The sequence below is a fragment of the Sphingomonas sp. Leaf38 genome, from assembly GCF_001421825.1.
Taxonomy (GTDB): Bacteria; Pseudomonadota; Alphaproteobacteria; order Sphingomonadales; family Sphingomonadaceae; genus Sphingomonas.
The window spans coordinates 699,423-742,802 of sequence record NZ_LMLD01000011.1; the positions used below are offsets into that span (position 1 = coordinate 699,423).

The following is a 43,380-nucleotide window of genomic DNA, read 5'->3' on the forward strand; positions in this document are numbered from 1 at the left end:
CGCCCTCCCCCGACCCCTCCCGAGCGGGAGGGGAGAAGGTAAAAAAATGAACGACCAGCTCACCCCCAAGGCAATCGTCGCCGCGCTCGACGCCCACATCATCGGCCAAGCCGCCGCCAAGCGCGCGGTCGCCGTCGCGATGCGCAACCGCTGGCGCCGCCAGCAACTTAGCGAGGACCTGCGCGACGAGGTCACGCCCAAGAACATCCTGATGATCGGACCGACCGGCTGCGGCAAGACCGAGATCAGCCGCCGCCTCGCCAAACTCGCCGACGCACCGTTCGTTAAGGTCGAGGCGACCAAGTTCACCGAGGTCGGCTATGTCGGCCGCGACGTCGAGCAGATCGCGCGCGACCTCGTCGAGGAAGCCATCCGCCTCGAAAAGGAACGCCGCCGCGTCGCGGTCAAGGACAAGGCCGAGGAGGCGGCGATGGGTCGCCTGCTCGACGCGCTGGTCGGCAAGGATTCGAGCACCGCGACGCGCGAAAGCTTCAAGCAGCGCTTTCTCGACGGCCATCTGAACAGTGCCGAGGTCGAGATCGAGGTCGAGCAGGCGCCGACCACGCCGTTCGAGATCCCCGGCGGCGCACCGCAGATGATCAACCTCGGCGAGATGATGAAGTCGTTCGGCGGCGGTCAGCAGTTGAAGCGCCGCAAGCTCACCGTCCACGCGGCGTGGGACAAGCTCGTCGAGGAAGAGGCCGACAAGCGGCTCGACCAGGACGAGGTCAGCCGCGCGGCGCTCGCCGATGCGGAGGCCAACGGCATCGTCTTCCTCGACGAGATCGACAAGATTGCGGTCGCCGATGGCCGGGGCGGTTCGATTAGCCGCGAGGGCGTCCAGCGCGACCTGCTGCCGCTGATCGAGGGCACGACCGTGGCCACCAAATACGGGCCGATGAAGACCGACCACATCCTCTTCATCGCGAGTGGCGCGTTCCACGTCGCCAAGCCGAGCGACCTGCTCCCCGAATTGCAGGGCCGCCTGCCGATCCGCGTCGAGCTGAAGGGCCTGACCGAGGCCGATTTCGTCGCGATCCTGTCGGATACCAAGGCGTCGCTGCCGCTCCAATACAAGGCGTTGATCGCGACCGAAGGCGTCGGCATCGAGTTCACCGAAGACGGCATCGCCGCGATCGCGCGCATCGCCGCCGAGGTGAATGCGGAGATCGAGAATATCGGCGCACGCCGCCTGCAGACGGTGATGGAAAAGCTGCTGGAGGAAGTGAGCTACAACGCCGAGGATCGCGGCGGCTCGAATCTGGTCATCGACGGCGCCTATGTCGACAGCCAGCTGAAGGAGATCGCGCGCAACACCGACCTAAGCCGCTTCGTGCTGTAATCTGGATACCTTCCGTTCGTGCTGAGCGAAGTCGAAGCACATGGGTCAAAGGCCCTTCGACTACGCTCAGGGCGAACGGGTGCGGGGATGTCATCAGGGAGACCAAAATGGACGTGACCGAAGCCATCGCCGCGCGCCGCTCCGTCCGAGGCTTTCTCGACACCCCCGTCGACCCGACCCTCCTCCACGAATTCGCGGTAAAGGCGTCCCGCGCCGCGACCGGCGGCAACCTCCAGCCCTGGCACATCGCAATCGTCCAGGGCGACGCAATGACCCGCCTCAAGGCGATCATGGCCGAAAAGCTCGCCACCGGCGTCAACGAAACCCCCGCCTATGACATCTACCCGAAAGACCTGACCGCCCCCTACCGCGACCGCCGCTTCGCGGTCGGCGAAGCGATGTACGCGCAGCTCGGCATCCCGCGCGAAGACAAGGCCGCGCGCCGAGACTGGTTCGCGCGCAACTTCGCCTTCTTCGGCGCGCCCGCGGCCTATTTCTGCACCGTCGACCGGCGGATGGGCCCACCGCAATGGTCCGATCTCGGCATGTACCTGCAAAACCTGATGCTGCTCGCGGTCGAAGCCGGCCTCGCCACCTGCGCGCAGGAATGCTGGGCGATGTACCCCGACACGCTCGGCGCGTTCCTCAATATCCCCGAAGACCGCATGCTCTTCTGCGGCATGGCGATCGGCTACGAGGACAAGTCGGCTCCCGCCAATGCCCTGCGCACCGATCGCGCGGCAGAGGCGGAGTGGTTGACGACGATCCGCTGATCCCTGCGGTCATCCCACAATAAAGCACCACCCCGGCGAAGGCCGGGGCCCAATTGGGGAGACCGGCGTAACTGGACGCGCGCTCAGTCGGAAGCGTGCGCCAATTGGGCCCCGGCCTCCGCCGGGGTGGTGGCGTTTGCGGCACTGTTCACCCGCGAAGGCGGGTGCCCAGACTAGGTCCCCGCCTTCGCGGGGAAACAAGAATCAGAGGATTACCGTCTTAGGCTTGGCGCCCTTGATCCCCGCAAGGATCATCGCCTCCCAGACTGCCGGATCACCCGCCGCGGCCATCGCCCGGTCGGGCTCGCGCAGCGTGCGCAGCACCGCGAGCGCGTCGGGAAGATAGTCCGCCCAGGCCGAATCGATCAGCTGCGACGCGGATTCGGCATCGCCGCCCGCATTCGCGCTGATCCGCTGGCCGGCCAGCACGCGCGCGATGCGCTCGGCGACCGGGGTAGTGGAAACGTCCATGAGCATTCTCCTCGCGGGCCGGTCTTACACCAAACCCGCGAGGCGATCGAATGCTTAGCGCGCGGAGCTCGGACCCGCGCCGCGACCCGCACCACGGCCGCCGCCGCCAGCCGGACGACCACCGCCACCCTGACCACCCGGACGACCACCGCCCTGCGGACGACCGCCGCCGCCGCCGCCCTGGCCGCCACGGCTGGCACCCGCATAGTTGCGCCCGGTGCTGCCGCCGGTTGCGCGCGGCGCATGAGTCGCACGCGGACGCGCCGGATCGCGCGGACGGTCGATCCGGACCTCGGGGTCCGCCCCCATCGTCTTGACGCGAGTCTGCTTGATCTGGTTCGACAGGTTGACGAAATCGTCCGGCAGCGCGCGGACGGTCACCTTCTGGCGCGTGATCCGCTCGATGTCGCGCAGATAGGCCTTCTCGTCATCCGCGCAGAACGCGACGGCGATGCCGCTCGCGCCCGCACGCGCGGTGCGGCCGATGCGGTGGACATATTGCTCGGCGACGTTGGGCAGCTCGAAGTTGATCACGTGGCTGACGCCCGAGACGTCGATGCCGCGTGCGGCGATGTCGGTCGCGATCAGGACCTTGACCTTGCCCTGCTTGAACTCGCCGAGGGCGCGCTCGCGCTGGCCCTGGCTCTTGTTGCCGTGGATCGCGTTCGAAGCGATGCCGTTGCCCGCGAGCAGCTTCACGACGCGGTCGGCGCCATGCTTGGTGCGCGTGAAGACGAGCGCACGGTCGATCGCGGGATCGCCCAGCGTGATCGTCAGCAGCGCCTGCTTTTCCGACTGGTTGCAGAAGGTGACATACTGGTCGACGCGCTCGGCGGTCGTCGCGGCGGGCTTCACCGACACGGTCTTCGGGTCGAGCAGGAACTGCGAGGCGAGATCACGGATCGCGACCGGCATCGTCGCCGAGAAGAACAGCGTCTGGCGCTTCTTCGGCAGCATGCGGACGATCTTCTTCAGCGCGTGGATGAAGCCCAAGTCCATCATCTGGTCGGCTTCGTCGAGCACGAGGATCTCGATCATCGACAGGTTGCAGAAGCCCTGCTCGATCAGGTCGATCAGGCGGCCCGGCGTGGCGACGAGGATGTCGACGCCGCGGCTGAGATCCTGGCGGTTCTTGTTGATGCTGGTGCCGCCGAACACGGTGGTCACCGACATCTTGCTGAACTGGCCGTAAGCGCGCGCGCTGTCGGCGATCTGGCTGGCGAGTTCGCGCGTCGGCGCGAGCACCAGCATGCGGCAATGCGTCGGCAGGACGCGCTTCTGGTTTTCGGTCAGCCGCTGGATCGAGGGCAGTACGAACGCGGCGGTCTTGCCGGTGCCGGTCTGCGCGATGCCGAGCAGATCGCCACCCTCGAGCAGGATCGGGATCGACTGCGCCTGGATCGGCGTCGGCTCGGTATAGCCCTTGGCTTCGAGCGCACGGACGAGCGGCTCGGCAAGGCCGAGGTTTGCAAATGACATGAATGGTCTCTCAATAGATGCCGGGCTCGCGAATCCACGAAGCGGACGCACGAGTGGCGGTGGTGTTTTGACACCCCGCGTGAAAAGGGAAGCCCGTTGGAAACGACCGAGGCGGAGCTAAGACCGTAAAGGTCCAATCACGCTGCATTACGCCTCGATAGCGGCCATCTGGCGTATCGGGCGCGAAAAGTCAACCTGCGCGGCGGTGGTCGGCCTCAGAGCCGCGTCTGTTTGAGGTGGAGATAGCGTTCGTTGAACTCGGCGGCATCGCGCAGGCCGGGCCAGTCGATCACACTGACCAGGCGCTTTTCCCGCGCGATGAACCCGGCCGCCTCCAGCGACTTCAGCACGCGATTGACGTGGACCGGAGTCAACCCGAGCGCATCGCCGAGCTGTTCCTGCGTCATCGGCAATTCATACGCCATGTCCGCGTCTGCCGATGTCCGGAACCGCACCGAAAACTCGCACAGCAGATGCGCGAGCCGCGATCGCGCATTGCGTCGCCCGATGTTCAACAGCCACTCGCGGTGAATCGACGACTCGATCAGTGCATCGATCCACAGCGCATGCCCCGCGACCGGGCAGTTTGCGATCAGCCCGTGCAGCGCGCTGATCGGAATTTCAGCGAATGTAAGCCTCGTCAGCGCCTGGATGTCGTGATCCGATTCCTCGAGGAACAGGTTCTGCAGATCGACGAACTCGCCCGGCATCACGATCGACACGATCTCGCGTTCGCCGTTCGGCGTCAGCTTCTGGCGATAGGCCAGGCCTTCGAGAATGAACGCGCATCGTGTCGGATGCTGGCCTTCGCGCAGCATATAGGTCGATGGGTCGATCGTCCGGAGCTTGAACGGCAGCGCTGAGACACAGGCGCGATCGTCCGCACTCATCGCCACGCGCGATGCGAACTTTCGAATCAACTGATCACTCACGGTGGAGATATCCACGTGCACGCTCCGCATCCCGGGCAGGAGCATCCCCTCGCTGTCACCGAGCGCACGGTAGCGCTTTAAGGAGGACTCGGCCTTATCCCAGGATTGAGCGCGCCGACAAAACCTATGTTATTTACGCGGATTATGCGCAACCGCTCGCGCATGTTGCACGCTTTGTTGCCCGCGCGTCAGGGCGTGCGATCGGCGGGAACGCTGGTCGTTACCGCGACATTGAGCAGAATTGTCCCCAGATGGTCGCGGACGGCGATATCGAGACGGCCGCCATCGCGGACGAGTCCGGGGTTTTCGCGCAGGTAATCGCCCGCGAAGATCACCGCTTGGACGCGCGCGTCGTCGGTCCCGGCAAGCTCGGTCCCCTCCTCGTCGACATAGTGCTCTCGGTTGTCGATATCGAAGAAGTATCTGGGCATGCTGGATATCCTCGATGCGGGGCATATCGAGCATACTGCCAAGCGGAACGTGCCGCTCTCACAAAAATCAGGTCCGGGGGCGTTCCGGAACAACCGGGCGCGCGGGCGATGTGCGCGCTCGACTTGCGCCGGGGCAAAGGCGTAGGAGTCGGAAAACACGAAGAGGATCCGCTCCATGAAACTGGCCAGCCTGAAGAATCCCGACGCCACCCGAGGACGAGACGGCACGCTCGTCGTCGTCTCGAACGATCTCGCCTGGTACGCCGACGCGCGCCATATCGCGCCGACGTTGCAGGCCGCGCTCGACGACTGGGACCGGGTGTCGGTCGATCTCAAGAACCTGTCGACCGATCTCGAGCACGAGATGATTCCGATGCGGCGCTTCCACGAGCATGATGCCGAGTCGCCGTTGCCGCGTGCCTATCAATGGGCCGACGGGTCGGCGTACGTGAACCACGTCGCGCTGGTGCGACAGGCGCGTGCGGCGGAGATGCCCGACAGTTTCTGGCACGATCCGTTGATGTATCAGGGCGGTTCCGACGGGTTCCTGGGACCACGCGATCCGATCCCGCTCGGCGACGAAGCGTGGGGTTGCGACATGGAAGGCGAGGTCGTCGTCGTCACCGGCGACGTGCCGATGGGCGCGTCGCGTGACGAGGCACTGGCCGCGATCCTGCTCGTCGGCCTCACCAACGACGTCTCGTTGCGCAACCTGATTCCGGGCGAGCTCGGCAAGGGCTTCGGCTTCTTCCAGTCCAAGCCTGCCAGCGCGTTCTCGCCCGTCTTCGTCACGCCCGATTCGCTCGGCGACTGGTGGCAGGGCGGCAAGCTGCACCGGAAACTGATGGTCGATCTCAATGGCGTCCCGCTCGGTCGCGCCGACGCCGGCGAGGACATGACGTTCGATTTCGGCACGTTGGTCGCGCACGCCGCCAAGACGCGCAAGCTCGGGGCGGGGACGATCGTCGGGTCGGGGACCGTGTCGAACCGGGGGCCCGATGGCGGCCCCGGCAAGTCGATCGCGGAGGGCGGCGTCGGCTATTCCTGCCTCGCAGAAGTCCGTACGATCGAGACGATCACCGGCGGCAAGCCGGTCACGCCGTTCCTCAAAAAGGGCGACGTCGTCCGCATCTGGGCGGAAGACGACAAACGCCACCCGATCTTCGGCGTGATCGAGCAGACCGTCGGCGGTTGACTCCAGCGGGGGGGAGAAAAAATCCGCGCGGCACATCGTGAATGCGCAACTCCCCCTCGCAATCTGCGTTGAAATTTAATAACAAGCCTCGGTAAGAGTGTTCCGCGGTCACAGCGGCCTCATGGAGATGGAATGACGATGGCAAGCGAGCACCCGCGCGCCAATTTGCAACCGCTCACGTTGCATATCCCCGAGCCCAAGTTCCGCCCCGGCGACGCGGTGGACTTCGCCGAAGTCGACGTGCCGCCCGCCGGCGAGGCGCGCCGGCCCGACACCGCGGACAAGGCGTCGGACTTTACCGATCTCGCCTACACGCTGGTCCGCGTCCTTGACGACGCCGGCAACGCGGTCGGCCCCTGGGATCCCAAGCTTTCGCCCGACGTGCTGCGCCGGATGCTGCGCAGCATGGCGCTGCTCCGCGCGTTCGACGAGCGCATGTTCCGCGCACAGCGGCAGGGCAAGACGAGCTTCTACATGAAGGCGCTGGGCGAGGAGGCGGTCGCGGTCGCGGCGGCCTATGCACTCGATTACGAGGACATGTGCTTCCCCTCCTATCGCCAGCAGGGGCTGCTGATCGCACGAGGCTGGAGCCTCGTCGACATGATGAACCAGATCTATTCGAACACCGCGGACAGGCTGGGCGGCAAGCAGCTGCCGATCATGTATTCGGTCAAGGAAGCCGGGTTCTTCTCGATCTCGGGCAACCTCACGACGCAATATCCGCAGGCCGTGGGCTGGGCGATGGCATCGGCGGCCAAGGGCGACACACGCATTGCCGCGACGTGGTGCGGCGAGGGCTCGACCGCAGAGGGCGACTTCCACTCGGCGTGCACCTTCGCGGCGGTCTACCGCGCGCCGGTGATCTTCAACGTCGTCAACAACCAGTGGGCGATCTCCAGCTTTTCGGGCTTCGCGGGCGCCGAGGCAACAACGTTCGCGGCGCGTGCGGTCGGCTACGGCATCGCTGGGCTCCGCGTCGACGGCAACGATGCGCTCGCAGTCTATGCGGCGACGCAGTGGGCCGCCGAACGCGCGCGGACCAATCAGGGCCCGACGCTGATCGAGCACTTCACCTACCGTGCGGAAGGCCATTCGACCTCGGACGATCCCGGCCAGTATCGCAGCGAGGGCGAGCCCAATGCCTGGCCGCTCGGCGATCCGATCAAGCGGTTGAAGGATCACCTGATCGCGATCGGCGAATGGGACGACGAGCGCCACGCCGCGCAGGACAAGGAACTCGCCGAGCAGGTGAAGGCCGCGCAGAAAGAGGCCGAGAAGAACGGCATCCTCGGCCACGGCCTGCACCAGCCGCTCGAATCGCTGTTCGACGGCGTGTTCGAGGAGCTGCCCTGGCATCTGAAGGAGCAGCGTCAGCAGATGCTCGACGAGGAATCCGCGTCCGGCCGCCCCTGGGATCGCAAGGCATGAGCGACATGATCGAAACACCCGTCTCGGACGCACCGGATATCGGCGGCGAAACCACCCGGATGAACATGATCCAGGCGATCAACTCCGCCATGGACATCATGATGACGCGCGATCCCGACGTGATCGTGATGGGCGAGGATGTCGGCTATTTCGGCGGCGTGTTCCGCGCGACCGCCGGGCTCCAGGCCAAGCACGGCAAGACGCGCGTGTTCGACACGCCGATCACCGAATGCGGGATCATCGGCGTCGCCGTCGGCATGGGCGCGTACGGCCTGCGCCCGGTGCCCGAGATCCAGTTCGCCGATTACATCTATCCCGCGCTCGACCAGCTCGTGTCCGAAGCCGCCCGGTTGCGCTATCGCTCGGCGGGCGAATTCACCTCGCCGATCACGGTGCGCTCCCCCTTCGGCGGCGGCATCTTCGGCGGGCAGACGCACAGCCAGAGCCCCGAGGGGCTTTTCACACACATGTCGGGGATCAAGACGGTGATCCCGTCGACGCCCTATGACGCGAAGGGCCTGCTGATCGCCGCGATCGAGGACAATGACCCGACGCTCTTCTTCGAGCCCAAGCGCATCTATAACGGCCCGTTCGACGGCTATTGGGATCGCCCGTCGCAGAACTGGTCGAAGCACCCGGCCGGCGAAGTCCCGACCGGTTACTACAAGATCGAGCTCGGCAAGGCGAAGATCGTCCGTGCGGGCGAAGCGCTGACGATCCTCGCTTACGGCACGATGGTCCATGTCTGCGCCGCCGTGGTCGCCGAGGCCGGTGTCGACGCGGAGATCGTCGACCTGCGCACGCTCGTGCCGCTCGACATCGAGACGATCGAGGCGTCGGTGAAGAAGACCGGGCGCTGCATGATCGTCCACGAGGCGACTCGCACGAGCGGGTTCGGCGCCGAACTGTCGGCGATCGTCCAGGAGCGCTGTTTCTACCATCTCGAGGCGCCGATCGAGCGCGTGACCGGGTTCGACACGCCGTACCCGCACAGCCTCGAATGGGCGTATTTCCCGGGGCCGGTTCGCATCGGCGAGGCCCTCAAGAAGATCATGAAGGACGCATAATGGCCCGCTTCACCTTCAAGCTGCCCGACATCGGCGAAGGCATCTCCGAGGCCGAGATCGTCGCCTGGCACGTCGCCATCGGCGACCGAGTCGAGGAGGATTCGCCGATCGCGGACATGATGACCGACAAGGCCACCGTCGAGATGGAGTCGCCCGTGACCGGCTTCGTCGTCGAACTCGCGGGCGAGGTCGGCGACCAGGTGTCGATCGGCGCCGCGCTGGTCGTGATCGAGACCGATGCGGTGGAAACCGGGGACGAAGTGGTCGCCGCGCCCTTGACGTCGGCGCAGGCCGAAACCGCAGAGCAATACGAAGCCGAGAACCCAGGCGTCGAAGAGGTAGTCGACGCACCAGCATCCCCCACCCCGGCGAAGGCCGGGGCCCAATTGGGGGACGCCGGTAACGAAGCGCAGTCCGACGTTACGACGACCTCTCCACTTGGACCCCGGCCTTCGCCGGGGGGGAGTGAGGGGCCGGTCGCCGTCGCCAAGGCGCACGCGCTCGCATCCCCCGCGGTCCGCGCCCGCGCGCGTGATCTCGGCATCGATCTCGCCTCGGTGAAGACCGACGCCGACCGCGTTCGCCACGCCGATCTCGACGCCTACCTCCGCTACGGCGCAGGCGAGGGCTATCACCCCCCGCATGCATCGCGCGCCCGCGAAGACCAGCCGATCAAGGTCATGGGCATGCGTCGCCGCATCGCCGAGAACATGGCCGCGTCGAAGCGCGCGATCCCGCACTTCACCTATGTCGACGAGATCGACGTCACCGCGCTCGAAGCGATGCGCGCCGACCTCAACGCCAACCGCGGCGGCCGCCCCAAGCTCACGATGCTGCCGCTGATGATCGTCGCAATCTGCAAGACGATCCCCGACTTCCCGATGCTCAACGCACGCTACGACGACGAAGCAGGCGTTGTCACGCGCCACGGCGCGATCCACCTCGGCATGGCCGCGCAGACCGACGCCGGCCTCACCGTCCCCGTCATCCGCGACGCACAGGACCGCAACGTCTGGCAGCTCGCGACCGAGATCACGCGCCTTGCCGAAGCCGCGCGTGCAGGCAAGCTCGCCCCCAGTGAGATGGGCGGCGGCACGATAACCGTCACCTCGCTCGGCCCCCTCGGCGGCATCGCGACCACCCCGGTCATCAACCGCCCCGAAGTCGCGATCATCGGCCCGAACAAGATCGTCGAACGCCCCGTCTTCCGTTCTGATGGAAGAGGGGGAGACGAGGTCGTCCGTGCCAAGCTGATGAATCTGTCGATCAGCTGCGACCACCGCGTCGTCGACGGCTGGGATGCGGCCAGCTTCGTCCAGGGGCTGAAGAAGTACCTCGAAACCCCCGTCCTGCTCTTTGCCGATTGAACGCGGGCGAAGCGCAGGCACCGCGGTGCGCTGACGATCGAAGGCCGGTTCGACGGGATGCTTCAGAGCATCGCGATCGTACCGGCCATCGCCCAGATCGCCGACCGCCTCAGTCGCGCGCCTTCTGCAACGCCCCCGCGATCCGCCGCGCGAGGCTTCTCGGGGTAAAGCGTATCCCCTCGGTCATCGCGACGTTGAGCAGGCCGGACACCTTCACCGCCCGGTTCGCGGCCAGCGCCGCCAGCCCGTCGCGCACCACCGCGTCCGGGTCGCTCGCCAGCCGTTCGAACAGCGCGGTGTCGCCCAGCCCGGCGATATCGGCGAACTCGGTACGCGTGGGGCCGGGGCACAAAGCGGCCACCCGCACGCCCTTGGCCTTCACCTCCTCGTGCAGCGCCTCGGAAAAGCTCAACACGAACGCCTTGCTCGCATAATAGACCGCCATCCACGGTCCGGGCTGGAACGACGCGACCGAGGCGAGGTTGAGGATCCCACCGGACCCGCGCGCGATCATCTGCGGCAGGACCGCATGCGAGAGCGCCACCAGCGCACGGCAATTGAGGTCGATCATCCCAAGCTGAAGCGCGCTGTCGAGGTCCGCAAAGTCCCCCCGCGCGCCGAACCCGGCATTGTTGATCAGCACGTCGACCGGGAGCGCGGCGGCCGCAATCGCCGCGACCAGCGTCGTCGGACCATCTAGGTCCGCAAGATCGGCGGCAAAGACATGCACCGTAACGCCGTGCGTCGTGCGCAGTTCGGTCGCCAGCGCCTCAAGCCGATCCACCCGCCGCGCGGTGAGGATGAGCCTGGTCCCCTCAGCGGCAAGCGCCCGCGCAAAGCCTTCGCCAAGCCCCGCCGATGCGCCGGTGATCAATGCCGTCGTCATAGCCACGCGTCCCCCGAGAGAATGCGCAAACCTGCCCCCGGCTCAAACCGTTGGCAATGCCCGCACGCCTATCTCCCTCTCTCATCGGGGAGAGGGAAGGGGCCCGCGGCGTCTTCGCCGCGGGAAGGGTGAGGGCACGCCCGGGCCGGGTCCGACCTCAAACGATCTCGAACAACCCCGCAGCCCCCATGCCGCCCGCGGTGCACATCGACACCACGACATAGCGCACGCCGCGCTTGCGCCCCTCGATCAGCGCATGCCCGACAAGCCGCGATCCGGTCATCCCGAACGGGTGCCCCACCGCGATCGCGCCGCCATTGACGTTGTACTTCTCCGGATCGATGCCGAGATGATCGCGGCAATACAGGCACTGCGACGCGAACGCCTCGTTCAGCTCCCACAGCCCGATATCGCCGACCGACAGTCCGGCGCGCTCGAGCAGTTTCGGGATCGCGAAGATCGGCCCGATCCCCATCTCCGCCGGGCTGCATCCCGCCGCCTGGAACCCGCGATAGATACCGAGGATGTCCTTGCCCTCGGCCTCGGCCGTCTTGCGATCCATCAGCAACTGCGCGGACGCGCCGTCAGACAACTGGCTGGCATTGCCCGCGGTCACGCTAGTGCCGGGGCCCGAAAACTCGCCGCCCGCCCACACCGTCTTCAGCCCGCGCAGCCCCTCCAGCGTCGTTCCCGCGCGGATGCCCTCGTCCTGCGACAGCGTGACGCTCTCGATTCCGGCATGATTGCCCTGCTTGTCGAACAGCGCCTTCTCGACGGTGATCGGCACGATCTCCTCGGCAAACGCGCCGCTCGCGAGGCCCGCCGCGGCGCGCTGCTGGCTCATTGCGGCATAGGCATCCTGCGCCTCGCGGCTGATGCCGTAGCGCTCGGCGACGATCTCCGCGGTCTCGATCATCGGGATATAGGCGGCCGGCTCCTTGGCGATCACGCTCGCATTGACGTAGCGCGGCGCGTCCTTCGTGACGGTGTAGCTGATCGACTCCATCCCGCCGGCGAGCGCGACATCGGCTTCGTCGCAGATGATCGTCCGCGCCGCCATCGCCACCGCGGTCAGCCCCGATCCACATTTCCGGTCGAGCGTGAACGCGGGGACCGATTGGGGCAGCCCGCCCGCGAAGATCGCCATGCGTCCTGCGTTACCGCCTTGCGTGCCCCACTGGTTGCCGATGCCCCAGAATACCTCGTCGATCCGCGCCGGATCCACCCCGGCGCGTTCGACGACCGCGTTCATCACATGCCCCGCCAGCACCGGAGCCTCGGTCGCGTTGAACGCCCCGCGATAGGCTTTGCCGATAGCGGTACGGGCGGTCGATACGATGGCGGCTTCACGCATGCTGGAACCTTTCGAGGATCGGGTATGCGGCCGATCTACCGAATTACCCGCACGACGCAAAGCCCGAAGGTCTTACTTCATCAGCACGAGTTCTTCCGCCATCGTCGGATGCAGCGCGACCGTCGCGTCGAAATCGGCCTTGGTCAGCCCCGCCTTCACCGCGATCGCGGCGGATTGCAGGATCTCGGGGCAGTCCGGCCCGATCATGTGGATACCCACGACCCGGTCGGTCTCGCCGTCGCAGATCATCTTGTAGAGCGATCGCTCGTTGCGCCCGGCGAGCACGTTCTTCATCGGCCGGAAGTCCGACGTGTAGACCTTCACCGACCCCAGCGCCTGCTTGGCCTGCGATTCGGTCATGCCGACACCGGCCATCGGCGGGTGGCTGAACACCGCGGCGGGAACGTTGGCGTAATCCACACGCGTCGGCTTGTTGCCGAAGAACGTGTCGGCGAACGCCTGGCCCTCGCGGATCGCGACCGGGGTCAGCTGGATACGGTTGGTGACGTCGCCGACCGCAAAGATGCTGTCGCAGCTCGACCGGTTGTCCGCGTCGACGACCACCGCGCCCGCCGCGTCGAGTTCGACGCCCGCGGTTTCTAACCCGAGGCCCTTGGTTTTCGGCAGGCGGCCGGTCGCGAACATCACGAGGTCGACGGTGATCGGCTCATGCCCGCTCATGCTGACGGTCAGGCAGCCGTCCTCGCCCTTATCGATGCCCTGGAACGCCGCGTTGAAGCGGAAGTCGATGCCCTTGCTCATCGAGATCTGGAGCAGCCGGTCGCGAATCGATTCGTCATAGCCGCGCAGGATCACGTCGGTGCGGTTGATCAGCGTGACGTGCGATCCGAACTGGTGGAAGATCCCGGCGAATTCGTTGGCGATATAGCCCGCGCCCGCGATCAGCACGCGCTTCGGAACGGCGTCGAGATGGAACACCTCGTTCGAGGTGATGCCGTGTTCTGAACCCGGGCAGTCGGGCACCAGCGGGTGCGCGCCGACCGCGATCAGGATCTTCGCCGCGGTCTTCTTGCTGCCGTCGGCAAGCGTGACTTCGTTGGGGCCGGAGACGACCGCGCGCTGATGGATGATGTCGACGTGATTATTCTCGAGCGTGGTCGTGTAGGCGCCGTTGATCCGGTCGACCTCCTCCAGAACGTTGTCGCGCAGCACGCGCCAGTCGAACGCGCAATCGTCGGGCACCTGCCAGCCGAAGCGCTTGGCGTCCTTCAGATCCTCGGCGAAATGCGCGCCGTAGATCAGCAGCTTCTTGGGCACGCAGCCCCGAATGACGCAGGTCCCGCCGACGCGATATTCTTCGGCGACCGCGACGCGTGCACCGTGCGCGGCGGCGACGCGCGACGCGCGCGTCCCGCCCGAGCCGGCGCCGATGACGAAGAGGTCATAGTCGAATTGGGTATCGGTCACGGGCTATCCTTGTACGTCGCGCGCCGCGCTGCGGCTTTGAGTGCCATCTGGGGCAGGGGGCGCGAGGCGACAACCCCGGCGCGGCGATCAGGCTGATCGACCGACTCTATCGCTGACCCGCTCTGCGCATTGGCATCGCGTCGATCGTCTGCTCGAGCAGGGCGGTGGGGAAGGGGTGCGTGCTACGCAGTTTCTCGCCGCCGTCCTTGCCGATCAGGATCGCGGTGAAGGTCGCGGGAAGGCGGAATTTGCGACGCAGAGAAGGGGCGGTGTCGCCGGCACCGCGGACCTGATCGCCTACGACCTCGACGATGGTGAGGTCGCGCTCGTCGCCTTTCGCGCTCCAGCTGCCAAGGATGCGGCGCTGTGCGGCAAGCATTGGGTCATGCGCGGAGGGTGCCGCGACGATCAACACCCGCCGCTCCCAGCGCATCTGCGCGAGGGTGGGAGAGGCGGCGAGCGCGGCGGCTAGGAGGATGGGCATTCAGGCGTAACGCGGGAGGTGCGCGCGCGCTCCCTCTTCTACCACCCCGGCGAAGGCCGGGGCCCAATTGGGAAGGCGGTCGTTTGGGAAACCACGGTTCGCCCAATTGGGCCCCGGCCTACGCCGGGGTGGCGGAGTTGGGGCTTGGGGGAAGCACGTTCCCCCAACCTCCACTTACCCAAACGCGCGCGCGATCAGATCATCCGTCGAAGGATCGAACGTCTGCCCGCCCTTCTCCGCCGCCTTCGCCATCTCCTTGCCCAGCTCCACCCCGAACTGGTCGAACGAGTTGATCCCCAGCAGCACGCCGTTTACGAACACCCGGTGCTCGTAAAACGCGATCAGCGCGCCCAGCGTGCGCGCATCGAGATCGTCGAGCAGCAGCGTCGACGACGGCCGGTCGCCCGAATAGCTGCGCGCCGGATCCTCGACCTGCTTGCCCGCCATCAACGCCGCACCCTGTGCGAACGCGTTGAGCAACAGCGCCTTGTGATGCTCCTCGGGCAGCGTGTCGCCGGCCTCGATCGACGCGACGAATTCGACCGGCACGAGGTGCGTGCCCTGGTGGAGCAGCTGGAACACCGCATGCTGCGCCTCGGTGCCGACCCCGCCCCAGGTGATCGCCGCCGACGGCCGCCCCAGCGGCTCGCCATCCGCGGTCACCGACTTGCCGTTCGACTCCATCTCCAGCTGCTGGAGATAGCTCGGCAGCAGCCGCAACCGCTCGTCATAGGCAAACGTCGCGCGCGTCTCGGCATGCCGGATCTGCGTGTAATAGAGATCAGCAAACGCGGCGAGCGCCGGCGCATTCTCGTGCAGCGCGGCGAGGCGGAAATGGCGATCCATCTCGGCCGCCCCCTCGAGCAGCTCCTCGAACCGGTCCCAGCCGAGCGCGATCGCAGCCGGGAACCCGATCGTCGACCACAGCGAATAGCGCCCGCCGACGCTCTCGGCGAACGGCAGGATGCGCGTCTCGTCGACGCCCCATTCCATCGCCTTTTCGGGCGCCGCGGTCAGCGCGATAACGCGGCCATACGGATCCTCGACATTATGCTCGGTCATCCACTGCAGCACGCTCTCGGCGTTCATCAGCGTCTCGGTGGTGGTGAAGGTCTTCGATGCGACCACCAGCAGCGTCGCCGCCGGATCGAACTTGGCGAACACGTCCTCCAGCGCGACGCCATCGACATTGGCGACGATCCCGACATCGTAGCGCTTGTCGTCACGCCCGAGCGAGTCGACCAGCAACTGCGGCCCCAGCGCCGACCCGCCGATCCCGACGTGCAGGATATGCCGCACCGGCCCCAGCGCATCCGCCTCGATCGCGTCGATCAGCGTCCGCATGCGCTGGTGGCTCGCTTGCGCGATCGCAACGCTCTCGGGCTTGCCCTCGCCGCGCTCGGCAGTGTGCTCGACCGCGCGGCCCTCGGTGACGTTGACGACTTCGCCCGAGAACAGCGCCTGGCGCTTGCCGGCCAGATCCTGCGCCTTGGCCATCTGCTCGAACGCCGCGACCATGTCGGTCGTCAGATGCGTCTTCGACCAGTCGAAATGGATGCCCGCGACGTCGAGGCTCAGCTTCGAGAGACGCTCCGAATCCTGTGCAAACAGGTCGGTCAGCGTGGTGGCGGGCAGGGCTTCGATCTTGGACCAGTCGGCGGTCATGCTACTTCTCCGAATAGACGTGCGCGCCGGTCATGCTGCAAGCGCGAGACCGCGACAACGGTCTTTCGGCGTTCGGTATCCTCCGCACGCTTGACGACGCGCGCGGTCTGCGCAAACCCGCCGCCATGGCAAATGACACGAAGACCAAACCGGCGCGGTCCGAGACTGCAGAGACGTTCCGCTTCCTGCTGAAGCTGGCGGTGGTCGTGCTGATCCTGCGCAGTTTCATCTTCGCGCCGTTCAGCATCCCGTCCGAATCGATGCTGCCCCGCCTGCTGATCGGCGACTATCTCTTCGTTTCGAAATGGAACTACGGCTATTCGCGCTGGTCGCTGCCCGGGGGCGTTCCGCTGATCCCCGGCCGCATCCTCGGCAGCACGCCGACGCGCGGCGACGTCGTCGTCTTCCGCGCGCCCGAAGTGCTCGATCACGACGTCATCAAGCGCGTCATCGGCCTGCCCGGCGAGACCGTCCAGATGCGGCAGGGCGTCGTCTACCTCAACGGCAAGGCGATCGCGAAACAGCGCATCGCTGACTTCACGATCCCGCTGACCGCCAATTTCGACGCCGAGAAATGCGGCGCGCCGTTCGTCGACGTCGTCGCCAACGTCCAGATCTGCCGCTACCCCCGCTTCCGCGAAACGCTGCCGAATGGTCGCAGCTACGAAGTGCTCGACCAGGCCGAACTCCCCGACCGCGACGACACCGGGCTCTACACGATCCCCGCGGGCCACATCTTCGTGATGGGCGACAACCGCGACGACAGCGGCGACAGTCGCTTCCCCGCGCCGGGCGGCATGGGTTACGTCCCGCTCGAGAATGTCGAGGGCAAGGCGGTCGTCAACTTCTTCTCGACCGACGGCAATGCCGAATGGCTCAAGCCCTGGACCTGGGTCAGCGCCGCGCGCTGGAGCCGCATCGGGGAAGGCTTTTGAGCGACCTCGCCGGCTGGCTGAAGACGCTCTTCGGCCGCACACCGACCAACCTCGCCCCCTATGAGCGCGCGCTGACGCATGGCAGCCAGGCCGCGGCGAACTACGAACGACTCGAATTCCTCGGCGACCGCGTCCTCGGCCTGATCATCGCCGAGTGGTTGTACGAACTGTTCGCCACGGATCCCGAAGGCTCGCTATCGAAGCGTCTCAACGCGTTGGTCACCGGCCCGGTCTGCGCCGACGTCGCCCGCGAACTCGGCGTCCGCGCGCATCTCAAACTCGGCAAGCAGGCGCGCGACGACGGCGCCAGCGACAGCGACAACGTGCTCGGCGACGTGATGGAGGCGCTGATCGGCGCCTGGTATCAGGAAGCCGGCCTCGACGCGGCGCGCGCCTTCGTCCGCGGCGCGTGGGGCGACCGCGTCCAGGCCGGCGCCAAGGCCCCGCAGCACCCCAAGTCCGCGCTCCAGGAATGGGCCGCCGCGCATAACCGCAAGCCCCCCGAATACACCGTCGTCGAGCGCTCCGGCCCCGGCCACGCGCCCAAATTCACGATCCTCGTCTCGATCGGCAAGCTCGCCGAGGCGACCGCCATGGGATCGAGCAAGCAGGAAGCCGAAACCGCGGCGGCCAAGGCGTTGCTGGAGAAGCTCAGTTAGAAAGAGTTTTGCTCGCGCGGAGGCGCGGAGGACGCGGAGGTGCTGCGAATGAGGCTCGCTCCCACTACGATCACGCACCGCCGAATAACTCGGCGTCTTGTCGGGCGCGACCTTGCCCCGACCACACCACCTCCGCGCTCTCTGCGCCTCCGCGCGAACAAAACTCCCTTTCTCGACGTATCCACGACGCGATGACGGACAGCCGTTTTCCCTGTACAGGTGCAACCAACACCAGTTCGAAAAGAGCATATGTGACTGAAACGAATACCACGCCCGATACCAAGCCCAAGCATTGCGGCCTAGTCGCCATCGTCGGCGCCCCGAACGCCGGCAAGTCGACGCTCGTCAACGCGCTCGTCGGCCAGAAGGTCGCGATCGTCAGCCCCAAGGCGCAGACCACGCGCGCCAAGCTGATGGGCGTCGCGATCGAAGGCGACACGCAGATCCTGCTCGTCGACACCCCCGGCATCTTCGAGCCCAAGCGCCGCTTCGACCGCGCGATGGTCGCCGCCGCCTGGGGCGGCGCGGAAGGGTCCGACATCATCGCGCTGGTGGTCGACGCCAAGGGCGGGATCGGCGGCAAGGTCACGACCATCGTCGAGTCGCTGGTCGGCCGCACCGAGCCGATCTGGCTGATCCTCAACAAGGTCGATCTCGCCGACAAGACCAAGCTGCTGATCCACGCCGAAAAGCTCAACGCGCTGCTCCCCTTCGCCGAGACGTTCTTCATCAGCGCCGGCACCGGCGACGGCCTCGCGCACTTCAAGACGCAGCTCGCCAAGGCGATGCCCGAAGGCCCGTGGCATTATCCCGAAGACCAGGTCTCCGACTCGACCGAGCGCGCACTCGCGTCCGAAGTCACGCGCGAGCAGCTCTATCTCCAGCTCCACGCCGAGCTCCCTTATGCGAGCACGATCGAGACCGAGCAGTATATCGAGCGCCAGGACGGGTCGTTGGAGATCCACCAGCAGATCCTCGTTGAACGCCCGACGCAGCGCGCGATCGTGCTCGGCAAGGGCGGCGTCCGGATCAAGGAAATCGGTGCCCGCTCGCGCATCGAACTCGCCAGCATCACCGGCAAACCCGTCCATCTGTACCTGCACGTAAAGGTGAAGCCCGGCTGGGACGAAGACCGCGAAGTCTACCGCGACATGGGCCTAGACTGGGTCGACTGACCCCCGTCCAGAAGACTGATCCCCCGCGAAGGCGGGGGCCCAGCCTGGACTCCCGCCTTCGCGGGAGAACAGATCTTTTGCCGTTCACGAGGGGCACTGAAGTCGCCAACCCACCACCACCCCGGCGAAGGCCGGGGCCCAATTGGGGAGACATCCGTAACGGCGGCGGGCGCCTCGTTATTGGGACCTCTCCAATTGGGCCCCGGCCTTCGCCAGGGGGATTACAACCCTTCAGCCCAGCAGCTCGTCCACCCACGCCGGCACCAGCACCCCGGCAGTCCCGATTCGCGTCTCCTCGAAGAACACGCTCCCCATCGAAGGATCGAGGTTCAGCTCGAGCGTCCTTGCCCCATGATACGCCGCGGTCTGCACGAACCCCGCCGCCGGATACACCGCGCCCGAAGTCCCCACCGAAACGAACAGGTCGGCCTTCGCCAACGCCGCCTCGATCCGCTCCATCTGGTACGGCATCTCGCCAAAGAACACGATATCGGGCCGAAGCGCCGCCGCGCCGCAAGCGCCACACACCGACCCCTCAGGCAAAGCGCCAGCCCAGGCCTCCCGCGTTCCACACGCCGCACACAGTGCCGACAACAGCTCGCCGTGCATGTGCAGCATCCGCGACGCACCCGCCCGCTCGTGCAGGTCATCGACATTCTGCGTGACGATCAGCAGCTCGCCCTCCCAAGCCGCATCCAGCCGCGCCAGCGCGTGGTGCGCGGCGTTTGGCTCGACCGTCGCCAGAGCCGCGCGCCGCAGATCGTAGAACCGGTGCACCAGTTCAGCATCCGTCGCGAGCGCCTCGGGTGTACACACGTCCTCGACCCGGTGGCCCTCCCACAAGCCGCCCGGCCCGCGAAACGTCGCGATCCCGCTCTCCGCCGAAATGCCCGCGCCCGTCAGGACGACGATGTTGCTGATATCCTGCATCGGCACATTCTAGGCGGGGCAGCGACGCGCGGAAAGTCGAAGTCGGCCTGCCGCTGGCGAAACGGCCTCACAATCGCTTGCTGACGCCATCCACTGCCATGCGACCGATTGCCCCTTTTGGCGTTGAGGTGCATCGACCATATCACGACGGCCGCTCGCGAAGCGATCTCTGGGGCCGTCTCGGCGCTACGCTTTGATAGTATGAAGGATTTACTGCGATGTTGACGAAAAAGCTGATGCTGCTGAGCGGCGTGGTCGTGGTCCTAGGCGGCTGCGGTCAGACGACTCCGACGGATTTCAGCACCTCGACCGCCAACATCGCCATGGCCAACACCAGCGCTGCGGCGAGCGCGACCCCCGCCGTCACCCGCGTTCGCGGCGTGATCACCGCGATCGGCGCCGACACGCTGACCGTCCAGACCTATGACGGCAAGTCGGCTACCGTGCCGCTCGACGCCAACACCAAGTTCGCCTGGGTCGTGAAGTCCGACCTGTCGACGCTCAAGGACGGCGATTTTATCGGTACGGCGACGACCGGCCCCGACGACGCGTTGCGCGCGGTCGAACTGGTCATCTTCCCAGAGGCGATGCGCGGCACGGGTGAGGGTCATTATCCTTGGGACGTCCCCGGCGCGGTGGCGGCTGCAGGCGGCGGCTCGAACGGGTCGAGTGCGATGACCAACGGCACCGTCGACGCGCAAAGCGCGATGACCAACGGTACCGTCGACGCGCAAAGCGGGATGACCAACGGTACCGTCGACGCGCAAAGCGGGATGACCAACGGCACCGTGACCGGTGGCGCAGGCAAGTCCGGCGAGACCAAGCTGAGCATCTCGTACAAGGGCGGCAAGGCGCAGGTCGTCGTGCCCGTCGGCACGCCGATCGTCCGGTTCGAGCCGGCCGAGCGATCGGTCCTTGCAAAGGGCCAGAAGCTGTTCGCGATCACCTCGGCCGGCGCGTCGGGGGCAAGGTCCGTCGCGGTCGGCAAGGATGGCCTGACTCCGCCGATGTAATCCGGATCGGCCGCCGTGCTGGTGCGCGGCGGCCCGTGCGATGTGCGACAGGAGGGGCAGGGCCGCTGCTCCTGCCATGCGGTTGTTGGAGCGCCCCCCGTCTTCATAAATCCCACGATCGCCGCTAAGACGCCTGCAACCCTGTATCCGTAAAGGCGCTGCATGACCGTCATCACCGAAGCCGACCTGATCGAAAGCGTCGCCGACGCGCTCCAGTTCATCAGCTACTACCACCCGATGGATTACATCCGCGCGCTCGGCGTCGCGTACGAGGCCGAGCAGAGCCCCGCCGCCAAGGATGCGATCGCGCAGATCCTCACCAACAGCCGGATGTGCGCGGAGGGTCACCGCCCGATCTGCCAGGATACCGGCATCGTCACGATCTTCGTCAAATGGGGCCAGGACTGCCGTCTCGACTCGACCCGCAGCTTGCAGGAGGTCGTCGATGAAGGCGTGCGCAAGGCGTATCTTAACCCCGAGAACAAGCTGCGCGCGTCGATCCTCGCCGATCCCGCCTTCACTCGCCGGAACACCAAGGACAACACGCCGAGCGTGATGCATGTCGAGATGGTGCCCGGCAACACCGTCTCGATCGACGTCGCGGCCAAGGGCGGCGGCAGCGAGAACAAGTCGAAGTTCAAGATGATGAACCCGAGCGATTCGATCGTCGACTGGGTGCTCGAGATGATCCCGCAGATGGGCGCGGGCTGGTGCCCGCCCGGCATGCTCGGCATCGGCATCGGCGGCACCGCGGAGAAGTCGATGCTGCTCGCCAAGGAATCGCTGATGGGCGCGATCGACATGGCGCAGCTGAAGGCGCGCGGGCCGAAGAACGACATCGAGGCGCTCCGCATCGAGATCTACGACAAGGTCAACGCGCTCGGCATCGGCGCGCAGGGGCTGGGCGGGCTTTCCACCATTCTCGACGTCAAGATCTTCGATTGGCCGACGCATGCCGCGTCGAAGCCGGTCGCGATGATCCCGAACTGCGCCGCCACGCGCCACGCGCATTTCGTGCTCGACGGCTCGGGCCCGGTCTATCTCGAAGCGCCCAAGCTCGAGGAATGGCCGGATGTGAACTGGACGCCCGACAAGGCGGCGATCCGCGTCGATCTCGACACGCTGACGCCCGAGGTCGTGCAGACGTGGAAGCATGGCGACCGCCTGCTGCTCAACGGCAAGATGCTCACCGGCCGCGACGCCGCGCACAAGCGGATCGCCGACATGCTGGCGAAGGGCGAACCGCTCCCCGTCGATTTCCGCGGTCGCGTGATCTATTATGTGGGGCCAGTCGATCCGGTCGGCACCGAGGTGGTCGGCCCCGCAGGCCCCACGACGGCGACGCGGATGGACAAGTTCACGCGCATGATGCTCGACCAGGGTTTGCTCGCGATGGTCGGCAAGGCCGAGCGCGGCGCGGATGCGACCAAGGCGATCGCCGAGCGCAAGTCGGCCTATCTGATGGCGGTCGGCGGCGCGGCCTATCTCGTCGCGCGCGCGATCAAGGGATCGAAGGTCGTCGGCTTCGAGGATCTCGGCATGGAGGCGATCTACGAATTCGAGGTCGCCGATTTCCCGGTGACGGTCGCGGTCGATTCGGCGGGCGAGAACGTCCACCAGCTCGCCCCGCTCGTCTGGCGCGAGAAGATCGCACGCGAGGGGCTGCTCGCTCCCGCATGACCACGCGCGCGGGCAGGAGGCGGGTCGGCCCCGTCGGATGGACGATCGGCGTCCTCCTCCTGCTCGCGCTCATGCTGGCCTATGCGCCGCAGGTCCTGGCGTTTCCGTTCAGCCAGCGGGTCGGCGACGTTACCGTCTATGCCGAGCGCCCGATCGACGCGCGGATCGTCGACGACCTTGCGCGCGCGGAAACGCTGTTGCGATCGAGCCCGATCTACACGGGGCCGGTGCACCGGTCGCTGTTCCTGACGAACGGCGGCTGGCGCTGGCGCGTGCTCGCCATCCAGTCGCCGCACGCCTTCGCGTTTCGTCGACCGTTCGGGTCGGCGATCGTCTTCAACCGGAGCGATATCGCCGCCGACCGCGTGACGACCGATCGCGACGTCGGCAACACGCGCACGCTGTCGGGCGTGATCGCGCACGAGACGACGCACATCATGATCGCCGACCACCTCGGCGAACTGCGCGCAGCGACCCTCCCGACCTGGGTCGTGGAAGGCTATGCCGATCATGTCGCCGCCGAAGGCAGCCTCACCGACGCCGAAGCCGGGCGTCTGCGCGGGACCGATCCCGGGGCATCGGCCTTGGCCTATCACGATGCCCGTCGCCGCGTCGCGACGGTGCTGGCGGAACATGGCGGATCGGTCGACGCGCTGTTTGCGCAGCGCTGAGCCGGGGCTCCCGTACGGCAACGCAGCGGAACGGGGCAGGCGTTCTACCGTTGGTGAATGGAACCCATCGGAGTTGCGTATCATGAAAACCGCCATCGTTCTTGCCGCCGCGCTCAGCCTGACAACCGGCGCCGCCGCGCAGACGGCCGCATCCCAGGCCGCCGCACCGCAGACGGAGCAGACCACGCAGGGTGGTTTCGGCGGGCTCGGCGGATTGGGTGGCCTGCTCGGTGGCGGGTTGCCCAACGTCGGGTCGGTCGGGGCCGGCAATGCGGCGGGCCTGCTCGGCTATTGCCTCAAGAACAAGCTGCTCGGGCAGGGCGGCATGCTCGGTGGATTGACCGGCAGCCAGACCGGCACACAGGCGACGCCGCAGGCCAGCGGCGCGCAGTCGATCCTGCAACGGCTGACCGGGCGACGGGATGTCCAGACCTCGCCCGGCTATGCCGCGGGGCAGGCGGGGCAGGTCCAGGCTGGCAACGGCCAGACGCTGTCGCTCGGCAATCTCGGCGGTCAGGTGAAGACGCAGCTCTGCAACGTCGTGCTCAAGCGCGCGAAGGCGTTCCTGTGAGGCGGTTCGTGAGGCGAGGCGGGAAGCCCTGCCTCTTCCTCCCGTCATCCTGACGAAAGTCAGGATCCAGGGTTATGAAGCGCGCCCTTGATGACTCTGGATCCTGACTTTCGTCAGGATGACGGAGAGTGTGGGGCGGTAGCTGTGCCTTCGAAAATCACTAGCGCCATTCGCGCTCGCACCACCCACAACAAACCACCCCAAAATGAAAAGAGGCCGCCGGCGCGTCTCCCGACGAACCGACAGCCTCCTGACATGGTCAGCGGCCGGAGAGCTCCAGCCCGGAGGACCATGCGTACCGCCTATCCTATGGCTCACGTGTTGACTGGGAGAGGATACTCCCCACGCAAACCGGCGGACTTAGCGGTGCGTCCCCCGAACGAACCGAACCGAACTCACTGCTGAACCATGAGACATCGGATCACCTCCTTTCGCTTGTGGAAAAAACGCGGCCAAGCCTGACCGCACCGCCAATGTGTGCCGGACGGGGATGCGATACAAGCCTTGTTTTACAGAAGTTTTCAGCCGATCCTTCCTGGCTGTCGCTTCGTCGATTTCAGCCGCGGCAATCCTCGGTCACGCGCTCGATCTCGGCCCAGGCGGGCACCACCAGCGGCGGCTGCCCGGCCTGCTGGACCACGAACCGCCCGCGACTGAACCCCATCGCCTCCAGCAGCGAATCGTTCGGCATCAGCGCGGCGGCGACATAGGCCGGGGTGCTGCCCGTCGGCTGGACCGATACGGCGCGCGTCACGCTTGACGTCCGGATCGTCAGCGGCGTCGCCGTGCTGCCCGCGCGCGACAGATAGATTTGCCGCGCGCCGGTATCGCACCGGACCGTCAGCGCGGCGTCGGCATTCGCCGGCCCGAACAACGCGATCGAGCCGCGCGCGTCGCGACGATATACCCAGGTCCCCGGCGAATACGGCCAGTCGCGCCAGTCGGCGGCGATCGGCACGGGGCGCGGGGCCGGGGCGGGGGCCGGAGCCGCCTCCGTACGCGGCGGCGGTGCCTCGGCGCGCGGCGGCGGGACGCAGCCGGCGATCGATGCGAGCGTCGCCAGACCGGCTAGTCGCGCCAGGACGATGGGGCTGGCAAGCGATCGCAAGCCGACGGAACAGGGGGACTGGGTACGCATTGCATCGCTATGCGGCACGCCCGGCGGCGGCTCAAGCGCGACGAAGCGGTCTAGGCGGGAACCGCCGCACGGTGATACCGGTTCAGCGACGGAAGATCTCAGGAGAACACGCATGTCCGACGCCGCCCAGACCCCGACCCAGCTGCTCGTCCAGGCGAGCGTTTCCGGCACGATGAAGGTCGAGAGCCGCGATGGCGACAGCGTCGGCTCGGTCCACGCGTTCATGGTCCACAAGGGCACCGGCCGCGCGACGCACGCCGTGCTCAGCCTCGGCGGCTTCCTCGGCATGGGCAAGAGCTTCTACCCGCTGCCGTTCGCGCTGCTCCAGTTCGACGCGGTCCGCGACCTGTACGTCGTCACGATCGACAAGCGCGTCCTCGAAGGCGGCCCCAGCTGGGCGAACAACGCCCCCGTCTTCGATCAGGCCTATGCCGACCGCGTCGCGAGCTATTACGGGTCGAACAGCGAAGACCTCGTTATCGGCTAAACTTCGGTTGCCGCGCGGCTACGTGTCGCGCGGCGTCGAGCTTCTCGTTCGGCTTTCCAGAAAACGCATTTAACTGATCGCAAGTGCCTACGCCATTGCAGGGATGCGGTCAGCCGATCGTTGTGGACGTGCGCCTCAAGCTGCGAATTTGGCTGCGTATATCGCGGGTCGATATCGAGGCTCGGGTATATCGAAACCCTGCTCCTGCGCCGTTGCGAGCCATCCCGTCACCGCATCGCGGATATTCGAGATAGCTTCATCGGGCGTGTCGCCATGCGCGGAGCACGGGCGAAGATCCGGCACGTCTGCTATCCAGCAGGCATCCTCTGCCGACCAGAATACATTGATATGATAACGTGGGTAGCTCATCATCAATACTCAAATCATATTCTTCGACCATATCAAGAAATTGGTCGACTTGGTAGCGCTTGGCGTCCTTGCCCGATGGCTGGATGGGAAAAGGTCTCGGGACCGACCTGTGGATGTACTGCCGATGACTGCCGATGGTCCGGGCGTGCTGAAATCCAAACGCTGCCAGTAGCCGCTCGAAATCGTGGAAGGGCAGTGTGCCCCTTCTATTGGCCAGCAACCACGCGTAGAGTTTCGCTGTCTGGGTCATTCGACGAGATTCCGTTTGAGCATAGCCGGAGACTATCGTCCGCCACTCATGGAATCTCGTCAAACCTATAAGCCGAATTACATCAACGCGAGCGCGAGCCGCCCATCCGCATCTTCTGGCTCTTCCCATAGCGCGTTTTCCGCGTCCCCGGCTTGCCCTCGTTCGAGCGGCCCATGACCGGCGCCTTTTGCTGGTCGACCGGCAGACCCAACTCCTCGTTCTCCAATTGGCGGATCTCGTCGCGCAGCCGCCCCGCGGTCTCGAATTCGAGATCGGACGCTGCCTTGCGCATCTGCTTTTCCAGATCCTCGATATACGCACGCAGGTTGTGGCCGACCATGTGCGGGCGGTCCTCGTCGATCGGGATCGTCACCTGATCCTGGCTCGCGACGTGCGCGATGATGTCGCCGATGTTGCGGCGGATCGTCGTCGGCGTGATGCCGTGTTCGGTGTTGTACGCGACCTGCTTCTCGCGGCGCCGCGCGGTCTCGTTCATCGCGCGCTCCATAGAGCCCGTGACGCGGTCGGCGTACAGGATCACGCGCCCGTCGACGTTACGCGCCGCGCGACCGATCGTCTGGATCAGCGAGGTCTCGGAGCGCAGGAAGCCCTCCTTGTCCGCATCGAGGATCGCGACCAGCCCGCATTCGGGGATGTCCAACCCCTCGCGCAACAGGTTGATGCCGATCAGCACGTCGTACACGCCGAGCCGCAGGTCGCGGATCAGCTCGATACGCTCGAGCGTCTCGACGTCGCTGTGCATGTAGCGGACCTTGATCCCCGCCTCGTGCATATACTCGGTCAGATCCTCCGCCATCCGCTTCGTCAGCGTCGTGACGAGCGTGCGGTACCCTAGAGCCGTCGTCTTCCCGACCTCGACGATCAGGTCCTGCACCTGCTCCTCGACCGGCTTGATCTCGACGGGGGGATCGATCAGCCCGGTCGGACGGATGACCTGTTCGGCGAACACGCCGCCGGTCTGCTCCATTTCCCAGCTGCCCGGCGTCGCCGAGACATAGGTCGTCGGCGGGCGCATCGCGTCCCATTCGTTGAACCGGAGCGGCCGGTTGTCGATCGCGCTCGGCAGGCGGAAGCCATATTCGGCAAGCGTCAGCTTGCGGCGGTGATCGCCGCGCGACATGCCGTTGATCTGGCCGATCGTGACGTGGCTCTCATCGACGAACAGTAAAGCGTTGTCGGGCAGATATTCGAACAGCGTGGGCGGCGGCTCACCCGGCATCCGGCCGGTGAGGAAGCGCGAGTAATTCTCGATCCCCGCGCACGACCCAGTCGCCGCGATCATCTCGAGATCGAAGTTCGTCCGCTGCTCCAGCCGCTGCGCCTCGAGCAATTTGCCCTCGAGCACCAGCTCCTTCAGCCGCTCGGCCAGCTCGTGCTTGATCGCCTCGCCCGCCTGTTTCAGCGTCGGGCCGGGCGTCACGTAATGCGAGTTCGCATAGACGCGCACGGAGTTCAGCGACGCGACCTTCTTGCCGGTCAGCGGGTCGAACTCGGTGATCTCCTCGATATCGTCGCCGAAGAACGAGATACGCCACGCGCTGTCCTCGTAATGCGACGGGAAGATTTCGAGCGTGTCGCCCTTCACGCGGAAATTGCCGCGCTGGAACGCGGCGTCGTTGCGCTTGTACTGCAGCGCGACGAGCTTGCGCACGATCTCGCGCTGGTCGACCGTCGTGCCCTTTTTCAGGTCGAAGATCATCGCCGAATAGGTTTCGACCGAACCGATGCCGTACAGGCACGAGACCGACGCGACGATGATCACGTCGTCGCGTTCGAGCAGCGCCCGCGTCGCCGAATGCCGCATCCGGTCGATCGACTCGTTGGTCGAGGATTCCTTCTCGATATAGGTGTCCGACCGCGCGACATATGCCTCGGGCTGGTAATAATCATAATAGCTGACGAAATATTCGACCGCGTTGTCGGGGAAAAACGACTTCATCTCGCCGTAGAGCTGTGCCGCCAGGATCTTGTTGGGCGCGAGGATCAATGCGGGGCGCTGCACGCGCTCGATCACGCTCGCCATCGTGAAGGTCTTGCCCGACCCGGTGACGCCGAGCAGCACCTGGTCCTTCTCGCCCTCGCCGATTGCCGAGACCAGCTCGGCGATCGCGGTCGGCTGGTCGCCCGCAGGGGCGTAGTCGCTGACGAGCTTGAACGCCTTGCCGCCCTCGACCTTGGCAGGCCGCGCGGTCGGGCGGTGCGGGACGAAGCTTTCGCCTGTTTCGGGCTCGGCGAGACTGGTGCGGATCTGAATGGCCATCGAGGGGGAATATGGGGAACAGATGGAGCGACGGCAACGGCGTTGGATGCTCCATCATTCCACTAACCACCCGTCATCCTCGCGCAGGCGGGGATCCATAACCTACGCCGTCAGCAATTTAAGGGAGAGCGTTGCCAGTCTGGATTCCCGCCTGCGCGGGAATGACGAGCGTTTTGATGCGGCGGCCTTTGTGCCCCCCCAAGCTTTGCTGTTGTTGACCCATACCCCGCGCGCCAATACTGCGACCGTTTCGCAAGCCATCGATCCGCCGGCGCCCCGCCGCGCAGGCCAAGGAAAAGACGCATGACCGCCCCTATCATCGCCGAAACCCGCGCGCCCGCGCTGATCCCCGAAACCCCCGCGTTCCTCAACGCCAAGGTCCTCTGGGTCCGCCACTGGAACGAACATCTGTTCAGCTTCGCGATCGAGCGGCCGTCGAGCTTCCGCTTCCGCTCGGGCGAGTTCGTGATGATCGGCCTCCCCCAGGCGGGCGGCAAGCCGATCATGCGCGCCTATTCGATCGCGTCCCCGCATTATTCGGAAGAGCTCGAATTCCTGTCGATCAAGGTCGAGGACGGCCCGCTGACCTCGAAGCTCCAGCTGATCCAGCCGGGCGACGAAGTGTATCTCGGCAAGAAGCCGACCGGCACGCTGGTGCTCGACGCGCTGCTCCCGGGCAAGCGCCTCTTCATGTTCTCGACCGGCACCGGCCTCGCGCCGTTCCTCAGCCTGATGCGCGATCCCGACGTCTATGCCGCGTATGAGCAGGTCATCGTCGTGCACAGCGTGCGCCGTGTGAGTGATCTCGCCTATCATGACGAGATGGTCGGGTTGCTCGCCGAGGACCCGCTGATCGCCGACGAGGCCAGCACGCAGTTCCACTACATCCCGACCGTGACGCGCGAGCCGTTCCGCACCACGCGACGGATCGGCGCGCTGATCGAGGATGCCTCGCTGTTCGGCCACCCGGTGCGCGGCGAGCAGAAGCTCGACCCCGAGACCGACCGCGCGATGCTGTGCGGCTCGACCGAGATGATCAAGGAATTCGCGGTGATGCTCGAGGCGAACGGCTTCGAGGAGGGCGCGAATTCGAAGCCCGGCACGTTCGTGATCGAGCGCGCCTTCGTCGGCTGAGCCGCCGTCATCCTGACGAAAGTCAGGATCCAGAGCCACATAGCGCGAGCATCGTGGCTCTGGATCCTGGGTCGAGCCCAGGATGACTGGGTAGGTGAGTGGCAGGCGCATTGTCTCCGCCGCGGAACCGGTCGATATGCCTCCTCAAGCACCAAGAGGAGAGACCCATGATCGGCTACGCAACGCTCGGCACCAACGATATCGACGCCGCGCTGACCTTCTACGACGCGCTGCTCGCGACCGCCGGCGGCAAGCGGCTCATGCAGATGCCCGACGAGCGCCAGCTGACCTTCTACGGTGCCGGCGCGGACAAGCCGATGCTGGTGGTCGGCAAACCCTATGACGGCCAGGCCGCGACCGCCGGCAACGGCACGATGGTCGCGCTGGCAGCGGATTCGCGCGCGCAGGTCGACCAGGTCCATGCCAAGGCGATCGAACTCGGCGGCGCGGACGAAGGCGCCCCCGGCCTGCGCGGCCCCGAAGAAATGGGCTTCTACGGCGCGTATTTCCGCGATCTCGACGGCAACAAGCTTTGCGTCTTCAAGATGGGGTGAGCGGGCGGCACGAATAAGCGACGACCAGCCCGACTAAGTCACCACCCCGGCGAAGGCCGGGGCCCAATTGGAAAGGTGGCAGTAATGAAGCGCTGTCCCCTGCCAGTAGCCTCCCCCGATTGGACCCCGGCCTCCGCCGGGGTGGTGGCTCTATCGGTGCTGCTACGCGGCAAGCTATCCGAGACAGATACCCCGGCCTACCGCAGTGCCCGAACCGCCGCGGTATCGAGGCATTTCAGCAAAGCCGCCCGCGGCATCGGCGTCCCCGTCACCGGCTTCACATATCCCCCAACTTCCACCGGCCGCCCGATCGCCACCGGCGCGAACCCGCTCTGCCCGGTACACCGCACCGCCGCCGCGAGCAGCTTGGGCGGCGTGTCATACCCCTCGAACGACAGCCGGAACGTCCCCCAGTGGATCGGGATCGCCCGCGCGGCGCCCAGCCGGCGATAGACCTCGACCGCATCGACCGGCCCGATATGGCTGCCCGACTCCATCTGCCCGTCGACGAACCGGAACGCGCCGATCGGGATCAGCGCCAGCCGGATCGGGCCAAGCGCCGCAGCCTCGACCGGCCATTGCCCGTCACCCATTCCCGTATCCCCCGCAAAGAACACGTTCCCGCCCGGCAGCGTCACCACGAAGCTCGACCACAACGCCCGGTTCCGATCGCTGAACCAGCGGCTGCCCCAATGATGGTTGCGAGTCACGCTGACCGACACGCCGGGCTTGATCGCCACACGCTGCCCCCAGTCGAGCGCGGTCGCCGTCGCACCGGTCTGCCCGATCACGCTGTCGTTCCCCAAGCTCGTGACGATCCGCGGCCGATCGCGCCGCCACAGACGGCCGAGCGTCGCCTTGTCGAGATGGTCGTAATGATCGTGGCTGACCAGCACGAGGTCGATCTTCGGCAGCGCATCGAAGGCAATCCCCGGCTCGGCGACCCGACGCGGCCCCGCGCCGAGCGGCCCCGCTTTCTCCGCCCACACCGGATCGGTCAGGATGTTGAGCCCCTGCGTCTGGATCAGTACGCTCGCATGGCCGACCCACGTCACGACCATCCGCTCGCCCTCGACTCGCGCGGGCGGCGCTATCGGCCGTACCGCCACCGAACTGGGCCAGGCCGGCCGGCCGTCGCTGCCCGTGAAATAGCGCCAGAAGAAGCTCGCGCGCCCGCCGCCTGCCGGCTGGATTTGCTGCGTATCAGCGTCGTTGTCGGGGTTCGCGAATCGCTCGCCGTCGAAATGCGCAGTCGCCGGCCCCCGATAATAAATCCGGTCGAGGAACCTCGGGACGATCGTCACCGCCAGCGCGACGACCACGATCGTCAGCAGCACGACACTCCCGACGATCTTCAACACCAGCCGCACGTCGTTCCCCTATCCGTTACCGCTTCATAACGCATCGTCGACACCATCGTTCAGGCCGCTTGGCGCAAGCCATGAACCTCGATAGCCTCGCGCCAAAGGGGATTCGAAAAATGCGTAAGCTTATCATCGGGCTATTGCTCGCGACCGCGATTCCAACGGTCGCGCAGGCGAAGACGGTCGTGGTCGAGGAGCAGTCGATCGACCAGCTCCAGGCGATGATGACCGCGGGCAAGGCGAGCAGCGTCGATCTCGTCCGCGCCTATCGCGCGCGGATCGCCGCGATGGACCGCGCCGGGCCAGCCTTGCGCGCCGTCATCGCGCTCAACCCCGACGCGCTCGCGCAGGCCAGGGCGCTCGACGCCGAACGCAAGGCCGGGCGCATCCGCGGTCCGCTCCACGGCGTGCCGGTGCTGATCAAGGACAATGTCGAGACCGCCGACGCGATGCCGACCACCGCGGGCAGCCTTGCGCTGAAGGACAACATGACCCGCCGCGACGCGCCCGTCGTCGCGCGGCTCCGTGCCGCGGGGGCGGTGATCCTCGGCAAGACCAACCTCAGCGAATGGGCGAACATCCGCTCGACCCGTTCGATGAGCGGCTGGAGCGCGGTCGGCGGTCTGGTCCGCAACCCCTATGCGCTCGATCGCACCGCCTGCGGCTCGTCGAGCGGCTCGGGCGCGGCGATCGCGGCAAGCTTCGCGGCGGCGGCGATCGGCACGGAGACCGACGGCTCGGTCGTCTGCCCGTCGTCGATCAACGGGCTCGTCGGACTGAAGCCGACGCTGGGGCTCGTCAGCCGCACGCATGTCGTGCCGATCAGCCATAGCCAGGATACGCCCGGGCCAATGGCGCGCAGCGTGCGCGACGTCGCGACGATGGTCTCGGCGATGATCGCGGCCGACCCGGCGGATCCGGCGACCGCGGGGGCAGGGGCCTACCAGCGCGACTATGCCGCAGCCCTCTCGACCAGCGCGCTGTCGGGCCTGCGTGTCGGCGTGCTCCGGCCCGAGATGACCGCGGACGTCGCCGCCAGATACCAGGCCGCGCTTGACGTGCTGAAGGCCGCAGGCGCGGTCCTCGTCGAGGTCAAGCAACCCAAGCTCGACGGTCTCGGCGAGGCCGAGTTGCTGGTTCTCCAGACCGAGCTGAAGGCCGATCTCGACACCTATCTCGCGACCACACCCGCGGCGGTCCGCACGCGCTCGCTCGATCAGGTGATCGCGTTCAACACCGCGAACGCGCCGACCGAGATGGCGTTCTTCGCCCAGGAAACGTTCGACGCAGCGGCCAAGACCAAGGGCCTGGGCGACCCCGCCTACAAGGCCGCGCGCGCGAAATCGCTGCGCCTCGCGGGCGCGGAAGGGATCGACGCGATGCTCAAGAGCGCGGGCGCGACCGTGCTGGTAGAGCCGACCTACGGCCCCGCCTGGCTCAGCGAACCGGTCTACGGCGATCAATATGGCGGCCCGAGCTCGAGCGAACTCCCGGCGGTCGCGGGCTATCCGAACCTGACCGTGCCGATGGGGCTCGTCCGCGGCCTGCCGGTCGGCCTGTCGTTCATCGCGACCAGATACGGCGACGCGGCAGTGCTCGGCGCCGGCTATGCGTACGAACAGCGCGCAAAAGCCCGCATCGCCCCCCGCTACCTGCCGACCGCCGACGTCGGCCCCGGCTTGGAAGCGGCCCGCTAGCCTCCCACACCTGCCGTCATCCTGACGAAAGTCAGGATCCAGAGTAAAGAGCGTGGCGCCAATGGCTCTGGGTCCTGACTTTCGTCAGGATGACGGGTGGGGGGACTGTGCGCGTCGGAGCGGACGCGGGAAAATGGTTCAGCGCACCCGCCGCGCGAAATTCCACTGCCACAGCATCAGCAGCGGCACGACGACCGTTTCCATCACCAGCCCGAGCACATGCCCCTGCGACGGCACCCCCACCGCCAGCAACGAAACCCCGCGCGACAGTCCCCCAACGACGATCAACCCACCCAGCAACCGGAACCGCGCACCCTTGCGCTCGACATCCGGAATGCAGCTGACGAAGCCCAGCCCCGTCGCGAAGAAGATCCCCGAGATATAGCGGAAATGGCTGTCCAGATCGCGCGGCACCTCGGTCAGGTGCCCGAACGGCGCGGGGCCATGCAGCACGCCCTGGCCGCCGACGATCAGCGGCAACAGGCACGCGATCGCGATCACCGCCTGCAACAGGCGCTTCTCGATCATGGCAGGTCCCTCAGCAATTCCGGACGGATCCGGAAGGCCCGCAACGACATCCTGACCTCAAAAATGAACGAGACCAGCGCAGCGATCAGCAGGATCATCGCGAGGATGAAGCACAAGGCGACCGCCGTACCGAAATGCAGCTTGGCAAGCTCGGCGATGAACAGCAGCGCGATCAGCACGCACGTCATGATCGCGCTCGACACCGCGAGGAACAGCGCGGCGTTGATGATCGTCATGCGCCGGTCGAGCAGGCGCAGTTCCCAGCCATAGCGCGTCCGTTCGGCGGGCGAAAAATCGGGATGCAGCTGCTCCAGTTTTCGCGCCCGGTCGATCACGCGCGAGAGCCGCCCCGCCAGCACGTTGAGCAGCTGGCCGATACCGGCGAGCATGAACACCGGCGCAAGCGAGAGCTGGATCGTCTGGGCGATCGTCGAAATGGCGGGGATCGTCGGCATCGCTGTACCATGATGGCTAATGCGGCCGATTGGAAGGACGCGGCGTGGCGAAACCTCGCTGTAATCGGGCGACAACCGACGAAATGACATGCAATTCGGCCCCGCCACGCGCTATCGGAGGTCGCATGTCCAAGCCGATGCTCCTGGCCGACTTCGTCCGCTTGCCGCCGACCGTGCGCGGTGACGTGGTCGAAGGGCTGGCCGCGGCGATCGACATCGTCGCCGAGCGCGGGCCGCCGAGCCACCGCTTCCTTCGCTTCGGCTGGTACGCCGCCGCGCTGGCCGCTTATGGCGGCGCGGCGCGAACGCTGGTCGTCGAGGAGGATGGCGCGCCGGTCGTCGCGCTGCCGTTCGTCGGGCATCGCCGGTTCGGGGTCGCGGCGGTTCCGGGATGCCGCTGGCCGTTCCGCAGCGTCGGCGTGGCGCTGGGCGCGACCGACGCCGCGCTCAGGATCGCCCTCGTGACGCTGGCCGCGCAGATCAACGGCCTGCGCTTGGGCCCGATCCGCGACGGCGATCCCGCCGCGACCGCGCTGATCGCCATCGCCCGCGCGCAGGGCTGGATCGCGCTCGAGCGCACGCCCGGACGCGCTGCGCCGACCCCGCTCGACGACCGCGCATTCTGGCGCGCGGCGGTGGCCGATCCGGTGCTCGCCCGGATGATCCGCCTGTCGGAGGCCTCGATCGATGGCGCGGGCGGTGCGATCGCGATCGAAACCGGCGACGGCATCTACCGTGCCGCCAGAAATGCCTCCGGCCAGCCGATACCATCACTGGAAAGCGCGCCGACCCGCGAATGGCTTTTGCTCAGGCCCGGTCTGCCCGCGCTACTAGGCCGCGTGTTCGGCTGGGTCTGGATGCGGACCGGTCGCCCCCACTGGTAGCCTATCGGGCAGCCCGTCTTGTCCCCTGCATGATGAACTCTGCGTCTCGGCACGCCGGCGAGGCCTCGACCGCCCGCGCAAAATCCTACCCGACGCTCGCCGAAAATCCGTTCGCAGCGCAGCGCAAGACCCCCAGCTGATCGTCGACCGCGCCGAACGCGTGGCCGAGCTGGTCGATCTCGGAGGCCACGGTCTCGGTGTCCTCGCGGATCGTGGCGATGGTGTGCGCCATCAGATCCGCCGCCAGCGCGGTTTCGTCGACCGCCGCGGTGATCGCGCTGACGGTCTGCGCCTGCGCCTCCATCGCGTGCCGGATCCGCGCGGCGCTGCGCTGGACCTCGGCGACGGTCGACTTGATCTGGGCATTCGTCGCGACCGTTGCCGCGGTTGCCGACTGGATCGCGGCGATCTTCGCGGCGATGTCGTCGGTCGCGCGCGCAGTCTGGTTGGCCAGCGATTTCACCTCCTGCGCGACCACCGCAAAGCCGCGCCCGGCATCGCCTGCGCGTGCCGCCTCGATCGTGGCGTTCAGCGCGAGCAGATTGGTCTGCCCGGCGATGGTACGGATCAGGCCCAGGATCGATTCGATCGACTTGGCGTGCTCGCTCAGCGCTTCCGATACGCCGACCGCCTCGCCGGTCTGGGCGGAGGCGCGGTCGGCAATCGTGCCCGCGGCCTCGACTTCGCCGCGGGCGTCCTCGATCGCGCGGATCAGCCCGGCGGTGGTGCGTGCCGCCTCGCGCATCGCCACCGCCGACTGTTCCGCCGCCGCCGCGACCTCGCTCGTGCGGCCGATCATGCCGCGGGTCGAGGCCGATGTCCCGGCCGCCTGCACGCGGATCCGCGCACCCAGCGCCGCGGTATCCTCGATCGATGCGGCGATGCTGCTGCGAAACTCGGTCGCCCGCGTCTGTCGTTCGATCCGTGCCGCCTCCGCATCGCTCGCGCCGAGATGCGATGCCATGATATCCGCCTCGATCAGCGCCAGTCGCTGGACCACGTCGCTCAGCGTCCGCATCCCCGACAGGTCGCCCGTGAGCCGATCCGCCAGCAGGTTCAGCGTCACGCTGTGCGCAAAGGCCAGCGACGACAGCAGCGCGGGCAGGGGGACGCCCGCGCGATGCGAATCCTGCGCATGGTCGATCGCCATCGCCTTCCACGCATCGTCGTTGGGGGCAACGTATTTCAGCCGCACATATTCGGTGCTCGCGGCGATCCGCTGATCGAGCAGCGCGGGCGTGAAATGCCGCAGCAAATGTTGCGCCGAGTCGAGCGAGAGGTAATGGCGCCAGAAGGTCTCGGCGATCTGGCGCCGATCCTCGGGTTCCAGCAAAGCGCTGAGCGTCGCGCAGGCGGGCTCGATCAACCCGTCCCAATCATAATCATGCACACGCTCGCGCAGCGGCCGCTGATCACCGCCCCAGTTGCGCGCCGGACTGCGGGTCTTGGTCTCGCCGGCCGGGACGGCCATGCTCTCCTGGTGATCGATCATAGCCCCTCCTGAGCGTCATTCATGCGGCGACTTTGGCGACGAAATCCCCTGCGCTGTTCTTCAGATTGCCGAGCCGCGAGTCGAGCACGTCGAAGCCGCGGCCGACGCCGTCGATCTCGGTCGCGACCGTCTCGGTATCCTCGCGAATCGCCGCGATCGTGGTCGACATCGAATCTGCGGCGAGCGCCGTCTCGTCGACCGCTGCGGTGATCGCGGTCACGGTCTGCGCCTGCGCTTCCATCGCATAGCGGATCCGGTCGGCGCTCTCCTGCACCTCCGCCACGGTCGACTTGATCGACGCGTTGGTCTCGACCGTCGAGCGGGTCGCGGACTGGATCGCGGCGATCTTCGCGGCGATGTCGTCGGTCGCGCGCGCGGTCTGGTTGGCCAGGCTCTTGACCTCCTGCGCCACCACCGCGAAGCCGCGGCCCGCATCGCCTGCGCGCGCCGCCTCGATCGTCGCGTTGAGCGCGAGCAGATTGGTCTGCCCCGCAATGTCGCGGATCAGCCCAAGGATCGATTCGATCGACTTGGCATGATCGCTCAGTGTTTCGGACATGCCGACCGCCTGGCCCGCCTGCACCGACGCCCGGTTGGCGATCTCGGCCGCAGCCTCGACCTCGGTCCGCGCATCCTCGATCGCGCGGATCAGCCCGGCGGCGGTCTGCGCGGCTTCGCGCATCGCGACCGCGGATTGCTCGGCGGCCGCGGCGACTTCGCTCGCCTTGCCCAGCACCGCGCGGGTCGACGCCGAACTGCGCATTGCCTGCTCGCGCAGCATATGCCCTTCGTCGGTCGCGGTCTCGACCATCGCCGCAATGCCGTCGCGGAACTCCGCCGCCAGCGTATCGCGCGCGTTCTGCGCGGAATGCGTGCTGTACGCGTTATAGATCGCGACGGTGATCTCGCCTTCCAGCGCGGACAGTCGCATCAGCGTATCGATGAAGATCGGCAGCTTGGCGTCCGATCGGTCGACCCTGCGCATCAGCACCTCGAGCGCGGCACGGTCGCTCGCGCTGATCATCGACAGCAGCGCCATCGGCGATACGGACGCGACATAGGCGGCGGCGACCGACCGCTCGACCGACTCGATCCAGGCGCGCCCGCTCGTCTCGAGGAAGCGATTGCGCAGGAACGTGCAGCCCACCTCGATCATCCGCTCGGTCTCGTGCGGCGCCCAGATCCGTTCGTCGGAGAAGCAGCGCAGCCACTGCTCCCAATACGCTTTCGAGACATGCGTGATCTCGGGCGCGAGCGCGGCCCAGACTTCGCGACTTGCGCCAGCCAGCGAGCCGTCGAAGTCGAACACGCGCAGACGGGCGGCCAGGTCGACGGAGGCGGCGATCACGCCGGGTTCCGGCAGGTCGGTGGTGGTCAAGATGCTGGGCTCCGGATCGGGAATACCGGCCCAGCGCTACACCGCATGTCTTAAGAGCGGGTTAGGGATGGGGCCGTGTCGACCGCGTCGCGGACGATTTCGAAACCGCATTGATGCGTATCTGCGTCGTCGAGCCGCGTGGAGCGCCAACCATTGCCTTGGGTTATCGGATCGCCCCCAATGGGTTGCATCGCAGCACATGGTGGCTAATAGGTCGCCCGATCTCTATATTCCGGGCCAAGACCGTTTTTGGTTCGTCATCTTCTGGTTCGAGGACTCCGCCCTTGGCATCGCGCAACCCGGCACGCCCGCTTTCTCCCCATCTGCAGGTCTATAAATGGGGCCCGCACATGCTGGTCTCGATCCTGCACCGCGCGACCGGCAGCGGGATGGCGACCGTCGGCAGCCTGCTGCTCGTCTGGTGGCTTGCCGCGATCGCCGCGGGGGATCAGGCGTATGCGACCTTCGTCGACGTGTTCACCACCGACACCGGTGGGCTCAACATCCTCGGCTATATCGTCGCGGTCGGGCTGACGCTGTCGCTGTTCCAGCACATGATGACCGGCATCCGCCACTTCGTGCTCGACACCGGCGCAGGCTACGAACTCAAGCGGAACAAGATGGGCGCGATCGCGACGATGGTCGCAAGTGTCGCGCTCACGGTCGTGTTCTGGCTCTACATGGGGATCAAGTAATGGGTAGCGGTACGGCAGTCGGTCGCGTCCGCGGCCTCGGCAGCGCCAAGCACGGCACGCTTCACTGGTGGCGGCAGCGGCTGACCGCGGGGTCGAACCTGTTCCTGATGCTCTGGCTGATGATCTCGGTCGCGCGGATGCCGGGCTATGATTACGCCGCGGTCCATCTGTGGCTGCAATCGGCCTGGGTCGCGGTGCCGATGGCGCTGCTGATCGCGTCGGTCTTCTACCATTTCCGTCTCGGTCTTCAGGTCGTGATCGAGGATTACCAGCATGGCGAGAGCCGTGTCGTGGCGATGATCCTGCTCAACCTGTTCACCTTCACGCTGGGCGGCATCGCCCTGTTCGCGATCCTCAAGGTCGCCTTCTCCGGAGCCCCTGCGTAATGTCTGCTTCGTACAAGATCATCGATCATACCTATGATGCGGTCGTCGTCGGGGCCGGCGGCTCGGGCCTGCGCGCCACGATGGGCATCGCCGAGAGCGGCCTGAAGACCGCGTGCATCACCAAGGTCTTCCCGACCCGGTCGCACACCGTCGCCGCCCAGGGCGGCATCGCCGCCTCGCTCGGCAACAACTCGCCGGATCACTGGACCTGGCACATGTTCGACACCGTCAAGGGGTCCGACTGGCTCGGCGACCAGGACGCGATCGAGTATCTGTGCCGCGAGGCCCCGCAGGCGGTCTACGAGCTGGAACATGCCGGCATGCCGTTCAGCCGTAACGAGAACGGCACGATCTATCAGCGTCCGTTCGGCGGCCACATGCAGAACATGGGCGAGGGCCCCCCGGTCCAGCGCACCGCCGCTGCCGCCGATCGTACCGGTCACGCGATGCTCCACGCGCTCTACCAGCAGAGCCTGAAGTACAACACGGACTTCTTCGTCGAGTATTTCGCGCTCGACCTGATCATGGAAAACGGCGTCTGCCGCGGCGTGATCGCTCTGTGCATGGAAGACGGCTCGATCCACCGCTTCCGCAGCCACCAGACCGTGCTCGCGACCGGCGGCTACGGCCGCGTCTATTTCTCGGCGACCTCGGCGCACACCTGCACCGGCGACGGCAACGCGATGGTGCTCCGCGCCGGCCTGCCGCTCCAGGACATGGAGTTCGTCCAGTTCCACCCGACCGGCATCTACGGCGCCGGCGTTCTCATCACCGAGGGCGCACGCGGTGAGGGCGGTTACCTGACCAACTCCGAGGGCGAGCGCTTCATGGAGCGCTATGCCCCGTCGGCGAAGGACCTCGCCTCGCGCGACGTCGTCAGCCGCTCGATGGCGCTCGAAATGCGCGAAGGCCGCGGCGTAGGCAAGAACGGCGACCACATCTTCCTGCATCTCGATCACATCGATCCCAAGGTGCTCGCCGAGCGCCTGCCGGGCATCACCGAGACCGGCAAGGTCTTTGCCGGCGTCGATCTCACGCGCCAGCCGCTGCCCGTCACGCCGACCGTGCACTACAACATGGGCGGCATCCCGACCAACTTCCACGGCGAGGTCGTCAACCTCGTCGACGGCAACCCCGACGCGGTTGTCCCTGGCCTGTTCGCGGTTGGCGAAGCGGCGTGCGTTTCGGTCCACGGCGCCAACCGCCTCGGCTCGAACAGCCTGATCGATCTGGTGGTGTTCGGCCGCGCGACCGGCCTGCGCATCAAGGACACGCTGAAGCCCGGCACCGCGCACGCGCCGCTGCCCAAGGGGTCGGAGGACATGGCCCTCACGCGTCTCGATCATTTCCGCAACGCGAGCGGTGGGTCGCCGACCGCGCAGATCCGTCTCGACATGCAGCAGACCATGCAGAAGCATTGCGCGGTGTTCCGCGACACCGAACTGCTGAACCAGGGCGTCGAGAAGATGGCCGGGATCTACAACCGGATGACCGATGTCGCCGTGAAGGATCGCAGCATGATCTGGAACACCGATCTGGTCGAGACGATGGAGCTCGACAACCTGATCGGCCAGGCGGTCGTGACGATGAACTCGGCGGCCAACCGCACCGAGTCGCGCGGCGCGCACATGCACGAGGATTTCCCCGAGCGTGACGATGCCAACTGGATGAAGCACACCATCACCACCTTCGACGGCTGGGGCGGCAAGGGCGGCGAAACCAAGATCGATTTCCGTCCGGTGCACGACTACACGCTCACCGACGACGTCGACTACATCAAGCCCAAGAAGCGGGTATATTGATGATTTGGGCCATCATCGCGATCGGGTTCCTCGTGCCCGTCGCGGTGGGGCTCCTGACGCGCTTCCCGCCGATGATCGCCGGATTTATCTGGCCGGCGCTCGTCGCGATCCTGACCGCGATCTACGTCTTCGGGATTGAAACCCCCGGCGCCGGCGAAGAGCCGCAGAAGATCGCGATCACCTTCTACGCACTCTTCTCGCTCGTCGGCGGCGTGCCCGGCGGCCTGGTAGGCTGGATCCTCCAGCACAAGCGCACAAACAGCCGCCCAGGCTAAGCCGTCCTCCTGCGAACGCAGGAGCCCAGGATCCCAAGCGCCGCGTCCCGTTACCCTGGCCTCCTGCGTTCGGAGGAGAACGCCGATATTGCGCGTCAACGCCCTCCCGCATCCGATCCGGCAACAGCGGACGGTGGCGCCCAGCCGCAATCCCGCGTAAACCGGCTCGCACACCCTGCGGCAAGGCGAGGCTGGACATGGCGCATTGGACGATCCGCGCGGACTATGATCCCGAAGCCAGCGTTTGGTATTCGGTAGACGGCGACATCCCCGGGTTTGCCGCAGACGCGACGACGTTGGAAGCACTGGCTGCAAAGGCAGGCGCCATGCTGCCAGACCTTCTCGACATTCATGCTGACGATATCGCCGACCCCGCGCGCCTCGCCGGGCCGCATCGCATCCGCATCATCGCGCATCACGAGCGGGACTTCGAGATTGCGGCCTGACCGGGCATGGTTCGGGGGTATGCCGCGCAGGTTCGCGCAATCCTGACGGCAAACGGGTGCATTTTCGTGCGAAGCGGCAAGGGCGATCACGAGATCTGGCACAGCCCGCTCGCACCCCGCCCGATCGTCGTCGATGGTACGATCCTGTCTCGCCATACGGCCAACGCCATATTGAAGCAGGCGGGGATCTCGACGAAGCTCTAGCCCGTCCTTTTGTGTCGCCGCCCGGAACTCGCCGCCCCTGCGAAAGTTGCCCGCGCATGACCGACACATCCCCCGCATCGAACGCTCGCAACTACCCGTTGCTCGCCGCCCCGCACGTCCACCTCCACGGCCCCGTCGACGACGCGATGTACGATAATTTCAAATCGCAACTCGCCGCGGCGCCTGCCGACGGCCCCCTCGTCGTCTCGATCACCACGCTCGGCGGCGATCCCGAGGTCGCGCGCGCGATGGGCGACAACATCCGCCTGCTCCGCGACTATACCGGCCGCGAGACGCTCTTCCTCGGCAAGGTCGCGGTCTATTCGGCGGGCGCGACGTTCATGTCCGCCTTCCCGGTCGACAGCCGCTTCCTCACGCGCGGCAGCCGGATCATGATCCACGAGCGCCAGATGCAGAGCACGATCCAGCTCAACGGCCCGCTCAACACGCTGTCCTATGCGCTCAAAGCCAAGCTCCACGAGATCGAGGACTCGATCAACATCCAGGAGGAGGGCTTCCGCGCGATCGTCGAGGGCTCGAAGGTTTCGCTCGAAGAGCTGAAGAAGAAGGCCCCCTCCAACTGGTACATCGAAGCCGAAGAGGCACGCGACCTGGGCCTCATCCTCGACATCATCTGACGGTTGCGGCGGTCCGTATCGCGCGCCACATATGACTCATGTTGCACCCGCGAAGCTAAGGATTTGCGGGCAGGGCCACTGTCATGTATCGGCTCTGACAACCTATTCATCACACTACGGACGGACCGCTCGCAATGGCCGAATTCTCGCTCCCGAAGAACAGCGTCGTCAAGAAGGGCGTCAAGCACGCCCCGGTGACTCATGGGACCAGCGGGGGCAAGCGCCTGAAATCCTTCAAGGTCTACCGGTACGATCCGGACTCGGGCGAAAACCCGCGCTACGACACCTTCGCGCTCGATCTCGACGAGACCGGCCCGATGGTGCTCGACGCGCTCATCAAGATGAAGAGCGAGCAGGACTCCTCGCTCACCTTCCGTCGTTCGTGCCGCGAGGGGATCTGCGGCTCGTGCTCGATGAACATCAACGGCAAGAACGGCCTGGCCTGCACGACCGCGATCGAGGATTGTAAGGGCGAGGTCCAGATCACGCCGCTGCCGCACATGGACGTGATCAAGGATCTGGTCCCCGATTTCACGCATTTCTACGCGCAATATTCGTCGATCAAGCCCTGGCTGCAGACCGTCACCCCGCCGCCCTCGGGCAAGGAGCGGCTCCAGTCGCCCGCCGACCGCTCGAAGCTCGACGGCCTGTACGAGTGCATTCTGTGCGCCTGCTGCTCGACCTCATGCCCGAGCTATTGGTGGAACAGCGACAAGTTCCTGGGGCCGGCGATCCTGTTGCAGGCCTATCGCTGGCTCGCCGACAGCCGCGACGAGATGACCGGCGAGCGCCTCGACGAGCTCGAGGATCCGTTCCGCCTGTATCGCTGCCACACGATTATGAACTGCGCGAACGCGTGCCCGAAGGGTCTGAACCCGGCGAAGGCGATCGCCGAGATCAAGAAGATGGAAGCCGAACGGGTCGTCTGATTTGATTGGTCGGCGGAGGGACTAACCTTCCTCCGACCCAGTTCCCTTCCCCCCCCCC

At 66.4% G+C, this 43,380-nt stretch carries 45 protein-coding genes; 26 read left to right on the plus strand and 19 right to left on the minus strand.

Translation table 11 applies throughout. The features are described 5' to 3' along the window. Nucleotides 1-46: 46 nt before the first annotated feature. Nucleotides 47-1,342 carry an ATP-dependent protease ATPase subunit HslU gene (gene hslU, locus ASE88_RS10590; protein WP_055873449.1) on the plus strand — a complete coding sequence of 432 codons (1,296 nt, stop codon included), beginning with the start codon at nt 47-49 and terminating at the stop codon, nt 1,340-1,342. Nucleotides 1,343-1,449: 107 nt separating this feature from the next. Beyond that, entirely contained in the window at nt 1,450-2,115 is a 666-nt protein-coding gene (locus ASE88_RS10595) for a nitroreductase (RefSeq protein WP_056478001.1), read from the plus strand. Between the two features lie 204 nt (nt 2,116-2,319). Here the strand turns inward: ASE88_RS10595 and ASE88_RS10600 are convergent, their stop codons facing one another. From ASE88_RS10600 to ASE88_RS10615, 4 genes are all read right to left on the minus strand, one after another. Beyond that, entirely contained in the window at nt 2,320-2,586 is a 267-nt protein-coding gene (locus tag ASE88_RS10600) for a hypothetical protein (protein ID WP_056478003.1), read from the minus strand. A 54-nt stretch (nt 2,587-2,640) separates the two neighbouring features. Further along, nucleotides 2,641-4,065, minus strand: coding sequence for a DEAD/DEAH box helicase (locus ASE88_RS10605; protein ID WP_055873441.1), 1,425 nt, complete (start codon nt 4,063-4,065; stop codon nt 2,641-2,643). 215 nt (nt 4,066-4,280) lie between these two features. Beyond that, entirely contained in the window at nt 4,281-5,012 is a 732-nt protein-coding gene (locus ASE88_RS10610) for a Crp/Fnr family transcriptional regulator (RefSeq protein WP_235527904.1), read from the minus strand. Between the two features lie 173 nt (nt 5,013-5,185). After that, nucleotides 5,186-5,428 (minus strand): DUF6894 family protein, encoded by a 243-nt coding sequence (locus ASE88_RS10615; RefSeq protein ID WP_055873435.1) that lies wholly within the window; start codon nt 5,426-5,428, stop codon nt 5,186-5,188. A 175-nt stretch (nt 5,429-5,603) separates the two neighbouring features. On the opposite strand from ASE88_RS10615, the gene ASE88_RS10620 reads away from it, so the two are divergent. From ASE88_RS10620 to ASE88_RS10635, 4 genes are all read left to right on the plus strand, one after another. Continuing rightward, entirely contained in the window at nt 5,604-6,623 is a 1,020-nt protein-coding gene (locus ASE88_RS10620; RefSeq protein ID WP_056478005.1) for a fumarylacetoacetate hydrolase family protein, read from the plus strand. A 138-nt stretch (nt 6,624-6,761) separates the two neighbouring features. Beyond that, nucleotides 6,762-8,051 (plus strand): thiamine pyrophosphate-dependent enzyme, encoded by a 1,290-nt coding sequence (locus ASE88_RS10625; RefSeq protein ID WP_056479376.1) that lies wholly within the window; start codon nt 6,762-6,764, stop codon nt 8,049-8,051. Between the two features lie 59 nt (nt 8,052-8,110). Further along, a complete protein-coding gene (locus ASE88_RS10630) occupies nt 8,111-9,118 on the plus strand; it encodes an alpha-ketoacid dehydrogenase subunit beta (RefSeq protein WP_056479379.1) in 1,008 nt (335 codons plus the stop codon). After that, on the plus strand, nt 9,118-10,485 hold the full coding sequence (locus tag ASE88_RS10635) for a dihydrolipoamide acetyltransferase family protein (protein WP_056478007.1): 1,368 nt from the start codon (nt 9,118-9,120) through the stop codon (nt 10,483-10,485). The genes ASE88_RS10630 and ASE88_RS10635 overlap by 1 nt, the downstream gene beginning before the upstream one ends. A 109-nt stretch (nt 10,486-10,594) precedes the next feature. On the opposite strand, the gene ASE88_RS10640 is transcribed toward ASE88_RS10635, so the two are convergent. From ASE88_RS10640 to pgi, 5 genes are all read right to left on the minus strand, one after another. Continuing rightward, entirely contained in the window at nt 10,595-11,371 is a 777-nt protein-coding gene (locus tag ASE88_RS10640; protein WP_056478009.1) for an SDR family NAD(P)-dependent oxidoreductase, read from the minus strand. 157 nt (nt 11,372-11,528) lie between these two features. Further along, complete coding sequence (locus tag ASE88_RS10645) at nt 11,529-12,725, minus strand: thiolase family protein (RefSeq protein WP_056478011.1); 1,197 nt, start codon at nt 12,723-12,725, stop codon at nt 11,529-11,531. A gap of 72 nt (nt 12,726-12,797) precedes the next feature. Next, on the minus strand, nt 12,798-14,153 hold the full coding sequence (gene gorA / locus ASE88_RS10650; RefSeq protein WP_056478013.1) for a glutathione-disulfide reductase: 1,356 nt from the start codon (nt 14,151-14,153) through the stop codon (nt 12,798-12,800). Nucleotides 14,154-14,259: 106 nt separating this feature from the next. After that, on the minus strand, nt 14,260-14,637 hold the full coding sequence (locus ASE88_RS10655; RefSeq protein ID WP_055873419.1) for a DUF4174 domain-containing protein: 378 nt from the start codon (nt 14,635-14,637) through the stop codon (nt 14,260-14,262). Between the two features lie 174 nt (nt 14,638-14,811). Beyond that, nucleotides 14,812-16,302: a glucose-6-phosphate isomerase gene (gene pgi, locus ASE88_RS10660; protein WP_056478015.1), complete on the minus strand. Its 1,491-nt coding sequence runs from the start codon at nt 16,300-16,302 to the stop codon at nt 14,812-14,814. A 125-nt stretch (nt 16,303-16,427) separates the two neighbouring features. Here pgi and lepB point away from each other — a divergent pair, with 125 nt between their 5' ends. The 3 genes from lepB (at nt 16,428) to era (ending at nt 19,071) form a co-directional block, all read left to right on the plus strand. Continuing rightward, nucleotides 16,428-17,237: a signal peptidase I gene (lepB, locus tag ASE88_RS10665; protein WP_056479382.1), complete on the plus strand. Its 810-nt coding sequence runs from the start codon at nt 16,428-16,430 to the stop codon at nt 17,235-17,237. Next, nucleotides 17,192-17,896: a ribonuclease III gene (rnc, locus tag ASE88_RS10670; protein WP_414893888.1), complete on the plus strand. Its 705-nt coding sequence runs from the start codon at nt 17,192-17,194 to the stop codon at nt 17,894-17,896. The genes lepB and rnc overlap by 46 nt, the downstream gene beginning before the upstream one ends. Before the next feature lie 251 nt (nt 17,897-18,147). Then, on the plus strand, nt 18,148-19,071 hold the full coding sequence (era, locus tag ASE88_RS10675; protein WP_055873410.1) for a GTPase Era: 924 nt from the start codon (nt 18,148-18,150) through the stop codon (nt 19,069-19,071). A 231-nt stretch (nt 19,072-19,302) separates the two neighbouring features. Here the strand turns inward: era and ASE88_RS10680 are convergent, their stop codons facing one another. Further along, nucleotides 19,303-20,001 (minus strand): NAD-dependent deacylase, encoded by a 699-nt coding sequence (locus ASE88_RS10680; RefSeq protein ID WP_056478019.1) that lies wholly within the window; start codon nt 19,999-20,001, stop codon nt 19,303-19,305. 218 nt (nt 20,002-20,219) lie between these two features. Here ASE88_RS10680 and ASE88_RS10685 point away from each other — a divergent pair, with 218 nt between their 5' ends. The 4 genes from ASE88_RS10685 to ASE88_RS10700 all read left to right on the plus strand — a co-directional run bounded on the left by ASE88_RS10685 (nt 20,220) and on the right by ASE88_RS10700 (nt 23,936). Further along, nucleotides 20,220-21,014: a hypothetical protein gene (locus ASE88_RS10685; RefSeq protein WP_056478021.1), complete on the plus strand. Its 795-nt coding sequence runs from the start codon at nt 20,220-20,222 to the stop codon at nt 21,012-21,014. A gap of 162 nt (nt 21,015-21,176) precedes the next feature. Continuing rightward, entirely contained in the window at nt 21,177-22,694 is a 1,518-nt protein-coding gene (locus ASE88_RS10690) for a fumarate hydratase (protein WP_056478023.1), read from the plus strand. Next, nucleotides 22,691-23,365, plus strand: coding sequence for a hypothetical protein (locus tag ASE88_RS19120; RefSeq protein ID WP_056478025.1), 675 nt, complete (start codon nt 22,691-22,693; stop codon nt 23,363-23,365). Before ASE88_RS10690 ends, ASE88_RS19120 begins: the two co-directional genes overlap by 4 nt. 82 nt (nt 23,366-23,447) lie before the next feature. Further along, on the plus strand, nt 23,448-23,936 hold the full coding sequence (locus ASE88_RS10700; RefSeq protein ID WP_055873396.1) for a DUF2501 domain-containing protein: 489 nt from the start codon (nt 23,448-23,450) through the stop codon (nt 23,934-23,936). Between the two features lie 556 nt (nt 23,937-24,492). Here the strand turns inward: ASE88_RS10700 and ASE88_RS10705 are convergent. Then, nucleotides 24,493-25,074, minus strand: coding sequence for a hypothetical protein (locus ASE88_RS10705; protein ID WP_235527905.1), 582 nt, complete (start codon nt 25,072-25,074; stop codon nt 24,493-24,495). Nucleotides 25,075-25,186: 112 nt separating this feature from the next. Here ASE88_RS10705 and ASE88_RS10710 point away from each other — a divergent pair, with 112 nt between their 5' ends. Further along, nucleotides 25,187-25,561, plus strand: a complete 375-nt coding sequence (locus tag ASE88_RS10710; protein WP_055875228.1) for a PRC-barrel domain-containing protein — start codon at nt 25,187-25,189, stop codon at nt 25,559-25,561. A 135-nt stretch (nt 25,562-25,696) separates the two neighbouring features. Here ASE88_RS10710 and ASE88_RS18370 read toward each other — a convergent pair whose 3' ends face one another. The 3 genes from ASE88_RS18370 to uvrB are packed head-to-tail and all read right to left on the minus strand — an operon-like array spanning nt 25,697 to nt 28,461. After that, the gene (locus ASE88_RS18370; RefSeq protein ID WP_321163413.1) at nt 25,697-25,933 is read right to left on the minus strand and encodes a type II toxin-antitoxin system HicB family antitoxin; all 237 of its coding nucleotides are present in this window, start codon (nt 25,931-25,933) and stop codon (nt 25,697-25,699) included. After that, nucleotides 25,818-26,309 carry a type II toxin-antitoxin system HicA family toxin gene (locus ASE88_RS18375; protein ID WP_321163414.1) on the minus strand — a complete coding sequence of 164 codons (492 nt, stop codon included), beginning with the start codon at nt 26,307-26,309 and terminating at the stop codon, nt 25,818-25,820. The genes ASE88_RS18370 and ASE88_RS18375 overlap by 116 nt, the downstream gene beginning before the upstream one ends. Next, a complete protein-coding gene (gene uvrB, locus ASE88_RS10715; protein WP_056478026.1) occupies nt 26,263-28,461 on the minus strand; it encodes an excinuclease ABC subunit UvrB in 2,199 nt (732 codons plus the stop codon). Before uvrB ends, ASE88_RS18375 begins: the two co-directional genes overlap by 47 nt. Before the next feature lie 303 nt (nt 28,462-28,764). Between uvrB and ASE88_RS10720 the strand changes: the two genes are divergently transcribed. Then, nucleotides 28,765-29,595 carry a ferredoxin--NADP reductase gene (locus ASE88_RS10720; protein ID WP_056478029.1) on the plus strand — a complete coding sequence of 277 codons (831 nt, stop codon included), beginning with the start codon at nt 28,765-28,767 and terminating at the stop codon, nt 29,593-29,595. Nucleotides 29,596-29,762: 167 nt separating this feature from the next. Then, nucleotides 29,763-30,149 carry a VOC family protein gene (locus ASE88_RS10725; RefSeq protein ID WP_056478030.1) on the plus strand — a complete coding sequence of 129 codons (387 nt, stop codon included), beginning with the start codon at nt 29,763-29,765 and terminating at the stop codon, nt 30,147-30,149. Nucleotides 30,150-30,346: 197 nt separating this feature from the next. On the opposite strand, the gene ASE88_RS10730 is transcribed toward ASE88_RS10725, so the two are convergent. Then, nucleotides 30,347-31,519 carry an MBL fold metallo-hydrolase gene (locus ASE88_RS10730; RefSeq protein WP_082466493.1) on the minus strand — a complete coding sequence of 391 codons (1,173 nt, stop codon included), beginning with the start codon at nt 31,517-31,519 and terminating at the stop codon, nt 30,347-30,349. A gap of 110 nt (nt 31,520-31,629) precedes the next feature. Between ASE88_RS10730 and ASE88_RS10735 the strand changes: the two genes are divergently transcribed. Further along, entirely contained in the window at nt 31,630-33,210 is a 1,581-nt protein-coding gene (locus ASE88_RS10735; protein WP_082466581.1) for an amidase, read from the plus strand. A gap of 138 nt (nt 33,211-33,348) precedes the next feature. Here the strand turns inward: ASE88_RS10735 and ASE88_RS10740 are convergent, their stop codons facing one another. Then, nucleotides 33,349-33,738 carry a DUF4345 domain-containing protein gene (locus ASE88_RS10740; protein ID WP_056478034.1) on the minus strand — a complete coding sequence of 130 codons (390 nt, stop codon included), beginning with the start codon at nt 33,736-33,738 and terminating at the stop codon, nt 33,349-33,351. Then, nucleotides 33,735-34,193: a DUF2721 domain-containing protein gene (locus ASE88_RS10745; RefSeq protein ID WP_055873373.1), complete on the minus strand. Its 459-nt coding sequence runs from the start codon at nt 34,191-34,193 to the stop codon at nt 33,735-33,737. The genes ASE88_RS10740 and ASE88_RS10745 overlap by 4 nt, the downstream gene beginning before the upstream one ends. Before the next feature lie 125 nt (nt 34,194-34,318). Here ASE88_RS10745 and ASE88_RS10750 point away from each other — a divergent pair, with 125 nt between their 5' ends. Next, on the plus strand, nt 34,319-35,077 hold the full coding sequence (locus ASE88_RS10750; protein ID WP_056478036.1) for a hypothetical protein: 759 nt from the start codon (nt 34,319-34,321) through the stop codon (nt 35,075-35,077). Nucleotides 35,078-35,162: 85 nt separating this feature from the next. Here the strand turns inward: ASE88_RS10750 and ASE88_RS19800 are convergent, their stop codons facing one another. Next, nucleotides 35,163-36,569, minus strand: coding sequence for a methyl-accepting chemotaxis protein (locus ASE88_RS19800; RefSeq protein ID WP_235527906.1), 1,407 nt, complete (start codon nt 36,567-36,569; stop codon nt 35,163-35,165). 19 nt (nt 36,570-36,588) lie between these two features. Further along, nucleotides 36,589-37,932 (minus strand): methyl-accepting chemotaxis protein, encoded by a 1,344-nt coding sequence (locus ASE88_RS10760; protein WP_055875221.1) that lies wholly within the window; start codon nt 37,930-37,932, stop codon nt 36,589-36,591. A 299-nt stretch (nt 37,933-38,231) separates the two neighbouring features. Between ASE88_RS10760 and sdhC the strand changes: the two genes are divergently transcribed. The 8 genes from sdhC (at nt 38,232) to ASE88_RS10800 (ending at nt 43,322) form a co-directional block, all read left to right on the plus strand. After that, nucleotides 38,232-38,642, plus strand: coding sequence for a succinate dehydrogenase, cytochrome b556 subunit (sdhC, locus tag ASE88_RS19525; RefSeq protein WP_056478038.1), 411 nt, complete (start codon nt 38,232-38,234; stop codon nt 38,640-38,642). Further along, nucleotides 38,642-39,028 carry a succinate dehydrogenase, hydrophobic membrane anchor protein gene (sdhD, locus tag ASE88_RS10770; protein ID WP_056478040.1) on the plus strand — a complete coding sequence of 129 codons (387 nt, stop codon included), beginning with the start codon at nt 38,642-38,644 and terminating at the stop codon, nt 39,026-39,028. The genes sdhC and sdhD overlap by 1 nt, the downstream gene beginning before the upstream one ends. Then, nucleotides 39,028-40,830 (plus strand): succinate dehydrogenase flavoprotein subunit, encoded by a 1,803-nt coding sequence (gene sdhA, locus ASE88_RS10775; RefSeq protein WP_056478042.1) that lies wholly within the window; start codon nt 39,028-39,030, stop codon nt 40,828-40,830. The genes sdhD and sdhA overlap by 1 nt, the downstream gene beginning before the upstream one ends. Next, nucleotides 40,830-41,105, plus strand: a complete 276-nt coding sequence (locus ASE88_RS10780) for a hypothetical protein (RefSeq protein ID WP_056478044.1) — start codon at nt 40,830-40,832, stop codon at nt 41,103-41,105. The genes sdhA and ASE88_RS10780 overlap by 1 nt, the downstream gene beginning before the upstream one ends. A gap of 197 nt (nt 41,106-41,302) precedes the next feature. Continuing rightward, a complete protein-coding gene (locus tag ASE88_RS10785; protein WP_056478046.1) occupies nt 41,303-41,551 on the plus strand; it encodes a DUF1902 domain-containing protein in 249 nt (82 codons plus the stop codon). Nucleotides 41,552-41,557: 6 nt separating this feature from the next. Then, nucleotides 41,558-41,755 carry a type II toxin-antitoxin system HicA family toxin gene (locus tag ASE88_RS10790; RefSeq protein WP_055873352.1) on the plus strand — a complete coding sequence of 66 codons (198 nt, stop codon included), beginning with the start codon at nt 41,558-41,560 and terminating at the stop codon, nt 41,753-41,755. A gap of 56 nt (nt 41,756-41,811) precedes the next feature. Further along, entirely contained in the window at nt 41,812-42,393 is a 582-nt protein-coding gene (locus ASE88_RS10795; RefSeq protein ID WP_055873349.1) for a ClpP family protease, read from the plus strand. A 134-nt stretch (nt 42,394-42,527) separates the two neighbouring features. Then, on the plus strand, nt 42,528-43,322 hold the full coding sequence (locus tag ASE88_RS10800) for a succinate dehydrogenase iron-sulfur subunit (protein ID WP_055873347.1): 795 nt from the start codon (nt 42,528-42,530) through the stop codon (nt 43,320-43,322). Nucleotides 43,323-43,380 lie beyond the last annotated feature (58 nt).

Bases quoted from the DNA above. Each gene is read 5' to 3' on its own strand.
- ASE88_RS10720 (WP_056478029.1), top strand. From the start codon at position 28,765: ATGACCGCCCCTATCATCGCCGAAACCCGCGCGCCCGCGCTGATCCCC.
- sdhA (WP_056478042.1), top strand. From the start codon at position 39,028: ATGTCTGCTTCGTACAAGATCATCGATCATACCTATGATGCGGTCGTC.
- ASE88_RS10630 (WP_056479379.1), top strand. From the start codon at position 8,111: ATGAACATGATCCAGGCGATCAACTCCGCCATGGACATCATGATGACG.
- ASE88_RS10780 (WP_056478044.1), top strand. From the start codon at position 40,830: ATGATTTGGGCCATCATCGCGATCGGGTTCCTCGTGCCCGTCGCGGTG.
- ASE88_RS10615 (WP_055873435.1), bottom strand. From the start codon at position 5,428: ATGCCCAGATACTTCTTCGATATCGACAACCGAGAGCACTATGTCGAC.
- ASE88_RS10680 (WP_056478019.1), bottom strand. From the start codon at position 20,001: ATGCAGGATATCAGCAACATCGTCGTCCTGACGGGCGCGGGCATTTCG.
- ASE88_RS19120 (WP_056478025.1), top strand. From the start codon at position 22,691: ATGACCACGCGCGCGGGCAGGAGGCGGGTCGGCCCCGTCGGATGGACG.
- ASE88_RS10595 (WP_056478001.1), top strand. From the start codon at position 1,450: ATGGACGTGACCGAAGCCATCGCCGCGCGCCGCTCCGTCCGAGGCTTT.
- ASE88_RS10740 (WP_056478034.1), bottom strand. From the start codon at position 33,738: ATGATCGAGAAGCGCCTGTTGCAGGCGGTGATCGCGATCGCGTGCCTG.
- lepB (WP_056479382.1), top strand. From the start codon at position 16,428: ATGGCAAATGACACGAAGACCAAACCGGCGCGGTCCGAGACTGCAGAG.
- ASE88_RS10725 (WP_056478030.1), top strand. From the start codon at position 29,763: ATGATCGGCTACGCAACGCTCGGCACCAACGATATCGACGCCGCGCTG.
- pgi (WP_056478015.1), bottom strand. From the start codon at position 16,302: ATGACCGCCGACTGGTCCAAGATCGAAGCCCTGCCCGCCACCACGCTG.
- ASE88_RS10795 (WP_055873349.1), top strand. From the start codon at position 41,812: ATGACCGACACATCCCCCGCATCGAACGCTCGCAACTACCCGTTGCTC.
- uvrB (WP_056478026.1), bottom strand. From the start codon at position 28,461: ATGGCCATTCAGATCCGCACCAGTCTCGCCGAGCCCGAAACAGGCGAA.
- ASE88_RS19800 (WP_235527906.1), bottom strand. From the start codon at position 36,569: ATGATCGATCACCAGGAGAGCATGGCCGTCCCGGCCGGCGAGACCAAG.
- ASE88_RS10625 (WP_056479376.1), top strand. From the start codon at position 6,762: ATGGCAAGCGAGCACCCGCGCGCCAATTTGCAACCGCTCACGTTGCAT.
- sdhD (WP_056478040.1), top strand. From the start codon at position 38,642: ATGGGTAGCGGTACGGCAGTCGGTCGCGTCCGCGGCCTCGGCAGCGCC.
- ASE88_RS10635 (WP_056478007.1), top strand. From the start codon at position 9,118: ATGGCCCGCTTCACCTTCAAGCTGCCCGACATCGGCGAAGGCATCTCC.
- ASE88_RS10735 (WP_082466581.1), top strand. From the start codon at position 31,630: ATGCGTAAGCTTATCATCGGGCTATTGCTCGCGACCGCGATTCCAACG.
- ASE88_RS10705 (WP_235527905.1), bottom strand. From the start codon at position 25,074: ATGCGTACCCAGTCCCCCTGTTCCGTCGGCTTGCGATCGCTTGCCAGC.
- ASE88_RS10785 (WP_056478046.1), top strand. From the start codon at position 41,303: ATGGCGCATTGGACGATCCGCGCGGACTATGATCCCGAAGCCAGCGTT.
- ASE88_RS10600 (WP_056478003.1), bottom strand. From the start codon at position 2,586: ATGGACGTTTCCACTACCCCGGTCGCCGAGCGCATCGCGCGCGTGCTG.
- ASE88_RS10645 (WP_056478011.1), bottom strand. From the start codon at position 12,725: ATGCGTGAAGCCGCCATCGTATCGACCGCCCGTACCGCTATCGGCAAA.
- ASE88_RS10745 (WP_055873373.1), bottom strand. From the start codon at position 34,193: ATGCCGACGATCCCCGCCATTTCGACGATCGCCCAGACGATCCAGCTC.
- ASE88_RS10710 (WP_055875228.1), top strand. From the start codon at position 25,187: ATGTCCGACGCCGCCCAGACCCCGACCCAGCTGCTCGTCCAGGCGAGC.
- ASE88_RS10605 (WP_055873441.1), bottom strand. From the start codon at position 4,065: ATGTCATTTGCAAACCTCGGCCTTGCCGAGCCGCTCGTCCGTGCGCTC.
- ASE88_RS10685 (WP_056478021.1), top strand. From the start codon at position 20,220: ATGTTGACGAAAAAGCTGATGCTGCTGAGCGGCGTGGTCGTGGTCCTA.
- ASE88_RS10790 (WP_055873352.1), top strand. From the start codon at position 41,558: ATGGTTCGGGGGTATGCCGCGCAGGTTCGCGCAATCCTGACGGCAAAC.
- ASE88_RS10620 (WP_056478005.1), top strand. From the start codon at position 5,604: ATGAAACTGGCCAGCCTGAAGAATCCCGACGCCACCCGAGGACGAGAC.
- ASE88_RS10690 (WP_056478023.1), top strand. From the start codon at position 21,177: ATGACCGTCATCACCGAAGCCGACCTGATCGAAAGCGTCGCCGACGCG.
- hslU (WP_055873449.1), top strand. From the start codon at position 47: ATGAACGACCAGCTCACCCCCAAGGCAATCGTCGCCGCGCTCGACGCC.
- ASE88_RS10800 (WP_055873347.1), top strand. From the start codon at position 42,528: ATGGCCGAATTCTCGCTCCCGAAGAACAGCGTCGTCAAGAAGGGCGTC.
- ASE88_RS10750 (WP_056478036.1), top strand. From the start codon at position 34,319: ATGTCCAAGCCGATGCTCCTGGCCGACTTCGTCCGCTTGCCGCCGACC.
- ASE88_RS18375 (WP_321163414.1), bottom strand. From the start codon at position 26,309: ATGGGAAGAGCCAGAAGATGCGGATGGGCGGCTCGCGCTCGCGTTGAT.
- ASE88_RS10640 (WP_056478009.1), bottom strand. From the start codon at position 11,371: ATGACGACGGCATTGATCACCGGCGCATCGGCGGGGCTTGGCGAAGGC.
- ASE88_RS10700 (WP_055873396.1), top strand. From the start codon at position 23,448: ATGAAAACCGCCATCGTTCTTGCCGCCGCGCTCAGCCTGACAACCGGC.
- ASE88_RS18370 (WP_321163413.1), bottom strand. From the start codon at position 25,933: ATGATGAGCTACCCACGTTATCATATCAATGTATTCTGGTCGGCAGAG.
- ASE88_RS10655 (WP_055873419.1), bottom strand. From the start codon at position 14,637: ATGCCCATCCTCCTAGCCGCCGCGCTCGCCGCCTCTCCCACCCTCGCG.